39 protein-coding genes, 1 other RNA gene and 3 pseudogenes are annotated in these 44,588 nt (G+C 71.3%); 31 read left to right on the top strand and 12 right to left on the bottom strand.

Annotated features, from left to right (window positions below):
* Nucleotides 1-55 precede the first annotated feature (55 nt).
* The 10 genes from ffs (at nt 56) to EST54_RS19205 (ending at nt 11,328) form a co-directional block, all read left to right on the top strand.
* An RNA gene (gene ffs, locus EST54_RS19250) (signal recognition particle sRNA small type) lies at nt 56-154 on the top strand.
* Nucleotides 155-199: 45 nt separating this feature from the next.
* Complete coding sequence (locus EST54_RS19245; RefSeq protein WP_129248875.1) at nt 200-2,665, top strand: DNA polymerase III subunit gamma and tau; 2,466 nt, start codon at nt 200-202, stop codon at nt 2,663-2,665.
* 159 nt (nt 2,666-2,824) lie between these two features.
* Nucleotides 2,825-3,175: a YbaB/EbfC family nucleoid-associated protein gene (locus EST54_RS19240; protein ID WP_129248874.1), complete on the top strand. Its 351-nt coding sequence runs from the start codon at nt 2,825-2,827 to the stop codon at nt 3,173-3,175.
* 51 nt (nt 3,176-3,226) lie between these two features.
* On the top strand, nt 3,227-3,826 hold the full coding sequence (gene recR / locus EST54_RS19235; RefSeq protein ID WP_129248873.1) for a recombination mediator RecR: 600 nt from the start codon (nt 3,227-3,229) through the stop codon (nt 3,824-3,826).
* Nucleotides 3,819-4,481: a DUF5063 domain-containing protein gene (locus tag EST54_RS19230; protein WP_129248872.1), complete on the top strand. Its 663-nt coding sequence runs from the start codon at nt 3,819-3,821 to the stop codon at nt 4,479-4,481. The genes recR and EST54_RS19230 overlap by 8 nt, the downstream gene beginning before the upstream one ends.
* 396 nt (nt 4,482-4,877) lie before the next feature.
* The gene (locus tag EST54_RS19225) at nt 4,878-6,149 is read left to right on the top strand and encodes an aspartate kinase (RefSeq protein WP_093484354.1); all 1,272 of its coding nucleotides are present in this window, start codon (nt 4,878-4,880) and stop codon (nt 6,147-6,149) included.
* On the top strand, nt 6,146-7,306 hold the full coding sequence (locus tag EST54_RS19220; RefSeq protein ID WP_129248871.1) for an aspartate-semialdehyde dehydrogenase: 1,161 nt from the start codon (nt 6,146-6,148) through the stop codon (nt 7,304-7,306). Before EST54_RS19225 ends, EST54_RS19220 begins: the two co-directional genes overlap by 4 nt.
* Nucleotides 7,307-7,800: 494 nt before the next feature.
* A complete protein-coding gene (locus EST54_RS19215; protein WP_063827992.1) occupies nt 7,801-8,376 on the top strand; it encodes a SigE family RNA polymerase sigma factor in 576 nt (191 codons plus the stop codon).
* A 347-nt stretch (nt 8,377-8,723) separates the two neighbouring features.
* Nucleotides 8,724-10,133: a hypothetical protein gene (locus EST54_RS34880; protein ID WP_244942559.1), complete on the top strand. Its 1,410-nt coding sequence runs from the start codon at nt 8,724-8,726 to the stop codon at nt 10,131-10,133.
* Nucleotides 10,134-10,320: 187 nt separating this feature from the next.
* Nucleotides 10,321-11,328: an SURF1 family protein gene (locus tag EST54_RS19205; RefSeq protein WP_129248869.1), complete on the top strand. Its 1,008-nt coding sequence runs from the start codon at nt 10,321-10,323 to the stop codon at nt 11,326-11,328.
* A 52-nt stretch (nt 11,329-11,380) separates the two neighbouring features.
* Here EST54_RS19205 and EST54_RS19200 read toward each other — a convergent pair whose 3' ends face one another.
* Nucleotides 11,381-11,593, bottom strand: a complete 213-nt coding sequence (locus EST54_RS19200; protein ID WP_129248868.1) for a hypothetical protein — start codon at nt 11,591-11,593, stop codon at nt 11,381-11,383.
* 69 nt (nt 11,594-11,662) lie between these two features.
* On the opposite strand from EST54_RS19200, the gene EST54_RS19195 reads away from it, so the two are divergent.
* Nucleotides 11,663-12,637, top strand: a complete 975-nt coding sequence (locus EST54_RS19195; RefSeq protein ID WP_129248867.1) for a cation diffusion facilitator family transporter — start codon at nt 11,663-11,665, stop codon at nt 12,635-12,637.
* Between the two features lie 88 nt (nt 12,638-12,725).
* Here the strand turns inward: EST54_RS19195 and EST54_RS19190 are convergent, their stop codons facing one another.
* A complete protein-coding gene (locus EST54_RS19190; RefSeq protein ID WP_174857467.1) occupies nt 12,726-14,531 on the bottom strand; it encodes a S9 family peptidase in 1,806 nt (601 codons plus the stop codon).
* Between the two features lie 240 nt (nt 14,532-14,771).
* Here EST54_RS19190 and EST54_RS35525 point away from each other — a divergent pair.
* From EST54_RS35525 to EST54_RS19170, 5 genes and pseudogenes are all read left to right on the top strand, one after another.
* A pseudogene (locus EST54_RS35525) lies at nt 14,772-14,972 on the top strand (SAM-dependent methyltransferase); the annotation flags it as partial.
* A gap of 73 nt (nt 14,973-15,045) precedes the next feature.
* Nucleotides 15,046-15,696, top strand: coding sequence for a response regulator transcription factor (locus tag EST54_RS19180; protein ID WP_244942558.1), 651 nt, complete (start codon nt 15,046-15,048; stop codon nt 15,694-15,696).
* A gap of 237 nt (nt 15,697-15,933) precedes the next feature.
* The gene (locus EST54_RS19175; protein ID WP_129248865.1) at nt 15,934-16,254 is read left to right on the top strand and encodes a hypothetical protein; all 321 of its coding nucleotides are present in this window, start codon (nt 15,934-15,936) and stop codon (nt 16,252-16,254) included.
* A gap of 10 nt (nt 16,255-16,264) precedes the next feature.
* Complete coding sequence (locus EST54_RS34120) at nt 16,265-16,417, top strand: hypothetical protein (protein ID WP_154074030.1); 153 nt, start codon at nt 16,265-16,267, stop codon at nt 16,415-16,417.
* Between the two features lie 110 nt (nt 16,418-16,527).
* Nucleotides 16,528-17,727: a sensor histidine kinase gene (locus EST54_RS19170; protein ID WP_161989307.1), complete on the top strand. Its 1,200-nt coding sequence runs from the start codon at nt 16,528-16,530 to the stop codon at nt 17,725-17,727.
* Between the two features lie 137 nt (nt 17,728-17,864).
* Here EST54_RS19170 and EST54_RS19165 read toward each other — a convergent pair whose 3' ends face one another.
* On the bottom strand, nt 17,865-18,317 hold the full coding sequence (locus EST54_RS19165; protein WP_129248863.1) for a DoxX family protein: 453 nt from the start codon (nt 18,315-18,317) through the stop codon (nt 17,865-17,867).
* Nucleotides 18,318-18,510: 193 nt separating this feature from the next.
* Here EST54_RS19165 and EST54_RS19160 point away from each other — a divergent pair, with 193 nt between their 5' ends.
* Nucleotides 18,511-19,728 (top strand): amidohydrolase family protein, encoded by a 1,218-nt coding sequence (locus EST54_RS19160; protein ID WP_129248862.1) that lies wholly within the window; start codon nt 18,511-18,513, stop codon nt 19,726-19,728.
* 114 nt (nt 19,729-19,842) lie between these two features.
* Here the strand turns inward: EST54_RS19160 and EST54_RS19155 are convergent, their stop codons facing one another.
* A complete protein-coding gene (locus EST54_RS19155) occupies nt 19,843-20,373 on the bottom strand; it encodes a hypothetical protein (protein WP_129248861.1) in 531 nt (176 codons plus the stop codon).
* Between the two features lie 275 nt (nt 20,374-20,648).
* Here EST54_RS19155 and EST54_RS19150 point away from each other — a divergent pair, with 275 nt between their 5' ends.
* On the top strand, nt 20,649-21,569 hold the full coding sequence (locus EST54_RS19150; protein ID WP_174857465.1) for an FkbM family methyltransferase: 921 nt from the start codon (nt 20,649-20,651) through the stop codon (nt 21,567-21,569).
* A gap of 111 nt (nt 21,570-21,680) precedes the next feature.
* On the opposite strand, the gene EST54_RS19145 is transcribed toward EST54_RS19150, so the two are convergent.
* The 3 genes from EST54_RS19145 to EST54_RS19135 all read right to left on the bottom strand — a co-directional run bounded on the left by EST54_RS19145 (nt 21,681) and on the right by EST54_RS19135 (nt 27,622).
* The gene (locus tag EST54_RS19145; RefSeq protein WP_129248860.1) at nt 21,681-22,439 is read right to left on the bottom strand and encodes a glycosyltransferase family 2 protein; all 759 of its coding nucleotides are present in this window, start codon (nt 22,437-22,439) and stop codon (nt 21,681-21,683) included.
* A gap of 5 nt (nt 22,440-22,444) precedes the next feature.
* Nucleotides 22,445-23,233, bottom strand: coding sequence for a GntR family transcriptional regulator (locus tag EST54_RS19140; protein WP_129248859.1), 789 nt, complete (start codon nt 23,231-23,233; stop codon nt 22,445-22,447).
* Between the two features lie 399 nt (nt 23,234-23,632).
* Entirely contained in the window at nt 23,633-27,622 is a 3,990-nt protein-coding gene (locus EST54_RS19135; RefSeq protein WP_129248858.1) for an nSTAND1 domain-containing NTPase, read from the bottom strand.
* Between the two features lie 911 nt (nt 27,623-28,533).
* Between EST54_RS19135 and EST54_RS19130 the strand changes: the two are divergent.
* A pseudogene (locus EST54_RS19130) lies at nt 28,534-28,815 on the top strand (hypothetical protein); the annotation flags it as partial.
* Between the two features lie 679 nt (nt 28,816-29,494).
* Here EST54_RS19130 and EST54_RS19125 read toward each other — a convergent pair.
* Nucleotides 29,495-30,868, bottom strand: coding sequence for an FAD-binding oxidoreductase (locus EST54_RS19125; RefSeq protein WP_129248856.1), 1,374 nt, complete (start codon nt 30,866-30,868; stop codon nt 29,495-29,497).
* 182 nt (nt 30,869-31,050) lie between these two features.
* Here EST54_RS19125 and EST54_RS19120 point away from each other — a divergent pair, with 182 nt between their 5' ends.
* The 10 genes from EST54_RS19120 to fabG all read left to right on the top strand — a co-directional run bounded on the left by EST54_RS19120 (nt 31,051) and on the right by fabG (nt 40,960).
* Nucleotides 31,051-32,070 carry a beta-ketoacyl-ACP synthase III gene (locus EST54_RS19120; RefSeq protein WP_129248855.1) on the top strand — a complete coding sequence of 340 codons (1,020 nt, stop codon included), beginning with the start codon at nt 31,051-31,053 and terminating at the stop codon, nt 32,068-32,070.
* 68 nt (nt 32,071-32,138) lie between these two features.
* Entirely contained in the window at nt 32,139-32,381 is a 243-nt protein-coding gene (locus EST54_RS19115; RefSeq protein ID WP_129248854.1) for an acyl carrier protein, read from the top strand.
* Complete coding sequence (locus tag EST54_RS19110) at nt 32,378-33,598, top strand: beta-ketoacyl-[acyl-carrier-protein] synthase family protein (protein ID WP_129248853.1); 1,221 nt, start codon at nt 32,378-32,380, stop codon at nt 33,596-33,598. Before EST54_RS19115 ends, EST54_RS19110 begins: the two co-directional genes overlap by 4 nt.
* Nucleotides 33,599-33,650: 52 nt before the next feature.
* A complete protein-coding gene (locus tag EST54_RS19105; protein WP_129248852.1) occupies nt 33,651-35,483 on the top strand; it encodes an acyl-CoA dehydrogenase family protein in 1,833 nt (610 codons plus the stop codon).
* Between the two features lie 7 nt (nt 35,484-35,490).
* Nucleotides 35,491-35,907, top strand: coding sequence for an acyl-CoA thioesterase (locus tag EST54_RS19100; RefSeq protein WP_129248851.1), 417 nt, complete (start codon nt 35,491-35,493; stop codon nt 35,905-35,907).
* A complete protein-coding gene (locus EST54_RS19095) occupies nt 35,904-36,800 on the top strand; it encodes a fumarylacetoacetate hydrolase family protein (protein WP_129248850.1) in 897 nt (298 codons plus the stop codon). The genes EST54_RS19100 and EST54_RS19095 overlap by 4 nt, the downstream gene beginning before the upstream one ends.
* Nucleotides 36,797-37,453: a 4'-phosphopantetheinyl transferase family protein gene (locus EST54_RS19090; protein ID WP_129248849.1), complete on the top strand. Its 657-nt coding sequence runs from the start codon at nt 36,797-36,799 to the stop codon at nt 37,451-37,453. The genes EST54_RS19095 and EST54_RS19090 overlap by 4 nt, the downstream gene beginning before the upstream one ends.
* 3 nt (nt 37,454-37,456) lie before the next feature.
* Entirely contained in the window at nt 37,457-39,040 is a 1,584-nt protein-coding gene (locus EST54_RS19085) for an acyl-CoA carboxylase subunit beta (RefSeq protein ID WP_129248848.1), read from the top strand.
* 51 nt (nt 39,041-39,091) lie between these two features.
* The gene (locus EST54_RS19080; protein ID WP_203525428.1) at nt 39,092-40,174 is read left to right on the top strand and encodes a branched-chain amino acid aminotransferase; all 1,083 of its coding nucleotides are present in this window, start codon (nt 39,092-39,094) and stop codon (nt 40,172-40,174) included.
* An 81-nt stretch (nt 40,175-40,255) separates the two neighbouring features.
* Entirely contained in the window at nt 40,256-40,960 is a 705-nt protein-coding gene (fabG, locus tag EST54_RS19075; RefSeq protein WP_161989306.1) for a 3-oxoacyl-ACP reductase FabG, read from the top strand.
* A gap of 7 nt (nt 40,961-40,967) precedes the next feature.
* On the opposite strand, the gene EST54_RS19070 is transcribed toward fabG, so the two are convergent.
* Nucleotides 40,968-41,537 carry a helix-turn-helix domain-containing protein gene (locus EST54_RS19070; protein ID WP_129248845.1) on the bottom strand — a complete coding sequence of 190 codons (570 nt, stop codon included), beginning with the start codon at nt 41,535-41,537 and terminating at the stop codon, nt 40,968-40,970.
* 66 nt (nt 41,538-41,603) lie between these two features.
* On the opposite strand from EST54_RS19070, the gene EST54_RS19065 reads away from it, so the two are divergent.
* Together EST54_RS19065 and EST54_RS19060 are read left to right on the top strand one after the other, a co-directional pair.
* A complete protein-coding gene (locus EST54_RS19065; RefSeq protein WP_129248844.1) occupies nt 41,604-42,284 on the top strand; it encodes an AzlC family ABC transporter permease in 681 nt (226 codons plus the stop codon).
* Entirely contained in the window at nt 42,281-42,616 is a 336-nt protein-coding gene (locus tag EST54_RS19060) for an AzlD domain-containing protein (protein WP_161989305.1), read from the top strand. The genes EST54_RS19065 and EST54_RS19060 overlap by 4 nt, the downstream gene beginning before the upstream one ends.
* 111 nt (nt 42,617-42,727) lie before the next feature.
* Here EST54_RS19060 and EST54_RS36220 read toward each other — a convergent pair.
* From EST54_RS36220 to EST54_RS33955, 3 genes and pseudogenes are all read right to left on the bottom strand, one after another.
* Nucleotides 42,728-42,988 (bottom strand): annotated as a pseudogene (locus tag EST54_RS36220) (response regulator transcription factor); the annotation flags it as partial.
* Between the two features lie 8 nt (nt 42,989-42,996).
* Nucleotides 42,997-43,713, bottom strand: coding sequence for a thioesterase II family protein (locus tag EST54_RS35060; RefSeq protein WP_129248843.1), 717 nt, complete (start codon nt 43,711-43,713; stop codon nt 42,997-42,999).
* A partial coding sequence (locus EST54_RS33955; protein WP_161989304.1) for a class-II aminoacyl-tRNA synthetase family protein occupies nt 43,713-44,588 on the bottom strand: 876 nt, incomplete at its 5' end. The genes EST54_RS33955 and EST54_RS35060, both read right to left, overlap by 1 nt.

The following is a 44,588-nucleotide window of genomic DNA, read 5'->3' as shown; positions in this document are numbered from 1 at the left end:
GGTCGGGGGTGGGGGTACGGGTCGTTTCTCGGGCGGGGAATCAGCTACTGTGGTGCGCAGCCCCTCACGTGGCGCTATCTGACTGAACTCCCCCAGGGCCGGAAGGCAGCAAGGGTAGGTCGGCTCTGGCGGGTGCGTGGGGGGCGCTTGCGTTTGTGGGGCCGGTCGGTTGTCAGTGGGGCCCGATATCGTCGTATGCGTGTCGTCCCTTGCGCTGTACCGCCGCTACCGGCCCGAGACCTTCGCCGAGGTCATCGGGCAAGAGCACGTGACCGATCCGCTGCAGCAGGCTCTGCGGAACAATCGGGTCAATCACGCCTATCTGTTCAGTGGGCCGCGTGGGTGCGGCAAGACGACGAGTGCGCGGATCCTGGCGCGCTGCCTCAACTGTGAGGAAGGTCCCACTCCCACTCCCTGCGGGACGTGCCAGTCGTGTGTGGACCTGGCCAGGAACGGCCGGGGTTCGATCGACGTGATCGAGATCGACGCGGCGTCGCACGGTGGCGTGGACGACGCCCGTGAGCTGCGCGAGAAGGCCTTCTTCGGGCCGGCGAGCAGCCGGTACAAGATCTACATCATCGATGAGGCGCACATGGTGACCTCGGCGGGCTTCAACGCCCTGCTGAAGGTCGTCGAGGAGCCGCCGGAGCATCTGAAGTTCATCTTCGCGACCACCGAGCCCGAGAAGGTCATCGGGACGATCCGGTCGCGTACGCATCACTACCCGTTCCGGCTGGTGCCGCCGGGGACGCTGCGGGAGTACCTGGCAGAGGTGTGCGGGCGGGAGGACATCCCGGTCGAGGACGGGGTGCTGCCGCTGGTGGTGCGGGCCGGCGCCGGGTCGGTGCGGGACTCGATGTCCGTGATGGACCAGCTGCTCGCCGGCGCCGGTGCGGACGGTGTGACATATGCCATGGCGACGGCGCTGCTGGGCTACACCGACGGGTCGCTGCTGGATTCGATCGTGGAGGCCTTCGCCGCGGGGGACGGCGCGGCGGCCTTCGAGGTCGTGGACCGGGTCATCGAGGGCGGCAACGACCCCCGGCGCTTCGTGGCGGACCTGCTGGAGCGGCTGCGGGATCTGGTGATCCTGGCGGCCGTGCCGGACGCGGGGGAGAAGGGGCTGATCGACGCCCCCGCCGATGTGGTGGAGCGGATGACGGCGCAGGCGTCCGTCTTCGGGGCGGCGGAGCTGAGCCGGGCCGCCGACCTGGTCAATACGGGCCTGACGGAGATGCGCGGGGCGACCTCGCCGCGGCTGCAGCTGGAGCTGATCTGCGCCCGGGTGCTGCTGCCGGCGGCGTACGACGACGAGCGGTCGGTGCAGGCGCGGCTGGACCGCCTGGAGCGCGGTGCGGGTGCCGCGCTGCTGGGCGGGGCCGGCGGCACCGGCGGCGGTGTGGGCTCCGGGGGAGAGCCCCGGCCCGGGGCCGGGCCGGTGGTGGCCTCCGGTGGCGGGCCCGCGGCGGGCTATGTACCGGGGCCGGAGGCGCATCCGGCGATGCCGGCCGGGGGACCGTCCGGTCCGGCCGCGGCGCGTGCCGCGGTGCGGGGCGCGACGAGCGCCGGCCAGGGGGGCGGTGCCCCCGCTCCGGCCGCTCCGGCAGCACAGACGGCAGGAACGGGGGCGTCCGGCGGCCCGGGGGCCGGTCCCGGCGGGGAGCAGCAGGGCGGAGGCGCGGGGGCGCCGCAGGGCGCCCCGGCGGAGGCACAGCAGCCCTCTGGGCAGGACGGCGGCCGTGCGGGTGCGGCGGCCCGGCCCGGGGCCTGGCCGGGCAGCACGAGCAGGGGCAGCGGCGCCGACAGCGGCAGCGGCCCGGCCGGCGGGGGCGCCGGACGACAGCCCGGTGGCTGGCCCACGGCCGTGGCGCCGGGGCAGGGCGGTGCGCCCGCCCCGTCCGCGCCCCCCGCCGTGTCCGGACCGCCGGCCGGCTCGCCCGCGCCCGCATCGCAGCAGCCCCCGCAGGCCGCCGGTGCGGCCCCAGGGGCGGCGCAGGGTGCCGCTCAGGTACGGCAGATGTGGCCGGACATCCTGGAAGCGGTGAAGGACCGCCGGCGCTTCACCTGGATCCTGCTGAGCCAGAACGCCCAGGTCTCCGGCTTCGACGGCACGACGCTGCAGATCGGCTTCCCCAATGCCGGCGCCCGCGACAGCTTCGCCAACGGCGGAAGCGAGGACGTGCTCAAGGACGTGCTGGCCGAGCGGTTCCAGGTGCAGTGGCGGGTCGAGGCGATCGTCGACCCGTCGGGCGGCGCCGGGCCGCCGGCCGGAGGTGCCCCCCGTAGTGGCGGTGGCGGCTTCGGCGGCGGCCCCGCCGCACCCCAGCAGGGCGCCCCGCAGCCCCCGCCCCAGCAGAGCGGCCCGGCCGCGTCCCCGTCGTCCGGGGGCCGGTACGGAGCGGGCGGCGAAGGGACCGGAGGTGGCGGCAGCCAGGGCGCGCGCATGGCCCGGGAGGCCGTGTCGCCGGCGGCGTCCGCGGGTGGCGCCCAGGGCGGGCCCGTGGCGGAGCCCTCGTACACGCCGCCGGAGCCCCCGCCCTCGTCGATCGAGTACGACATGCCGGCCGAGGACGACGCCGATCTCGTCGACTCCGCGCTCAGCGGTCACGACCTGATCGTCCGCGAGCTCGGCGCGACGGTGCTGGAGGAGTTCAACAACGAGTAGAGGGCGCCCACAAGCGCCCCGGACGGGCCGCAAAGCAGGTCAGCGGATGTCCACCGGACGTACACCCGTGCTCCTCCCTCCGGCGTAGGGCGCGGGGCCCGTGAAACACGTAGGCTCGGGCTACCGCACCAATCGTTGTCGTACGGCAGGAGTCACGTCGTGATCCCCGGTGGTCAGCCCAATATGCAGCAGCTGCTTCAGCAGGCCCAGAAGATGCAGCAGGATCTCGCGGCCGCCCAGCAGGAGCTCGCGGAGACACCCGTCGAGGGTTCCGCGGGCGGCGGCCTGGTCAAGGCCACGGTGACCGGCTCCGGCGAACTCACGGGCCTGGTCATCGACCCCAAGGCGGTCGACACCGACTCCGCGGAGGAGACGGCCGAGACGATCGCCGACCTCGTCCTGGCGGCGGTCCGGGACGCCAACGCCAGCGCCCAGCAGCTGCAGCAGCAGAAGCTCGGCCCGCTCGCCGAGGGTCTGGGCGGTGGCGGAATCCCGGGTCTCCCCTTCTGAGGAGTAGCCAACTAGCGTACGCAGCACGGCAGAAGAGAAAGAAGACGTTCCGTGTATGAAGGCGTGGTCCAGGACCTGATCGACGAGCTGGGCAGGCTGCCCGGCGTCGGTCCCAAGAGCGCGCAGCGGATCGCCTTCCACATTCTTCAGGCCGAGCCGACCGATGTCCGCCGGCTCGCGAACGCGCTGATGGAGGTCAAGGCGAAGGTCCGGTTCTGCGGCGTCTGCGGCAATGTGGCGCAGGAGGAGCAGTGCCGGGTCTGCCTGGACCCGAGGCGCGATCCGGCGGTCATCTGCGTCGTGGAGGAGCCCAAGGACGTCGTGGCGATCGAGCGGACGCGCGAGTTCCGCGGTCGCTACCACGTCCTCGGTGGGGCGATCAGCCCGATCGAGGGCGTGGGCCCCGACGACCTGTGGATCAGGGAACTGCTGGCCAGGCTCGCGGACGGCACCGTCACCGAGCTGATTCTGGCCACCGACCCGAATCTGGAGGGCGAGGCCACGGCCACCTATCTGGCCCGCATGATCAAACCCATGGGCCTGAGAGTGACGCGACTGGCGAGCGGACTGCCGGTCGGGGGCGATCTGGAGTACGCAGATGAGGTCACGCTCGGGCGGGCCTTCGAAGGGAGGAGACTTCTCGATGTCTGATGCCACGCTGCACAACGCGACACAGGACCCGGACGACTTCGCCGTATCGATCTCCGACTCGATCGAGAGTTTCATCGTCGCGGTGACCGAGGTCGCCAAGGGCGACGAGCCGGACAGCGCGGTGCCCTTCCTGCTGCTGGAGATCTCCCAGCTGCTGCTCACCGGCGGCCGCCTGGGCGCCCACGAGGATTTCGTTCCCGACGAGCGGTACGAGACGGACACCGGCCCGGAACCGGACGTCGACGAGCTGCGCGAGCGCTTTGCGACCCTGCTCGACCCGGTGGACGTCTACTCCGAGGTCTTCGACCCGTATGTGCCGCGCAGCGAGCCGGTCGCCAGCCGGATCTCCGACGACCTGGCCGACATCATCACCGATCTGCGCCACGGCCTGGCGCACTACCGGGCGGGCCGGGTCAGCGAGGCCCTGTGGTGGTGGCAGTTCTCCTACCTCTCCAACTGGGGCCCGACCGCCTCGGCCGCACTGCGCGCGCTGCAGTCGCTGGTCGCCCACGTACGCCTCGACCAGCCGCTGGTCGAGCTGGACGGCCTGGACACCGACAGCGACGTCACCGCCGACGAGGAGCAGCTCGCCGAGGAGGCCGGAAAGGTCATGGCGGCGGAGATCGCGGCGCCGCTGGGGCTGCGGGGAAGCTGATCCCGGGGGCGGCCGCCACGGCCGGGCACGCCCCGGCCGTCGCCCGCCGCCGGGGCGCGCAAGGCGCCTGACGCCGGCTGTCGGGTGATGCCTCGCGCCGTGGCCGGAGCCTGTGAGCTGGGTTACGTTTTCGTGTGTACCGGCCGGGAGCGGGCATGTGCTCGCCGGGCAGGCGCAACGGTGCGCCTTGTGGATCCGCCGCGGGACGCGGAACTCACGAGTCAGGTGGCCATGGTGATCAACGCGATCACGGTGGTCAACCAGTGAGTCGCGCGTCTCACGATGTGGTATTGGCAGGGCGGACTCCGCTTGCTCGTTAGACTGAGCCGACCGCAGTACCCCCATTTCCGGGGGTCCGGGAGGAAACTCCCGATGAGACAGTTGCGAGGAGCGCACGTGGGCCTTGTCGTGCAGAAGTACGGCGGCTCATCCGTTGCGGATGCCGAGGGCATCAAGCGCGTTGCCAAGCGAGTCGTCGAGGCCAAGAAGAACGGCAACCAGGTTGTCGTGGTGGTTTCGGCGATGGGCGACACGACGGACGAGCTGATCGATCTCGCGCAGGAAGTGTCCCCGATTCCGTCGGGGCGCGAGTTCGACATGCTGCTGACCGCCGGAGAGCGGATCTCCATGGCCCTGCTGGCGATGGCGATCAAAAACCTCGGTCACGAGGCGCAGTCCTTCACCGGTAGCCAGGCCGGTGTCATCACCGACTCCGTGCACAACAAGGCACGGATCATCGATGTCACGCCGGGCCGGATCAAGACCTCCGTCGACGAGGGCAACATCGCCATCGTCGCCGGCTTCCAGGGCGTGTCCCAGGACAAGAAGGACATCACGACGCTGGGGCGCGGCGGGTCGGACACGACCGCCGTCGCGCTGGCGGCCGCCCTGGACGCCGACGTCTGTGAGATCTACACCGATGTGGACGGTGTCTTCACCTCCGACCCGCGGGTCGTGAAGAAGGCCCGGAAGATCGACTGGATCTCCTTCGAGGACATGCTGGAGCTGGCCAGCTCCGGCTCCAAGGTGCTGCTGCACCGCTGCGTCGAGTACGCACGCCGTTACAACATCCCGATCCACGTCCGCTCGTCCTTCTCGGGACTGCAGGGCACGTGGGTCAGCAACGAACCGCAAGGGGACCAGCCGATGGAGCAGGCAATCATCTCGGGCGTCGCACATGACACCTCCGAGGCGAAGGTCACGGTCGTCGGAGTCCCGGACAAGCCGGGCGAGGCCGCGCGCATCTTCCGTGCCATCGCGGACTCCGAGGTCAACATCGACATGGTCGTGCAGAACGTGTCCGCCGCGTCGACCGGTCTGACCGACATCTCCTTCACGCTGCCCAAGACCGAGGGCCGCAAGGCCGTCGCGGCCCTGGAGAAGACCCGTGCGGCGGTCGGCTTCGACTCGCTGCGCTACGACGACCAGATCGCCAAGATCTCGCTCGTCGGCGCGGGGATGAAGACCAACCCGGGCGTCACGGCGACCTTCTTCGAGGCGCTGTCGAACGCGGGCGTGAACATCGAGCTCATCTCGACCTCCGAGATCCGTATCTCGGTCGTCACCCGCGCCGATGACGTGAACGAGGCCGTGCGCGCCGTCCACACCGCCTTCGGTCTCGACACCGACAGTGACGAAGCCGTGGTCTATGGCGGCACCGGGCGATGATTCCGGCCGAGGCGGGCCGTCCGTCCCACGCTGACACGGCGGGGGCGGACGCCCGCCCGGCCGCCCGGCCGCAGCTCGCCGTCGTCGGTGCCACGGGCACCGTCGGCGGCGTTCTGCTGGGCATCCTCTCCGAGCGGGCCGACATCTGGGGCGAGATCCGGCTGATCGACTCCCCCCAGCCGCGTTCGGGTCGGGGGGATCACCCTGACCCGGTCGGCCGCAAGCTGACCGTCCGGGGCGCGGAGGTCGAGGTCGTCGCGCTGAGCGAGGAGGCCTTCGACGGTATCGACGTGGCGATGTTCGACGTCCCCGACGAGGTCTCCGCGCGCTGGGCGCCGGTCGCGGCGGCCAAGGGCGCGGTGGTCGTGGACAACTCCGGCGCGTTCCGGATGGACCCGGACGTGCCGCTGGTCGTCCCCGAGGTCAATGCGCACACGGCGCGGGTGCGCCCGCGCGGCATCATCGCCAACCCGAACTGCACGACGCTCTCGATGATCGTCGCGCTGGGGGCGCTGCACGCCGAGTACGGGCTGAGCGAGCTGATCGTCTCCTCCTACCAGGCCGTTTCCGGGGAGGGAAAGGCCGGCATCGACACCTTGCGGGGGCAGCTGTCCGCGGTGTCCGGTACGGAACTGGGGACCACGCCGGGCGATGTGCGGCGGGCCGCCGGGGACGCGCTGGGGCCGTTCCCGGCGCCGATCGCGCTCAATGTGGTGCCCTGGGCCGGCTCGCTCCAGGAGGACGGCTGGTCCTCCGAAGAGCTCACGATCCGCAACGAGTCCCGCAAAATCCTCGGGCTGCCGGACCTGCCGGTCACCGCGACCTGCGTACGGGTGCCGGTGATCACGACCCACTCGCTGTCCGTGCACGCCCGCTTCGAGAACGAGGTCACGGTCGGCGGCGCACACGAGATCCTGGCCGCGGCGCCCGGAGTGGTCCTGTGCGACGATCCGGCCGAGGACGAGTACCCCACCCCGTCCGATGTCGTCGGTACGGATCCGACCTGGGTCGGGCGGGTGCGCCGTTCGCTGGACGATCCGCGGGCGCTGGAGCTGTTCGTGTGCGGCGACAATCTGCGCAAGGGGGCGGCGCTGAACACCGCGCAGCTGGGGGAACTGGTGGCGGCGGAGCTGCGGGGGCGGGAGCCCCGGCGGTAGGGCGACGCGGGCCCGCGGGGCCGGGCTCGGGGCCTGCGGAGTACGCGACTTGGCGGGATCGGGCGCCGTGCGCCGACCGCCTGGGAGATACTTTGTGGGGCGTGTGAAGATCCTGTGAGCGAATCGCCGGTCCCCACCTCTTGATCTGGGCTGACGATCTGTTCGACCATTCGCTCCCCGTCGTACTGCAACCGGTAGTTGGGCGGGGAGCGTCTTTGTGGCCGCCTTCAGGGGTGGCCCGGGGGATCAGCGGGCTGCAGAGTGAGTCCCCGGATGGCGGGGCATTCGCGTCGGGGCAATTAGGGCATTCAGGAAGAGCTGGTACGCATGAGGGCATTTGATGCACCGTCAAAAGCGGTGCCTTGCGCGTACAACCCTTGTGGGGGGAAGCGTGTCCAACAGGCGTGGCAGAGGTACTCGGTTTCACCATCGCCCCAGCGGGCGCAGCGGCAGGCGCAGCAGTGTGCCCGCCGCGTTCCCGTACGGCCGGGAGCATGCCGGTGATCGCTCCCTGGCCCACCACCCGTCCCGCCCAGATTCCTCCGCAACGCGGGGACTCTGACGACGCGATGGCAGCGGGCACCACGGTCGACCACCTCACCGAGACCTATCGCGCGCACTACCGCTCCCTGCTCGGGCTCGCCGCGCTGCTCCTCGACGACACCGCCTCCTGCGAGGACGTCGTCCAGGAGGCCTTCATCCGCGTGCACTCCGCACGCGGACGGGTGCGCGACCCCGAGAAGACCCTCGCCTATCTCCGGCAGACCGTCGTCAACCTCTCGCGCTCCGCGCTGCGCCGCCGCATCCTCGGGCTCAAGCTGCTCTCCAAGCCGATGCCCGACATGGCGAGCGCCGAGGAGGGCGCGTACGACCTGCTGGAGCGGGACCAGCTGATCCAGGCGATGCGCGGGCTGCAGCGCCGGCAGCGTGAGGTGCTGGTGCTGCGCTATTTCGCCGATATGACCGAGGCGCAAGTGGCAGAGACGCTGGGCATATCGCTCGGCTCCGTCAAGGCCTACGGGTCGCGGGGCATCGCGGCGCTCCGCGTCGCGATGGAGGCTCCGGCATGAAGGGCACGACGTCTGGCCGGCACGACCCGTTCGCCCCGTGCGGCACGCACGAGGCGCTCACCCCGCTCACTCCGACCACCCCAATCGCCCTGAGAAACCCCAGCACTTCGCACCACCCGACCGACCCGATGCGCCACCGCCCTCTCCACGCCAACCGGCCCGCCCCGACCGACCCCCCGCCTCCCGGCGCTCCGTACGGCTCCGTTCACGGCTCCCATGACGAGCACCGGGGCCTTGGTGCTCCCGGTGTGGAGGGGTGGCACGGCCCGGGGGGTGGGACCGGCGCGCGGGGCAGGCCCGACGAGGCGGTACGCGGGCTGTGCGCGGCGCGTCAGGCACAGAGCCCGGTGGGTGGCGGGCCCGACGACGGCCGGCGCGAGGACGGCCGACGTGCCGCCTCGTGCGGGCAAGGCGCGAATTCCGGCCAAAAATCCGGCAGCGGCGATGACATCGGTGTCGCGGCCGGCGCCCAGGACACGGCCGACACCGGTGCCGGGGCCGGCGCACAGGACAGGTCTGACACCGGAGCCGGGACCGACCAGTCCGCGTACGACGAAGAGCGCAGGCGCCCGTACGACGGCGAGGACGGTCCCGCCTACGACGGCCACGACAGCGGGGCCTACGACGGCGACCACACTCATGCCTACGACAGCGCGGCATACGGAGGCAGCGCCTTCGGCGGCGGTGCCGGCGGGGGCTCCGGCGAGGCGCCCGGCCGCGGCCACCCCACCGGCGGCTTCGGCGGCGAGGACGACCTGCGGCGGTTGCTGCAGTCCCGCGTCGGCAACCTCGAACCCGCACCGGACGCACTGGAGCAGCTGCGCCGTGCCGTGCCCGCCCGCCGGCAGCGCCGTCGCCATGCCGTGGTGGGCGCGGCGGCCGCGCTGCTGCTCGGCGGTACGTCGATCCCCGCCATGGTCCATGTGGCCAACCTCGCCGACAGCTCCGAGGAGCGGCCCGCCAACACGGCGAGCAGCCAGCACACCCAGGGCAGCACCGAGGGCACCCACGGCGAGGGCACCGAGCAGGCCGGACCCCCGCCGTCCGGCAGGTACGGCGGGAAGCCGGGCACGGACCTGCCCAGCGGCAAGGGCCGGGCCACCGGCAAGAACGGCGCGGGCCACGGCGCGGGTGCCGGCACCCCCGCGCCGGACGAGACCATGGACGTCACCTCACCGGTCTGCGGGCGCGAACAGCTCGGCCAGGGCACCAGCACGGTCGGCGCGGCGGACTCCGCGGGCCGCGTCTACGGCGCGTTCCGGGTCGTCAACACCTCCAGCGCCGCCTGCTCGGTGGAGGGCGGCGGAACCGTCGGCGTGGTCGCACAGGGCTCCACGAACCCCGACCGCATCCATGTCGTCGACCACACCTCCGGCGATGAGGCCACCGGCCTGCCCGACCCGGCTACCACCCCTGACCAGCTGGTTCTCAAGCCGGGGGAGTCGTACGAGGTCAAGTTCGCCTGGATCCCGCAGTCCGGCGGCGGCGCCAGCGGTTGCGTCAACCCCGGCCCCTCACCGACCCCCGAACCCACCAAGGACTCCGGCCAGTCCCCGGACGCCGGAGCCACGACGGCGGGCGACGGAGGCGGCCAGGCAGGCGGCGACACGGGCTCCGGCGACAGCGGAGCCGCGGCCGGCGGCATCGTCCTCAGCCACACCCCGGAGGCCGGCGAGCCCACCGCTGCAGACGCCAAGGTCGCGGACGCGTGCGCGGGGACGGTGTACCGGACGGAGGCGTTGGCGGTTCGGCGGTAGGTAGCCGGGGTGGTTCCGCGGTTGTGGCGGGCCGTGGCCGATCGTGGGAGGCGGACGGCCCGGTGGTGGGGCGATGGGCCCGTGACGGGGAAGAGCCAGGTTCGGGTGCGCCGGGGGCGGGTGTGGAGGGGCCGGGTGTGGAGGGGGCGGTGCTGCTCGGCCGGGTGGGCCCCGTACCGTTGAGGGCGTGTACCGGTTCCTGCTGACCCCGCGGTGGTGGGGGATCAACGTGTTCGCCGTACTGGCGATTCCGCTCTGCATCTTCATGGGGAGCTGGCAGCTGAGCCGTTTCGAGGACCGCGTCCAGACCCACCAGCAGCAGGAGGACCGCTCCGCCCGCGCCAAGGCCGCGGCGGCTCGCCCGCTGGAGAGCCTGCTCCCCGTCGACACGGTGACCTCCGGCCGCCAGGCCAGCGCCCGCGGGCGCTACGACACCGCCCACCAACTGCTCGTACCGGCCCGCACCCTGAAGGACAAGCACGGCGAGCGGCAGGGTTTCTACGTCCTCGATCTGCTGCGTACGGACGGCGGCAAGGCGCTCCCGGTCGTACGCGGCTGGCTGCCCGGCGACGCCGGTGCGAAGGCGGATACGGCGAAGGTGCCCGCGCCGCCCAAGGGCGAGGTGACGGTCACCGGGGCGCTGCAGGCCTCCGAGAACCAGGGCACCGACGGTGTGCAGGCCGGCGGCGGGCTGCCGCGGGGACAGCTCGGCATGATCAGTGCCGCGTCACTGGTCAACATCGTGCCGTACGGGGTCTACGACGCCTGGATCACGCAGACCGACCCCCAGGCGCCGCTGCACGCCGTTCCGCCGGCGGCCGTCGAGGGCAGCGGGCTGGACCTCAAGGCCTTCCAGAACCTCGGCTACACCGGCGAGTGGTTCGTCTTCGCGGGCTTCGTCGTCTTCATGTGGTTCCGCCTCTTCCGCCGCGACACCGAAGCCGCCAGGGACGCGGCGCTGGGCATCGTGCCGGAGGGGGACGGTGGCGGGGACCACGACGGGGGTGATGGCGGGGGTGATGGCGCGGGAGTGTCCGTGGTGGCGTCCGTGTCCGGGGCCGCGCCCGAGGCCGATGACCAGGGGGATGGCCCGGCTGACGGCCGGGGTGGAGGCTCGGGTGCCGGCCGGGGCGCGGAGCATGGCGAGGACCAGGGCGAGGACCAGGGCGAGGCGGCGCGGGCCGGGCAGGCCTGAGGCCGGGCACCTGCCGCTGCTGCAACGATGTTGCACCTGGTCAGAGGGCGTATCACGGCAGTAGCCGCAATCGGTTCGCCGTGCCACGGTAGGCCGTATGGCAGGCAATCACACCCACCCGCACGGCCATGAGCACGCGCGTCGTGACCCCCGCCACCATGATCACGTGCACGGTGACCGCCCTGATGACGTGCAGGGTGAACGCCATGACCATGTGCACGGTGACCGGAGTGGTGACCTGCACGGTGACCGTCACCTCGGGCACGAGGCGGCGTATGACCCGCATCCCTCTCACCTCCCTCATCCCCCTCACCGTTCCCGCCGCTGGTCGCGGATGCGTCACCGGCTCGCGCACCTGGTCACCCCGCACAGTCATGCGTCCATGGACAAGGTCGACGCCGCCATGGAGACCTCCCGCGAGGGCTTGCGCACGCTGTGGCTCTCGCTGGGCATCCTGGGCCTGACCAGCGTGGTCCAGCTGGTGGTCGTCGTGCTGTCGGGGTCGGTGGCGCTGCTCGGCGACACGATCCACAACGCTGCCGACGCGCTGACCGCCCTGCCGCTGGGGATCGCCTTCGTGCTCGGGAGACGGGCCGCGAACCGCCGCTACACCTACGGCTACGGCCGGGCCGAGGACCTCGCCGGTATCGCCATCGTGCTGACGATCGCCGCCTCCTCGGCCCTGGCCGGATACGAAGCCGTGGACCGGCTGCTGAACCCCCGCGAGGTCACACATCTGTGGGCCGTGGCCGCGGCCGCCGTGGCCGGGTTCCTCGGCAACGAGTGGGTGGCCCGCTACCGCATCCGCACCGGCCGCAGGATCGGCTCGGCCGCGCTTGTCGCCGACGGTCTGCACGCCCGTACCGACGGCTTCACCTCGCTCGCCGTCCTTCTCGGCGCGGGCGGCGCGGCCCTCGGGTGGCGGGCGGCCGACCCCGTCATCGGCCTGCTGATCACGGTTGCCATCCTCATGGTGCTGCGCGACTCGGCCCGGGAGGTCTACCGGCGGCTGATGGACTCCGTCGACCCCGAGATCATCGATGCCGCCGAGAGCGCACTGCGGGCCGTGGACGGTGTCCGCGGCGTCGGACAGGTCCGGATGCGCTGGATCGGCCATACCCTGCGTGCCGAGGCCGATATCGTCGTCGACTCCCGTCTGACCGTGGTGCAGGCACATGCACTCGCCGTCGCCGCCGAACACGCCCTCATCCACGCCGTCCCCCGGCTCACCGCCGCGACCGTCCACACCGACCACACCAGCGACGGCACGGACCCGCATGCGGCGTTGGCCCATCATGGGGTGGGGTGAGCGCTTCGGCTGCTTTCCTCTCCCTCCCCCCGGGGGCACCCGCCCCCGGGGCGCTCCGTCAGTCCGTACCTCCGTCCCTCCTGGCTCTCTAGCTCTTCGTGCCTACATGGCGCTGGGCGAAGTCGAGTTCCAGGCGGACCTGCTTGATGCGCTCCTCCACGACGAGGGAGCCATGGCCGGCGTCGTAGCGGTAGACCTCGTGGGGGTGACCGCGGCCCTCCAGGCGCTTCACGTAGTTCTCCACCTGCTGGATCGGGCACCGCGGGTCGTTGACGCCCGCCGAGATGTACACCGGGGCCCGCACCGCGTCCACGTAGGTCAGCGGGGACGACGCCTCGAAGCGCTCCGGCACCTCGTCAGGGGTGCCGCCCAGCAGGGTCCGGTCCATGGCCTTGAGGGCTTCCATCTCGTCGTTGTACGCCGTGATGTAGTCCGCGACCGGGACCGCCGCCAGGCCCACTGCCCAGGCCTCCGGCTGGGTGCCGAGCCCCAGCAGCGTCAGGTAGCCGCCCCATGAGCCGCCCGCCAGCACCAGTCGCTCCGGGTCCGCCAGACCGGAGGAGACCGCCCATTCGCGTACCGCTGCGATGTCCTCCAGCTCGATCAGCCCGACGCGATGCTTGAGCGCATCCGTCCAGGCGCGGCCGTAGCCGGTCGAACCGCGGTAGTTGACGCGTACGACCGCGAAGCCGTGGTCCACCCATGCCGCGGGCGACGAAGCGAAGGCGTCACTGTCGTGCCAGGTCGGACCGCCGTGTATGTCGAACACCGTCGGGAAGGGGCCGTCACCTGCCGGCTGCTGCACCAGTGCATGGATACGGCCCCCCGGGCCCTCCACCCAGACGTCGCGCACCGGTACCGACCCGGGGGCCTTCATACCGGGCGGGTCCAGCACGACCTTGCCGCTCGTCGAGCGCACCTCCGGGGGCTGCGCCGCCGACGACCACAGGAACTCCACCGTTCCGTCCGGCCGGGCCGTCGCGCCCGAGACCGTGCCGGCCGGGGACTCGACCCGGGTCAGCGGGCGGCCGGCCGGGGATCCCGTGGCGGTGCCGCCCGGCTCGCCGAGGTCGTAGCGCCACAGTTCGCTGCGGGCCTGGTATTCGTGCTCCACCAGCAGGGCCGACCCGTCCGGATACCAGTCGGCGCCCACGTCTCCGGGCAGATCGATCTCCAGGGCCGTCTCCACGCCGGTCAGCGGGTCCCAGATCATCGGCTCCCAGCGACCCCTGCGCTGATGTCCCACCAGCAGCCTCGCGTCCCCGTCGACCGGGGCGAAGCCCATCACCGACAGGCCCAGCTCCTCGGTCCCGCCGTTGGTGTCGTCCAACTCGGCGACCGTGGAGCCGTCGGGCCGCACGACGCGGATCGCGGAGTGCATCGCGTCGCCGTGCTCGGTGTGTTCCAGAGCAATCAGGGTGCCGTCGTGCGAGAGACCGCCGACGCCCGCCGACTCGCGGTGCCGGTAGATCTCCACCGGAGGTTCTCCGGGCCGTACGACATGGACCGTGGAACCTTCCTCGTCCGTGGAGCACCCGACGACCGCGGTCCCGTCCCGGCCGATCGCCAGCCCTCCCGAATACGCGGCGGCGATCCCCGGGGTGGCCGGCTCATCCGGGCCGCCCTCGAAGGGCTGCCGCATCCAGACGCCGAACTCGTCCCCGTCGGTGTCCGAGAACCACCAGATCCACCGGCCGTCCGGCGACAGCGTCCCGTCCGTCGTGCCGTTCGGCCGGTCGGTGGCCTGGCGCTGCTGTCCGGTCGACCGGTCCCAGGCGTACAGCTCGAAGGTGCCGGTGGCGTTCGAGACGAACAGGGAACGGTCCGGGGCGTCCTCGGCCCAGTCGGGCAGCCCGATCCGCGGCGCACGGAAGCGCTTCTCCCAGTCCGGCATCGCGGCAACCGCGCCGCCGGAGGCCGCAGTGCCTGCCGAGTCCGCCGCCGGCCCCTCCGCTCCCGCTATGGGGCCTGCCGAGCCTGTGGTCTCGGTCCCATGGCGGGTATCGGTCGTCGAAGGCTTCGGGTCGGTGGCGTGAGCTGGGCCTGCGGTCGTCTCGTCAGTCATGGGCCCATTCTGCGCCTGGCGCAGGAATTCCGTGGGCGAGGGTCACCAGGCTGTGGATAACTTCGCCGAATGCGACAACATACGGGCCCTGACGACTGGCGGGAGGCCAATCGCGCGAGGTGGGACGAGCGGGGCGCCCTCCACACCGCGAGCGATTATTACGATCAGGACCGATTCCGGCGGGTCCGGGATGCGCTGCGTGACTTCGAGATCGCGGAGGTCGGCGATGTCACCGGCCGGACCCTTCTCCACCTCCAGTGCCACTTCGGCCAGGGTGGCCAGGTCACGCTGTGCGGGGCGAAACGTCCTCGCCACGGCAAGCGGCGCGGGGGAAACTGGCCTCGTGACCACAGAAGCCGGTATCCGGGTGATCGTCGCCGATGACCAGGCGGCAGTGCGCGAAGGGCTCGTCCTCTTACTGGGGACCATGCCGGGCATCACGGTCGTGGGCGAAGCGGCCGACGGCGAGGAAGCCGTGGCCCTGGTCGCCGAACACCGCCCGGACGTCGTCCTGATGGACCTGGTCATGCCCCACTGCACGGGCGCGGAAGCCACTCTCCGGGTACGCCAGGAGCACCCGGAAACCCAGGTGGTCGTCCTGACCACGTATGCCTCCGACGACCTCGCCCTGGAGGCGCTGCAGGCCGGCGCACTGGGATATCTCACCAAGTCCGCGACCAAGGACGCGATCGCCCGCGCGCTCACCGCTGCCGCCGCCGGCCAGGCGCTGCTCGACCCGGGTGTGCAGCGCACCCTCATCCGCGCGGCGTCCCACAACCGGCCCGCCCCGGCGCCGGACGACGGCCTCACCGCGCGGGAGATCGACGTCCTCAAGCTGATTGCCGCCGGGCACGACAACCGTGCGATTTCCCGGAATCTGTTCATCAGCGAAACCACGGTCAAGACCCATATCAACCGCATCTTCGCCAAGACGAAGAGCAAGGACCGCGCACAGGCGATTCACTATGCGCGGGAACACCGATATTCGGAATGACGACCCGACAGCGGCGTTATGGATCCCGAAATGCGGCCGAACGGAGCCGAAATCCACCTGACGCCCCCGGACCAGGGCTCACCCGCGCTCCCCCTGACTCCTACCAGGGCCCAGCCCGGTTCCACCTGGCTCCACCTCAGCTCCAACCCGGCTCCACCCAGGTTCCACCCGAGGACCGGACCTGCGGCCGCAACTGCCGCGCTAGCGTCGACGAAAGGACTTCGGAAGGGAAACACGATGGCTCTGGCTCTCGATCTGGCGCTGAACAGTGGTGGTCTCATGAATGTCGTGCTGTTGCGATTCGCCCTGATCGCGGTCGGCGTTCTGATACTCGTGCTCATCGGTTTCGCCGCGCTGATGATGCTCAAACGGCAGGGCTCGATCGACAAAAGAACCTTGAGCCGGGCGAGCGAACAGGTGGGTCCGATCGCCCGCACCCTGATCGAAAACCGGCGCGGCGGACAACGCGGCGGGCAGTACGGCGGACAGCGCGGCCGCCGGGCCGGTCTGCTGAGCACGGTGCTCGCGGCGCTCAACGAACGCGCCCGGCGGAGGTGAACCCGCAGTCATGAGGGCGTTCCTCGCCGCCAAGGCGGACGACGACGAACTGTTGCACCATCTGCTGATGGACAAGCTGTGGAAGATGGGCATCATCGTCGGCGTGGTGATCACCGCGCTGATCGTGATGGCTATCGTCGCGCGCAAGGCAGGCCGCCGCTGACAGCCGCCCGGGGGGCCGGCAGTAGTGGCGAGGAGCAGTCGGGGAGGGATGTGCACGCCACAGGCGGTCAGGGCGGTGCCCCGGCCTCGTTCATGTCGGGGAATCCGGTCATGCAGATCGTCGGCTTCGGACTGCTGATCGGCACGCTGGCCACGGCCCGGGAGAGTTCCCCGGTCATGTGGGTGGTCTACGGGGTCAGTTCCGTCTGCTGGTTCGCCTCCCACTTCCTCATCGACCGCCGCCCGCTGTGGGCCGGGATCGCCCTGGTGAGCAGCGCCGCGATTCCCGCGGCGGCCGCGGGGTGGGCTCATGACTCCACCGCGGTGATCATGGTGGGGGTGGTGCTCGGCTGGTTCGCCGCCTGGAGCCGGCCGCGGGCGGCCGCGCTGTGGCTGGTGCTCAGCAGCTGTCTCGCGCTGACCCTGATCAGCTCGGCGACCGGCGGCGCGGGGCTCGGCGATCTGGTCGGTTACGCCCTGGTGATGCTGCTGCTCACCCTGCTCGGCCTGAACCAGCGGCAGTACCGGCTGCGCGCCGACCAGGCCGAGCAACTACTGCGCCAGACCACGCTGATGCAGCAGGAACAGGCGCAGGTCGCCGTGTTGGAGGAGCGGGCCCGGATCGCGCGGGAGATCCACGACGTCCTGGCGCATTCCCTCGGCGCACTCACCGTGCAACTCAAGGCAGCCGATGCGCTGTTGGACGGCGGCGACGTCGAGGGCGTACGCGCCCGGATCCGGCGCTCCAACCGGCTGACCGATGAAGGGCTGGCCGAGGCGGCCGCCGCCGTCGCCGCGCTGCGCGACGAGGTGCTGCCGCTCCCGGACATGCTGGCCGAGCTGATCGGGAACTTCCGCCGCGACCACCGCACCGAGGTTCGGCTGACCACTACGGGCACCACCCGTCCGCTGCCGTCCGGACCCGTCGTCGCCCTCGTCCGGGCCACCCGCGAGGCGCTGACGAACGCGGCCAAGCACGCCCCGGGAGGCACCGTCGACGTCGTACTGGACTACGGCTACTCAGGCTCCGACGACCCCGGCTCCGACGAACCCGATTCCGGCTACTCCGGCTCCGATTCCGACTACTCCGCTTCCGACCGCTCCAACTCCGGCTACAGCAACGGGAAGGTCCGGCTGGAGGTCCGCAACGACATCCCCCGGGCCGCGGCCTTCGTCGACGACGGGCCGCCGGTCTCCGGATACGGCCTCACCGGCATGCGGGAACGCCTGGCCCTGGCCGGCGGAACCCTCCAGGCGGGCGTCGACGCCACCCACCGCTCCTGGCGGCTGGTCGTCGAACTGCCCGGCTGACCGGCGTCCGGAGCGGGCGGCACGCGCGCTCGTTGCCGTCCCGCTGAGCCGGCGGAAGCAAGAGGTTCGTCGATCATCCGGCGCTAGGGCCTGTCGTCACATTCCCGCCTGCCCCGACGGGAAGGTGACGACACCCCCTAGCGCAGAAACAGCCCCAAGGCGCTGTCCAGCGACCAGCTCTGCCAACTCACCGCGAGCAGCCCCGTCACCGAGATCAGCCCCATCATCAGGTTCTGCCCCTGCTCCGCCCAGTCGTGGATCATCAGCAGGAGGTAGATCAGGTTGAGCACAGCCCCCGCGACCAGGGCTATCGGCGTCAGGAAGCCCACGATCAGGCCGAGGCCGAGGGCAAGCTCCGCGTAGGCGACGAGATACGCCATCAGGCGAGGGTGTGGCGCCACGAAGCGCTCGAAGCTCGTGCGGACCGCGGGCCACCGGTGGGCGGCCGCGATGCCGGCCGCCCAGGTGATGCCGCCGCCGGCGAACCAGGACTTCTTGTCCTTGTGGCGCCAGCTCTCCAGCCACCACAGCCCGAGACCGATACGGAGGACGGCCAACCACTCGGCACCGCTGAGCCAGATCGTGTGCATGCTGTCGCCTCGACTCGTCGACTGAGCTTTAACTGACGAAGCGTCAGTTGACCGGACGTGGCGCGATCCCGCAAGAGGTGCAGTTGGCCGTTTCGCCTTGTCGGCGCAAGGGTGAGCCCATAACCTCGAAACTGATGGAGCGTCAGAAACTGGGTCCGGTGGTGACTCGCCGGCCGGCGGTTGGGGGTACAGCGTGAGCAGCAGCGAGAGCGGCACGGCGGAGCTTCCCAAGGTCATCAGCGTGGATGATCACGTGATCGAGCCCGCGCACCTCTTCGAGACCTGGCTCCCGAAGAAGCACCGCGACAAGGGGCCGAAGCCCTTCACCGCGGGCATCGGTGAGCTGGCGTACGTCGGCGGGAAGTACCGGTTCACCACGGACCCGGACGGCCAGATCACGGACTGGTGGGAGTACGAGGGGCTGATCTTCCCGTACAAGCGCATCATTGCCGCGGTGGGTTTCTCCCGCGACGAGATGACGCTGGACGGGATCACGCGGGAGCAGATGCGTCGCGGGTGCTGGGACCCCAAGGCCCGGCTCGCGGACATGGACCTCAACCACGTGGAGGCGTCGCTCTGCTTTCCGACGTTTCCGCGCTTCTGCGGACAGACCTTCGCGGAGGCCGAGGACAAGGAGGTCGGCCTCGCCTGCGTCCGCGCGTACAACGACTGGATGGTGGAGGAGTGGTGCGGGGACAGCGGGGGCCGGCTGATTCCGCTGTGCCTCATCCCGCTGTGGGACGTCGACCTGGCGGTTGCCGAGATCCGGCGCAACGCCGCGCGCGGGGTACGCGCGGTGACCTTCAGCGAGATTCCGACGTACCTGGGGCTGCCGTCCATCCACTCCGGGTACTGGGACCCGTTCTTCGCCGCGTGCGAGGAGACCGGGACCGTGGTGAACATGCACATCGGGTCGTCCTCACAGATGCCGGCGGCATCACCGGACGCGCCGCCCGCGGTGCAGGCCTCCCTGAGCTTCAACAACGCGATGGCGTCGATGATGGACTTCCTGTTCAGCGGCGTACTCGTGAAGTTCCCGCGGCTGAAACTCGCGTACAGCGAGGGCCAGATGGGCTGGATCCCGTACGCCCTGGAGCGCGCCGACGACGTCTGGGAGCAGCACCGGGCGTGGGGCGGGGTGCAGGACCTGATCCCCGAGCCGCCGTCGTCGTACTACTACCGGCAGATCTTCTGCTGCTTCTTCCGTGACAAGCACGGCGTCGAGGCCATCGAGACCGTGGGCGTCGACAACGCGACGTTCGAGACCGACTACCCCCACGTCGATTCGACCTGGCCGCACACGAAACAGGTGGCGGCCGAGCACGTGGCGGGCCTGCCGGAGGACGTGACGTACAAGATCCTTCGCGGGAATGCGATTCGCATGCTGGATCTGCCCTTCGACCAGGGGTGATTTCCTGGGCGGGTTTCCCGGCGGGCAGTGCGCAGGGGACCTGTCCGGCACCGTGCTCCGGCGTGGGCGGTGCCGGACAGGTCCCGAGACCGGTGCCGGACAGGTCCGAGGCCGCTACCGCCAGCCAGCCGCCTCGGCTGCCGTGACGGCGGCGGATTCGGCGGCGTCCGCCTCGGCGTTGAACGCGGCGTTCGCGCCCCACCCGTCCCGGCCGGCGGCCTTTCCCGCGGCCTGGGACGCGAGGAGAGCGGCCCGGTATGCGGCATCGGCAAGCTGGCCGCCGCCTTTGTGCGACTGCGCTATCTGGGCGGCCAGGACGGCGGCGGCAGCAGCGTTCCGCGCCTGCCGGCCGTCTGCCGCCGGATCGGGAGCACTCCCGGCCAACGCGGCGAGGGCGTCGGCGGACAGCCGGAGGGCGTTGGCCGCTTTGGCGGCAGCCTCCTTCGGTACGGCCACCACTACGGCTGGATCCGCCTCGACGCCGGCGTAACGGCAGGCCGCCGTGGTGCGGGCAGCGGCACTTCGCGCCCGGGCGGCGTGCGTTCTCCGGAGAGCCGCCTCGGTGCTCGCCCCCGGGGTTTCCCGGATCACGGCGAATTCGGCCTGTGCGGGGCTCTGTTGCTCATCACCCTTGACCTCGCTCAATGCCGGCTCCTCTCTGTCAGGTCTGTCAGAGCGACGGGACTGCGTCATGAAGGTGTCCGCGTCGCGAAGGTGTCCGCGTCATGAAGGTGTCCGCGTCGTGACGTTGTCTGCGGACCGGCTCGGCCCGGGCCCTGCGGGGGCCGAGCATCGGGTGCCGCGCAGGGTGGCACGTCGGGCTTCAACTCGCCATAGGCGTCCGCACCATGGCCGATACGGTGGTCACGAAGAGACCACGCCGGAGGCGGCTGGGTGTGCGTGACAGGAGACGCGATCAGATGGGCAACTCCATACCGGAGGCGTGGGTCACCCTCGCCCGCAGGTACGTGCGGGACGCTCCGTTCCCGTTAGGCAAAGGGCTGGCCGCGCGGTACCTGAACCGGCAGCTCAGGGACCACCCTCGGCGAAGGGTCGTGCCCACCCGATGCGACGTCGCGATGGCCGTCGATACGCAGGACCTCATCCAGCGGTTCGTCTACCTGTTCGGCGTCTGGGAACCGCACATGACGCGCTGGCTGCAGCGCCGGCTCCGCCCGGGGGACACGTATATCGACGTAGGTGCCAACGTCGGCTACTACAGCTTGCTCGCCTCTCGGCTCGTGGGGCAGGCGGGCAGCGTCGTGGCGATCGAGGCGTCGCCGACGCTCCACCGCAGGATCGTGCGGCACGCCGAGCTCAACCACTGCGACAACATCCGTGTCGTCCACGCCGCCGTTTCCGACGAGCGGAAGCCGGTCTCCTTCATTCTTGCCAGCTCACACAACATGGGCGCGGCCGGCATCGTCCCGTACGACGGCCGGGCGGAGCTCAGGCTCGATGTCGAGGCGCGGCCGCTCCCCGACGTGCTCGATCAGGAAGAGTTCGCCGCGGCCCGGGTGATCAAGATCGATGTGGAGGGCGCGGAAGGGGGCGTGATCCGTGGCCTGGCCCCGGTGCTCGACAGGCTCCGGCCGGACGCGGAGCTCACCGTGGAGGTCACCCCGGAGCGGATGGAGCGGCTGGGCGACTCGGCCGACGAGCTGCTGAAGACGATGCGCGCGCACGGCTTCCACGTCTACCGGCTCGCCAACAGCTACGCGCCGGAAAGCTACCCGGCGGCACTTCACCGCTCTCCAGCGGTGCCGATGCGCTGGCGTGGCCCGGTCACCGCGGAGAGCGATCTCATCTTCTCCCGGGTCGATGCCGAAGTGCTTCCGTGACGGGGTGGGGGCGTCTGCGGACAACCCTCGGCCGGTGGGCACAGCCGGTCAGTGGGGCAGCAGGTCAGGCCGTCAGCCGGTCGGCCGGACGTCCGGCCCCTCCGGCAATGATCAACCGGCAGCCGGATAGCGCCACGTGAAGTGTGCGAGCTGTCGCGCCCGGGCCTCGACGACCGCCATGCGGGCAGCGCGTTCGGCGGTCTCGGTGTGGGAGGGCTGACCGGTCGCCTGGCCGGGCCACTTCCGGTAGAGGAGTCCTACTTCGGAGGTGAACCAACCGCGGCTCGTGGCGTTCAGCGCGAGCAGCAGACCCGTGTCCTCCGACGCGGGGAGGGCCATCCAGCCGCCGAGGGCGAGGACCAGGTCGCGGCGCATGAAGAGCGTCGCCGGGTGGACCTGGGCGCGGAACCCGTTCGCCTTCCAGAAGTCGAGGACGGCGCCACGCTCGATCGGGCCCGGCTCGGGATCGCCCGGAAAGCCGGCAGTCGAGCCGTCGGGCAGCAGATCCACCGCGCGCGAGGTCGCCCAGCCGAGGCTGCGGTCGCCTTCGAGGGCGGCCAGATCGCGCGCCAGCGCGCCGGGCGGCAACTGGTCGTCGGCGTCCAGGACCTTGAGGTACTCGCCCTCCGCGTGCGCCAGGGCGATGGTGCGGGCGACGCCGGGGCCGCCGGGCCGTCCCTGCCGGAAGATCACCCGTTCGTCATCCGGGACGTGCGGCGCGACCTCGTCGCTCCGTCCGTCCTCCTGGATGACCCACTGCCACTCCCACCCTTCGGGCAGTTCCTGCCGGCGGAGCGACCGGTACGCCTCCGGCAGGAAGTGCGCCGACGGTGCATGAACGGCAGTGACGACGATGATGCGCCGGCGCACGGCGCTCACCACCTTTCCAGGGGAGTGGTGAACAGTATTTCCGTGCGATCGCCCGGCAGGATGACGTCGGAGACGCCGACGACCCGTTCCTTGATGTCGATCGAGGTCTTCCGGAGTACGAGCACCGACGTCCCGGGCGGCAGCTCCAGCTCCGCCGCCTCTTCGGGCGTCGGCGGGCGGGCGGTGACGCGTTCCTCGATGCGGTCCAGCTCGATTCCGACGGTGTAGAGCTGGCTCTGCGAGCCGCCCGGCCAGGGCTCCTTGGTCTCGTCCAGCAGGTCGGGGTTCGCCGCGATCAGGCCGTGGACGAGGTAGGACGTCACCAGGCTGAAGGGGGCGCTCTCGGCGGTGTGCCGGGTGCGGTAGCTGCGTTCGAGGAGGGGGGTGCCCGCCGGCAGGGCAAAGGCCTCCGAGAGGTTCTCGTCCGCCACGATCTCGCGGTACGACGCGTGGAAGACGAGGTCGCCGACCTGGAGGCCGGTGTCGTGCTCCGTGGCTCCGGTCCGGGCCCGTTCCGCCACCGGCCCGCGCGCCCGGCTCTTCTCCCACTGGTGGCGGAGGTTCGTGCGCACGGCCGTGGTGCGCGGGCGCCGGACGAAGTTGCCGCGCCCGTGCTGCTTCTCGATGAGGCCTTCGTCCCGCAGGACGCGAAGCGCGTCCCGGACGGTCGGCACGCTGCGCTGGAACTCCTCGGCGAGCTTCGCCTCCGACGGCAGGCGATCTCCCGGCCTCAGCTGACCTGCGCGGATGGACTGCCGGAGGGTGTCCGCGATCCGCTCGTACGCCACTGCCATCGGTACTCACCGTTCCGTCGCTCGGTGCGCTGGCCAGCCGGCCGGCCGGACGGCCTCAGCTTACGACTCATAAAGAGGTGTTGACGTGCGGTGAGATGCTCCGGCGTGGCCCTTCGTGGCCGAGGCCGTCCAGGCCGTAGGGAAGGCGGCGCGGTCTCCATGACTGCGGTCTTCACGACTGCGGTCCTCACGGCCGCGGTCCTCACGACATGGAAGCGCCCGACCGCTGGCGACGGGGGATGCACCAGCGATCGGGCTGCGGCCAGCCTAACAAGGCTGCTGGAGCGGCGGGAGTCAACTGCCCAGCTGCAATGACCTGTTGTGATGGGGATCACGCTACGTGGTCCACCGTTACTCGCCTGCTCGCCTACTCGTACGCGCCTGCCTGCGCATGCTCGCCTACTCGTCGCACGAGGACGCGTACGTGAGACGGGGCAGATACTCGTGCCACTTCTGCGGCGTCAGCACGCCCCGAGTGGTGGAGCAGATGCGACGAATCGCCTCGCCGGAATCGAGGTTCCACAGCCGGACGGTATCGGCGCCGCTCGACACCCCGAGCAGGTGGCTTCGGGGGCTGAACGACAGGAAATTGCCGGTCTTGGCGTTGGGGCTCATCGACTGACCGATGGGAGTGGCCCCGGAGGGGCGGGTGACGTTCCAGAGCCGGACCATGTCGTCGTTGCCGCCGCTCGCCAGGGTGCGGCCGTCCTGGCTGAACGTCAGCGACACGATCGCTTCGGTGTGGCCGGTGAGCGGCGCGCCGAGCGGTCTCGCGTGACGTGGGTCGGTGACGTTCCAGAGCCGGACCGTGTTGTCGTCGCTGCCGCTGGCCAAGGTATGGCCGTCCGGACGGTAGGCGAGCATGTTGATGGGTCCCAGGTGCCCCTTGAGGGGCGCGCCGAGGGGGCCGGCATGACGCGGGTCGGTCACGTTCCACAGCCGGACGGTGCCGTCCGAACTGCCACTGGCGAGCGTGCGGCCGTCCGGGCTGAAGACGAGGGAATTGACGTAGCCGGTGTGGCCGGTGAGGGGCGCGCCGAGCGGACGGAGGCGGGACGGGTCGCTGACGTCCCACAGCTGAAGGGTGCGGTCGTCGTAGGCGGTGGCCAGCGTGTGCCCGTCCGGGCTGAAGACCAGCGCGTCCGCGTACCGGGTCCGCAGCGCGACGGGCGGCCCGTAGGGGACCGGCCGCTTCGGGTCCTCGACGTGCCACAGCTGCACCGCGCGGCTTCCCGTCCGTACCGCGAGGGTGCGGCCGTCGGGGGAGAACGCCATCGTCCGCACGTCCCCCTCCCCGGCCGCGAACGGTTTGCCCAGCAAGGCGGGCCGTTGGGGATCCTGCACGCTCCACAGCCGGACCCGTTCGTCGCGCGCGGCCGTGGCCAGTACCTGCCCGTCCGGGCGGAACGCTCCCATGCGGCCGATCATGTCCGACGCCGGTATCGACCACAGGCGGACCTTGCTGTCGCCGCTCCCGGTGGCGAGGGTGTGGCCGTCGGGGCTGAAGCCCACGGCGTACATCTCGCCACTGCTGCCGGCGAGCGGCTCGCCGACCTGCGAGGGGTAGGCCGGATTGCTGACGTTCCACACGCTCGCCGTGCTGTCCGCGCTGCCCGCGGCGAGCATGGTTCCGTCGTGGTTGAAGGCCACCGACCATACGGGGCCGGTGTGGCCGGTGAGCGGCGCACCGAGCGGTTTCGCGTGACCCGGGGCGGCCACGTTCCAGAGCCGGATGGTGTCGTCCGCGCTGCCGCTGGCGAGCGTGCGGCCGTCGGGGCTGAAGGCCACGGAGTGCACCGTGCTCTTGTGTCCCTTCAGCTCCCTGCCGACCGGCGTCGAGTGACGCGGATCGGCCATGTCCCACAGCTTGATCGTGTCGTCGTCGCCACCGGTGGCCAGGGTCCGTCCGTCGGGGCTGAACGCCAGGCAGCGCACGGCGGCGGTGTGGCCGGTCAGGCCGCGTAGTGGCTTCGGCCGGCGCGGGTCGCCCACGTTCCACAGGCCGACGCTGTGATCTTCGTTGGCGGAGGCCAGGGTGCGTCCGTCCGGGCTGAAGGCGATCAGATAGATCGAGCCGTGGTGGCCGGTCAGGGGCGCGCCGATCGGCTGCGGGTGGGCGGGGTCCCGCACGTCCCACAGCCGGATCGTGCCGTCGTCCGAAGCGCTGGCGAGGGTGTGTCCGTCCGGGCTGAAGACCGCGCTGCTCACCCAGCTCGTGTGGCCGGTGAGGGCCTTGCCCAGAGGGTGCGGGCGGGTCGGGTCCGTCACGTCCCACAGCCGGACGGTGCGGTCATAGCTCGCGGTGGCCAGGAGCCGTCCGTTCGGGCTGAACGAGGTGAGGTAGACGGCGCCGGTGTGGCCGAGCAGCGGCGTGGCCAGCGGCGCGTTCACCGTCGAGATCAACCGGTTGTTGGTGCCCTCGTCGTCCGGCCGCAAGCGGTGTGCCACCAGGTCGAGCTGGGCGGACAGCGACGGATCCGTGAGCTGGACGCGATCGGCCTCGGCGAGCACCTGCCCGAACACCGCGTCGTCGCGCTGCTGCCAGGCGACCACCGCCGAACCGACGGCCAGTATCGCCAGCACGGCCAGTGCCGAGACCGCGGCCCGGCTGATCCAGACCGTGCGCTTGCGCAGCCGGACCGAAGCGGCCAGGAAGGCCACCGCGCTGCGGGTCAGAAAGGTGTCACCGGCCGACTGCGCCCAGGTGCGGGCCTGTTCCAGCCGCGACCCCCGGTAGAGCAGCGACGGGTCGCGGTGCGAGTCCTCCCAGGCCCTGCCGTCCTCCTCCAGCCGCTGGCGCAGCAGGTTGCCGTTCCGGTCCTCGTCGATCCAGTCGCGCAGGCGTGGCCAGGCGTGCAGCAGCGCCTCATGGGTGATCTCCACGGCCTCCGCGTCCAGCGTCACCAACCGGGCGTGCACCAGCGCTTCGAGCGACTCCTCCGTCTTGTGGGGGTCCGTCGACTCCTCCGCCAGCTGGCGCCGCGTCCCCCGCCTCCGGGTGGCCTGGGTGTCCTCGCCCAGCCGGACCAGCCTGAGGAGCAGCAGCCGCGCGGCCGTGCGCGCCGTCGGGTCGAGGCCGGACCAGGCCCGCTCGGCGGTCGCCGCCACGGCTCCCTGGATGCCGCCCGCCGCGCGGTAGCCGGCCAGCGTCAGCCTGCCGGCCTTCCGCCGTTGCCAGGTGGCGAGCAGGGCGTGGGAGAGGAGCGGCAGCACCCCCGCGTCGTGTGTCCCGCCGGGGCCGTCGGCGCTCACTTCCCGGATGATCAGCTCCGCCAGCCCCGGTTCGAGTTCCAGACCCACTGCCTTGGCCGGGCCGGTCACCGCGTCCCGCAGCTCGGTGGTGGTCAGCGGCCCGAGCACCATGTGCCGGTGTTGCAGCGCGTCGGCCAGTTCGGGATACCCGAGGCACTGCTCGTAGAAGTCGGCGCGGATGCCGAGGAGGACGAGCACGGGGGCCGGGTCACCCGAATCGGCCGGCGTGCACGCGGCATGGAGGAGCTGGAGGAACGTGCGCCGTTCCGACTCGTCGGAGCAGAGGGTGAAGGCTTCCTCGAATTGATCGACGATGACCACCGGACGGGCCGCGGAGGACGTCCCGCGCCTCGCCCACGCCGTGACGGCCTCCCGTACCCCGTGCGCGAAGCGCGCGGTACAGGGCTCGTTCGCCGCTGATTCCTCCGCGGCAGAGAGGACGGGGGCCAGCTCAGGGATCCGGCGGGTCAGCTCCGCGAGCGGACCGCAGCCCGGCACGAGCTGGAGCACCTCCCGGCCGTTCCCGTCGCCCAACGCACCGTTCCGCAAGGCGGGTACCAGGCCGGCGTTCAGCAGGGAGGACTTTCCCGCCCCGGAGGCGCCCACGAGCATGACCAGGCCGCCCGTCGTCTCCGCCGCGCGGAGCTGAGCGACGAGGGCATCCGTGCTCCGCTCCCGTCCGAAGAACCACCGGGCATCTTGCTGACGGTACGAAGCCAGCCCCCGGTAGGGGCACACGCCGGGTACGGTCGAGGCGTCGGCCGGGGGGCGTTCCTCCTCCTCCACGGAGGCCGCGGCGCGGTCGCCGACCGCGCGCTCCCACAGGCGCTGCCACTGGACCAGGTCGTACAGGCCCGTGGACACCGGCACCGACCGATGGCGCCGTGCTTCGGGGACGAGGATGTGCAGCACCGCGGCGAGGCCGTCGAACTGGGCCGGCACGTTCTTGGCCCGTCGCCAGTCGCTGATCCGCTGCACGGACACCCGCACGGGGCGCCCTCGTTCGTCGACCCGCTGAAGCCGGACGACGGCCTCGGCCACCTTCTTGAGGGGAGGGTTGCCGGCCTCCTTGTACAGCAGCGCGAGCTGTTCCGCGAAGGCTGTGCGTGCCCCTGAGTCGGAACTCAAGGTCTCCACTCCTTACTTCCCCCGCGGCTGGACATCCGGACCGGAAAACTCACCTTATCTGGCTGACCTGCGGTGATGTCGTCGGTCCGATGCCGGAACCTCCTCGGCGGGAGCCGCAGCTGGCAGGATCATGGCGCAGCAGCGCAGAAACCGGTATCGGCCCTCCAGGCCACCAGCTCAGCGCCGAGAGACAAGCCTCGACGCATGTTCTCGCCATTTTCCGCCGGAGTCACCATCCGGTCGTGAGGTCTTGGCGCATGAGAGGAAGAGATCCGTGGCGCCGGTCCCCTCCGGACCGCCTCGCGTCGCCTACGGGTCCGCCATTTTCGATCCGCGCCGGTACGGGGGGTGCGGATCGGCACCGCCCGCGCCGTTCGGCACCGGTCTCTACGAGGGGAGAGACCGGCGTCGAACGGCGCGGGCGGGATGGCACGCAGCGCAGCGCGGCCCGTACGTGGTCGGTCCGACGTGGCGAGCGCGCGCACCGCGCCCCGGTCGGCGGGCCGGCCCTGAGCCCGGAGGCCAGGCCGGCCCCGAGCCTGGCGAACATGTCCCGCTGAAGCAACCGGCACTGCGCGCCGGCCGCGCTCCGCAACTCATTTGTGACTTCCGGAGCGACAAGAATGTGAAATGGCGGTGAAGAGGGTTTTGGAAACTCCGGGCGGGAAACGTGCCGGACCGTGAGTTACAGCAACGATGGCATGCCGCAAAATGCCCCATACGACCCCAGCAGAAACGCTCCCTACCACGGTGGCCCAAACGGTCCGCGCGGTGGCGATACGGCCCCTCTCCCCGCCGCAAGGGCGTACGCCCCACGCAATGACAATTCCGCCCCGCCCGTTCATCCTGAACCCGGTGCCCCGTACGGTCGATTTTCGAATGCCCCGTCCCATACGCCCAGGACTCCGTCGGGTAACGGGAGTGGCGTCGGGAAGGATCGGCTGGCCTTGATCGTTCACAGCCTCGCGGATATCGCCGCGATATTCCTGGGGTTGTGGATCCTGCTGTACCTGCTCGACGCGAATCAGGCGAACGTCTTCGTCGACTTCGTGCACGGCATCGCCGACTGGCTCGCCAGCTGGTCGCAGGACATCTTCACCATGGACACCGAAGGGCTGCGCGTCTTCTTCAACTACGCCCTGCCCGCGGTGATCTACCTCGCGGTCGGCCATGGCACCGCAGCCTGGCTGCGGCGCCTCTGATCATGCTTCCGCCCAGCTCAGGGGCGCACCGATCACCTGTGACCCCTGAGCGCGGGGCGTTCCCGAACCGCCGGTGCGCCGGCCCTCTCCCGTACGGCCGCAGCCTGCGCTCCGGGGAGTCGACGAAGCGGAGGCCGGTAACGCCTTCGGCGCTCGCGGCGCTGAAGGGGGCGCAGGATCCACCATCGATGGCCGGGCGTGGTGCGCGGAGCGTGACGACGCCGGCGCGCTGATCGGGAATGCGCGGGACGTGTAACGGAATCGCGCCTGTTCCCCGCCGCCCCGGAGCCGTACGAGCCGTAAAGAGGAGGACGGATACCGGGTAGATCATTGAGTGTTGCGGTGCCGCCGTGTCGGCGGCCCCTTTCGGGTGTGTGGTGTGCGGTGGTGCACAACGCGCCGAGTGGCCATGCTCATTGGGCTTCACCTGGTGCTTGATTGTGCCTGCGCATTACACGGGCCATGAGCCTGCAAAAGCATCCCGGAAACATTTCCCTCCGATGCTGCGGCCTCCCTGTGCGTTCCGGGATGGCGCGGAATGCGCACTGCCGGGCAGGCATTCAGCGGCCCGACGGTCGGAACGCCGATTTCCCCTGCGGATATGAGCGCGAGTACGCCTCGTACGCACTTCCAGCCGACCGCCCGCCACACGAGAGGGCCGGCTCGATCGTCCGGTCGCTCACGTGAAGATCTTGCCCGGGTTGAAGATGCCGGCCGGGTCGAGGGCGGTCTTGACGGCGCGGTGCAGGGCCAGCACGCCGGGGCCGGCCTCCGCTGCCAGGCCGCGCTTCTTCAACAGGCCCACGCCGTGCTCACCGGTGACGGTGCCGCCGAGGGAGAGCGCCTCGTCGACGATGCGTTCCAGTGCCGCGTGCCCCCGGGCCCGCGCGTCGTCGTCGCCCGGCGGCACCACGGTCATCGGGTGCAGGTTGCCGTCCCCCGCGTGCGCCAGGGAGGCGATGGTGAGCTGGTGGTCGGCCGCGATGCGTTCGATGCGGGTCAGCATCTCGGGGACCAGCATTCTGGGGACGCAGACGTCCTCGGTGAGTACCGCGCCCAGCCGCTCCAGAGCCGGATAGGCCAGGCGGCGCGCGGCGAACAGGGCTTCGGCCTCGGCCTCGTCGGTGGAGCGGGCGCTCCAGGTGGCGCCGCCCTGCTCGAAGCAGGCCAGCAGCTGCTCGGCCTCCTCGTCGCCGGCCGGACCCGGAGCGTCGCAGCGGGCGAGCAGCAGGACGTCGCCGCTGTCGGTGAGGCCCATGCGCTTCCAGTCGTCGACGGCCTTCAGGCAGTGCCGGTCGACCAGTTCGAGGGCGCTGGGGACGACCCCCGACGCCGCCACCGCGGCGACCGCGCGGCCCGCCGCCGCGAGCCCGTCGAAGGAACCGACGACGGTGCGTTCCGCCGCCCGGGCCCCGCGCAGGCGCAGTGTCACCTCCGTGACCAGACCGAGGGTTCCTTCGGAGCCGACCATGAGGCCCGTCAGGTCGTACCCCGCGACGCCTTTGGCGGTGCGACGGCCGATGCGGACCACCTCGCCCCGTCCCATGACCGACTCCATGCCGAGCACGTAGTCCCGCGTGACCCCGTACTTCACGCAGCACACGCCGCCCGCGTTGGTCGAGACGTTGCCGCCGATCGTGGACCAGGGGGCGCTCGCGGGATCCGGCGGGTACCACAGGCCGTGCCGCGCGCACGCCTGCCGCAGCTCCTCGTTGACCACGCCGGGCTGCACCACCGCGAGGCGCTCGTCCGGGTCGATGCGCAGGATCTGGTTCATCGCCTCGAACGACACGACGACGCAGCCGGCGAGCGCGTTGGCGCCGCCGGACAGCCCGGTGCCGGCGCCGCGCGCGACGACGGGGATGCCGCGCTCGGCGCAGAAGGCGACGACGGTCGCCACCTCGGCGGTGGTGCGCGGCCGCACCACCGCGGCGGGTACGGCGAACGGGGCGCGCTCGGCCTCGTCGCGCGCATAGGAGGACAGCACATCCGGATCGGAAAGGAAGCGGTCCGCGGGCAGTGCTCTTTCCAGTTCGAGAAATGGTGAGCTCATTTCGGCACCGTAATTCCTCCGGGCGGGTGTGCTCAAGGGCGGGATTTCGCCCGGTGGTTGGGTGTACCAAAGTCCAATTGTGGTGCGTGGAGGCGGCGTGGAAGGGTTTCTGCATTGCCTCTCGGGGCATTTGTGTCGCCCGGGTGTGACGTTCATGAATTACTGGGGAGGGACATATTCTGATGGCCGCCGTACTTGCCGGTCTGGGCGGAGCGCTGCCCGCGGGTGTCGTCACCAACGACGACCTGTGCAGGGAGCTCGACTCGACGCACGAGTGGATCGAGACCCGTACCGGCATCAGCGAGCGGCGCATGGTCGCCGCGGGGCAGTCGACGCGGGACCTGGCCGTCGAGGCGGGCGCCCGGGCGCTGAAGTCCGCCGGGCGGAGCGAGGTGGACGCGGTCGTGGTGGCGACCACCTCGGCCGACCGGCTGTGCCCGGCCGTGGCGCCGGAGGTCGCCCACCAGCTCGGCCTGGGCACCGTGCCCGCCTATGACCTCACCTCGGCGTGCAGCGGATTCCTCTACGGACTCGCCTCCGCGGTGGGGCACATCGCGTCGGGCGTGGCCGACCGGGTGCTCTTCATCGGCGCCGAGGCGTTCACCACCATGGTGAATCCCGGGGACCGCGGTACGGCTCCGATCTTCGGCGACGGCGCGGGCGCGGTGGTGCTGCGGCGCGGCAGGCCGGACGAGCCGGGCGCCGTGGGCCCGTTCGACCTGGGCAGTGACGGTTCCCTCGCCGACCTCCTGGCCATCCCGGCCGGCGGCTCGCGACAGCGCTCGGCGACCGGCGGCCCCGGCCACGAAGGGGTGCCCGCCGAGGACTGGTTCCTGCACATGGAGGGCCGGCCCCTGTACGTCCAGGCCGTCGAGCGGATGACGGCCTCCTCGCGCGCCGTGCTCGACCGGGTCGGGTGGTCCGTGCCCGATGTCGACGTCTTCGCGGGGCACCAGGCCAACGTCCGCATCGTGCGGGCCGTGGCGGAGGAACTGGAGCTCCCGGACGACCGCGTCGCGGTCAACATCGACCGGGTCGGCAACACGCTGGCCGCGTCGATTCCGTTGCTCCTCATCGACGCGGTGGTGCGCGGCCGCCTCAACCCCGGGCAGCGGGTTCTGCTTTCGGCATTCGGGGCCGGACTGTCCTGGGGGTCGACCGCGCTCACCTGGCCGGACCTCTCGGTCGAAGAGGTCTGTTGACCACCGGAAAGCATTCCGGTGCGGAAAGAAAAGGCAGCAGGAAAGTTTCGAATATTCGGGAGGAATGTATGAGTTCGCTGCACGATTCCGTTGTTGATGTCATCGCTACGCGTTTCGGTCTCGACCGTGCGGACATTACCGCCGAGGCGACCTTCGATGATCTCGGTCTGGATTCCCTCTCGCAGATCGAGCTGGTGACCGCACTGCGCAAGCGCCTCGGCGCGGACATCGACGACGAGGAGATGGCGGAGCTGTCCGCGGTCGGCGAGGTGGTCGCCGCGCTGGAGAGCAAGGGGCTGAAGGCCGCATGACGGGCTTCGCGGCGGCGATCACCGGGATCGGCCTGGTGACTCCGGCCGGCGTGGGGGTGCCGGACAACTGGGAGCGCGTCGTCGCGGGCCGGGCCACCGCGGCGCACGCCCCCGAGCTGGCGGGCCTCCCCGTCCCCATGGCCTGTCAGGTTCCCGGTTTCGACGCGGCGCGCTCCGGGCCGCGGGCAGCCGTGCAGTGGGACCGGTACACGCAGTTCGCGGTGGTGGCCGCGTTCGAGGCGCTCGCCCAGGCCGGGTTCACGGCCGGCGAGTGGCCGGACAGTGCGCGGGTGGCGGTCGTCGTGGGCTCCGGGGCGGGCGGCACCGCCACCCTGGAGGCCCAGCACGCCGTGCTGCTCGCGGAGGGGCCCGGTGAGGTCTCCCCGATGACCCTGCCCATGGGGCTGCTCAACATGGCGGCGGGCCAGGTCGCCATCGAGCTGAAGGCCAACGGGCCCTGTCTCGCGCCCTGTTCGGCCTGCGCCTCCGGCGCCTCGGCGATCGGCATGGCCCGGGACATGCTCCGTACGGGCGCCGCGGACATCGTCGTCGCGGGCGGCGCCGAGGCCCCGGTGACCCCGCTGTACGCCTCCGCCTTCGCCCGGATGCGCGCGCTGTCCCGCCGCGTCGACGACCCGGAGACGGCCTCGCGGCCCTTCGACGTGGACCGGGACGGCTTCGTCCTCGGCGAGGGAGCCGGGATGTTCGTCATGGAGTCGGTGGAGCACGCCAGGAGCCGTGGGGCGCAACCGATCGCCAAGGTCGTCGGGTACGGGGCCTCGGCGGACGCGCACCACGTCACCTCGCCCCACCCGGAAGGGCTCGGCGCCCGGCTCGCGGTGCGGGCGGCACTGGCGGACGCCGGGCTGACCGGCGCCGACGTGGCGTACGTCAACGCGCACGGCACCTCGACCCCGCGCAACGACGCGGTCGAGTCGGCCGTCATCCGTGACCTGCTCGGTGCCGGCGCCGCGGTGAGCTCGACCAAGGGCGTGACGGGGCACCCGCTGGGCGCCGCGGGAGCCATCGAGGCCGCCTTCACGGCCCTCACCGTGCAGCGCGGTGTCATCCCGCCGACGGCCAACCTGACGACGCCGGATCCGGCGATGGAGGTGGATCTGGTCTACAAGGAGGCCCGGCACGGCCGGGTGGAGGTGGGCCTGAGCAATTCCTTCGGATTCGGCGGCCAGAACACCGCTTTGCTGATCGCCGCCTGATCCGTGCGCCATGGACCGATGGAGCTGGACCGATGGAGGGAGCACCGCCCCGATGACCCTGGACGACGCCCACCGGACCGACCTCACCAGGTTGGTCTTCGACGGCACGTACGAGCAGACGCACGCCGACATCAAGGAGGCGCTGCTCGACCCGCTCTTCGACGCCCGTGAGGGACTGACCCTGCAGGAGGCCGGACGCCTCGCGTATCAGCGCTCCCGCTTCCTGCACGGCAAGGTCGCCCGGCCGACGGAGGCGGTGCGCGCACCGCGGCGGCTGTTCGCCCTGGCCGAGTGGCCCTCGCTGCTCGACGTGTCGACCTTCTCGCTGCTGATGGTCCACTACAACCTCTGTTTCGGCACGGTCCTCGAACGCGGCGGGGACCGGCCGGACCTGCGCGACCAGGTCGACGAGCTGGACGGCCTGGAGTCGTTCGGCCCGTTCATGGCGACCGAGCTCGGCTACGGCAACAACGTCGCCTCGCTGCGCACCGAGGCCGTCTACGACCCGGCCGACGAGACGTTCGTCCTGAACACCCCGGACGCACTCGCCCAGAAGTTCATGTCGTACAGCGGCTTCACCGACGTCCCGAAGATCGCCGTGGTGATGGCCCGCCTGATCGCGGACGGCAAGGACCACGGGGTCTTCCCGTTCCTGGTCAGGATCAGCGACGAGAACGGACTGTGCGAGGGCGTGCACGCCGCGCCCTGCCCCGAGAAGCCGGTGCAGGGGCTCGACAACGGCGTCACGTGGTTCGACCACGTCCGCGTGCCGCGCCGCGGCCTGCTCCTCGGCGACATGGGCAGCTTCGCCGACGACGGGACCTTCCGCCCCGCGGCGGGCAATCAGCGCAAGCGGTTCCTGCGCGCCATGTCCCGGATCCAGCCGGGCCGGCTGTGCGTGTCGAGTTCCGCCGTCGGGGCCGGCCGGGCGAGCGTCTACATCGCGCTGCGCTTCGCCGCCCAGCGGCTGACCAACGCCCCGGGCCGTCCCGACACCCCGGTCATCGAGTTCCGCAGCCACCAGGCCGCCCTCTTCCCGGCCCTGGCGAAGGCCTACGCGATGACGTTCCTGCTCAACCACGCCAAGCGGGAGTTCCTGACGTCGCCGGACGACATCGGGCCCGACCTGAACAACCTGATCTCGGTCACCAAGGCGCTGTCCACCTGGGAGATGACCGAGGTCGTCGCCACCTGCCGGGAACGCTGCGGAGCCCAGGGCATCTTCAGCGTGAACCGGATCGCCGACTACGGTTCGCTGCTCCAGGGCCTGGTCACCGCGGAGGGCGACAACCAGGTGCTGCTCGCCACCACCGCGGGGCAGCTGCTCGCCCGGCGCGACGAAGGCCCCGCCACCCCCGCACCCGACCCCGACGGCCGGGATGTGCTCGAACCGGCCCTGCACGCCGCACTGTTGGGCTACCGCGAGGACAGTCTGCGGCGGGCGGCCCGGGCCGCGATGACGGACGGGCCGGAGGGCCAGACGTACTTCGACGCCTGGAACGGCAATGTGAACAAGGCCCTGGCGATGGCCAGGACCCAGGGGGTGCGGCTTGCCCTGGAGTGCTTCCGGGCGGCCGCCGCCGACGCCCGCACCGACGAGGTGCGCCATGCCCTCGGACTTCTCGCGTCCCTGTACGCGCTGACGGAGATCCAGCGGGACGCCGGCTGGTACCTGGCGCGCGGCGCGCTGACCGCGCGGCAGGTGGAAGAGATCCCCGCGCGGACCGACGACCTGTGCGCCCGGATCCGGCCGTATGTCCCGATGCTGATCGACGGCTTCCAGCTCTCACCGGAGCTGCTGCGCGCGCCGATCGCCGCCGACGACTACGTGGCCGCGTTCCAGCAGGTCGCGGGCGCCGAACCGGCCGCTGCCGGAAGGAGCTGAACCTCTCATGGCGCGACATGTGTACCGCTGCCCGCTGCGCTGGGCGGACATGGACGTGTACGGCATCGTGAACAACGTGGTCTACCTCCGGTATCTGGAGGAGGCGCGCGTGGACCTCATCTTCCGGATGGGGCCCACCGAGGGCGACGCGTTCTTCAAGGACGGCTCCGTCGTCGTGAGCCACGAGATCGCCTACAAACAGCAGTTGGCGCACCGTCATGAGCCGGTGGGCATCGAGATGTGGGTCAGCTCCCTCGATTCGGCCACGGTCGCCGTCGACTATGAGGTCAAGGACGGCGACACCGTGTACGCCACCGCCTCGACGGTGATGGCGCCGTTCGACTTCCGGCGCGGCCGGCCCCGTCGGCTGACCGATCAGGAGACCGCCTTCTTCGAGAAATACCTGGAGGAGCGGGCCGCATGAAGCTGCTGAGGGTCGGCCCGCCCGGCCGCGAACACCCCTGCGCCGTCGACTCCGACGGCGTCGTGCGGGACCTGTCGGCGTGGCTGGACGACTGGACGGGCCTCTCCCTCGACCCCGGGACGCTGGCCGGGACCCGGGAGCGGCTCGCCCGCGAGGCGCCGTCCCTGCCGGCCGTCGATCTGACGGCGGCCCGGGTCGGGCCGCCCGTCCGGCCGGGCGGTCACCTGATATCCATCGGTCTCAACTACCGTGCGCACGCGGCGGAGGCGGGCATGGAGCTGCCGGCCGAGCCCCTGGTGGCCAGCAAGTCGCCGTGGACGATGGCGGGCCCGTACGACGACCTGTTGCTGCCGCCCGGCGAGAGCCGGACCGACTGGGAGGTCGAACTCGCGGTGGTGATCGGCCGCCGTGCCCAGTACCTGCCGGACGACTGCGACCCCTTGGCGTACGTGGCCGGCTACTGCACGGCCAACGACGTCTCCGAACGGCGCTGGCTCCTGGAACGCGGGGGCCAGTGGATCAAGGGAAAGTCCTTCGAGACCTTCACCCCGCTCGGCCCCCACCTGGTGACCTCCGACGAGGTCGCGGACCCCCAGAAGCTCGGCCTGACCTGCCGGGTCAATCAGCGGAAGATGCAGGACGGCAGCACCGCCGACATGGTCTTCGGCGTGGCCGAACTCATCCGGTACCTCAGCCGGTTCATGCTGCTCCGGCCGGGCGACGTCGTGCTCACCGGCTCCCCGGCCGGGGTGGCCCTCGGCCGTCCGGACACGCCGTATCTGCGCGCCGGCGACCTGGTCGAGGTGGAGGTGGCGGGACTCGGGGCGCAGCGCCAGCGCTGTGTGCCCGCCCCGGGGGCACACGGGGCCTCCGGCGAACGGGAGCGCCCGTGATCGGGGACGTCGTGGCGGAACCGGTCAGCTGGTCGGACGCGGTCGGTGATCCGCCCGGTCCGGCGCTGCATCCGGCCGAGGAGAGCGCCGTGCGCAACGCCCTGCCGGGCCGCCGCGCGGAGTTCACGACCGGACGGCACTGTGCGCACCGCGCCCTGGAACGGCTCGGGGTCGCGGCCGACGCGATCCCCCGCGGTCCGCGGGGTGCCCCGCAGTGGCCGGCCGGTGTGGTCGGGAGTATCACCCACTGCGACGGCTACCGTGCCGCCGCCGTCGCCCGCACCGCGCACGCCGGCGCGGTCGGCATCGACGCGGAGCCGAACCTGCCGCTGCCGGACGGCGTGCTGGGGCGGGTGGCCCTGCCGCAGGAGGAGGTCCACCTCGCCGCACTGCGGGCACAGCGGCCCGGGGTCTGCTGGGACCGCCTGCTGTTCAGCGCCAAGGAGAGCGTCTACAAGGTCGGGCACGCGCTGACGCACACCCCCCTCCGGTTCGACGAGGCCTCCCTCGTCTTCGAGCCCCGGTCCGGGACGTTCCGTGCCCGCATCCTGCGCGCCGGGGTGCCCGGCCCGGAGCTGGCCGGCCGCTGGAGCTGCCGCGGGGGGCTGCTCGTCACCGCGATCACCGTTCCGGCCATGGACCCAAGGGGGTAGGACATGTCGGTTTCCCCAGTGGCTCCGCGGGAGCCCGGCGACGCGTACGGGCGCGTGGCCGAGCTGCACGCGATCCGTGAGCGGGCGCGGGGCGGCACCGGCCGGCGGGCAACCGAGGCCCAGCACGCGAAGGGCAAGCTGACCGCGCGCGAGCGCATCGAACTGCTGCTGGACGCGGGGTCGTTCCACGAGGTCGAGCAGTTGCGCCGGCACCGGGCGACCGGGTTCGGCCTGGAGGCGAAGCGGCCGTACACCGACGGTGTGATCACGGGCTGGGGCGCGGTCGAGGGCCGCACGGTCTTCGTCTACGCGCACGACTTCCGGATCTTCGGCGGCGCGCTGGGCGAGGCCCACGCCACGAAGATCCACAAGGTCATGGACCTGGCCCTCGCGGCCGGTGCCCCGCTGGTGTCGCTGAACGACGGGGCCGGGGCCCGCATCCAGGAGGGCGTGAGCGCGCTGGCCGGGTACGGCGGCATCTTCCAGCGGCACGCCAAGGCGTCCGGCATCATCCCGCAGATCAGCGTGATGCTGGGCCCGTGCGCGGGCGGCGCGGCCTACAGCCCCGCGCTGACGGACTTCGTGTTCATGGTCCGGGACACCTCGCAGATGTTCATCACCGGCCCGGACGTGGTCAAGGCGGTGACCGGCGAGGAGATCAGCCACAACGGTCTGGGCGGCGCGGACGTCCACGCGGAAGCGTCCGGCGTGTGCCACTTCGCCTACGACGACGAGGAGACCTGCCTCGCCGAGGTGCGCTACCTGCTCTCGCTGCTGCCGCGGAACAGCCAGGAGAACCCCCCGGCCGACGACTCCGAGGATCCCGCCGGCCGCCGCTGCGATGCCCTGCTCGACCTGGTCCCGGCCAACGGCCGGTTGCCGTACGACATGCGCGCGGTCATCGAGGAGATCGTCGACGACGGCGAGTACCTGGAGGTCCACGAGCGCTGGGCGACCAACGTGCTGTGCTGCCTCGCACGGCTGGGTGGCCGGACCGTCGGCGTCATCGCCAACCAGCCGCAGTTCCTCGCCGGAGTCCTCGACGCACGGGCCAGCGAGAAGGCCGCCCGCTTTGTGCAGATGTGCGACGCCTTCAACATCCCCCTGGTGACGCTCGTCGACGTGCCGGGCTTCCTGCCGGGCGTCGACCAGGAGCACGGCGGGATCATCCGGCACGGCGCCAAGCTACTGTATGCGTACTGCAACGCCACGGTGCCGAGGATCTCGCTCGTTCTCCGCAAGGCGTACGGCGGCGCCTACATCGTCATGGACTCCCGGTCCATCGGCGCGGACCTGACCTACGCCTGGCCGACGAACGAGATCGCGGTGATGGGCGCCGAGGGTGCCGCCGGTGTCATCTTCCGCAAGCAGATCGCCGAGGCCGCCGACCCCGAGGCGATGCGGGTGCGCATGGTCGAGGAGTACAAGTCCGCGCTGATGCACCCGTATTACGCGGCCGAGCGCGGCCTGGTCGACGACGTCATCGACCCCGCCGCGACCCGCGAGGTGCTCATCCGCTCCCTGGCGATGCTGTGCACCAAACGCGCCGAACTCCCCCCGCGCAAGCACGGCAACCCGCCGCTGTGACGCGCGCTGTCTTACGTCCCTTACCGCATGAACCGACCTTTGGAGTGCCGCATGAGCCTGGAATTCTCGGATCGGCGTGTCGCCGGTACCCCGGACGCCGAACGCGCCCGGCTGCTGACCGATCCGGTCTTCGGTCAGGTCCTCACGGACCACATGGTGACCATCAAGTGGACCAGGGAGCGGGGCTGGCACGACGCGCTGCTCGGCCCGTACGGACCGCTGGCGCTGGATCCCGCCACGCAGGTCTTCCACTACGGCCAGGAGATCTTCGAGGGGCTGAAGGCCTACCGGCGCGAGGACGGGTCGATCGTCTCGTTCCGCCCCGACGCCAATGCCGCCCGGCTGAACAGTTCGGCCGTACGGATGGCGATGCCCGCGCTGCCCGAGGAGACGTTCCTGGAGGCGCTGCGGCTGCTGCTCGACGCCGACCGGGACTGGGTGCCGAGCGGGCACGGGAACAGCCTCTATCTGCGGCCGTTCATGATTGCCACCCAGCGTTCGCTCGGGTTCTACGACGCTTCGGACTCCTACCTCTTCACCGTGATCGCCTGTCCGGCCGGCGCGTACTTCAAGGGCGGGGTCGAGCCGGTGTCGGTCTGGATCACGACCGACTACAGCCGGGCCGCCGACGGCGGTACCGGGGCCGCCAAGTGCGGGGGCAACTACGCGGGCACCCTCGTCGCGCAGCGGCAGGCCGCTGAGCAGGGCTGTGACCAGGTCGTCTGGCTGGACTCGAAGGAGCGGCGCTGGGTCGACGAAATGGGCACCAGCAACATGTTCTTCGTGCACGGCGACCGGCTGGTGACGCCCGAACTGACCGGCACGCTGCTGTCCGGCGTCACCCGGGACTCCGTCCTCACCCTCGCCCGGGATCTCGGTCTGACCGCGGAGGAAGGCCGCGTGAGTGTCGAGCAGTGGCGGGCGGACGCGGCCTCGGGCCGCCTGACGGAGGTCTTCTCCTGCGGCACCTCGTCGATGATCACCCCGGTGGGGCGGGCCAGGAGCGCGCAGGGGGAGTGGCTGATGGGCGACGGCAGGCCCGGTCCGGTCACCCTGCGGCTGCGCGAGGAGCTGATGGGCATTCAGTCCGGCGAGCGCCCCGACCGGCACGGATGGCTCCACAAGATGGCCTGACCGGCCCTTCTAGCCCCGCAGAGCATGCTCCGTGCACCGCCCCGTGCACTCCCTCCCCGACGTTCCGGAAAGGTCCGCCCGTTGAACCGCTCAGTTCTCGTCTCCGGAGGCAACCGTGGCATCGGTCTCGCCGTGGCCCGGGCGTTCGCCGAGGCCGGCGACAAGGTGGCCGTCACCTGTCGTTCGGGCGAGCCCCCGGAGGGCCTGTTCGCCGTCCGCTGCGACGTCACCGACGCCGGGCAGGTCGAACGGGCCTGCAAGGAGGTGGTGCGGGAACACGGTCCCGTCCAGGTCGTGGTGGCCAACGCGGGCATCACCAGGGACCGCTTGCTGGCCCGCATGTCCGAGGACGACTTCAGCGCGGTCCTCGACACCAATCTCACCGGCGCCTTCCGCCTCGTACGGCAGGCCGCCGGAGGCATGATGCGGGCGGGAGGGGGACGGATCGTCCTCGTCTCCTCGGCGATGGGGTTGTACGGGTCCGCGGGGCAGGCCAACTACGCCGCGTCCAAGGCCGGACTGGTCGGTCTGGCGCGGTCCCTGGCCAGGGAGCTCGGCTCGCGTGACATCACCTGCAATGTGGTCGCGCCGGGGTTCGTCGACACCGACATGACCCAGGCGCTCAGCGAGGCACAACGGGCCCGGGTCCTCGGGCAGGTTCCGCTGGGCCGCTGCGCGGAGGCGGCGGAGGTCGCCGCGGCCGTACGCTTCCTCGCCTCCGAGGAGGCCGCGTACATCACCGGGGCCGTGATCCCGGTGGACGGCGGTCTGGGCATGGGGCACTGAGGGTGCGTCAGGAGTACTCGGACGCGAGGAGCGCCCGGGTCGCCGGTTCCCGCGCCTCGAAGACGTGCGGCTGGTCGGCCGGGTAGGTCACGTAGTCACCCGGGTTCAGCTCCACGGGGTCGTCGGCCGGGCCGACCAGGGCCCGGCCGGCGGTGAGCAGGACGTGTTCGACGGTGCCGGGCGTGTGCGGGGCGGAGGTGCGCGGGGTGCCCGGTTCGGCGTCGACGCGGTAGAGGTCGCGGCGGGCGCCGGGCGGGCAGGCGGAGAGCAGGGTGGCGCGGTAGTCGGCCCAGGCCGAGGTGACCGCCTGGCCCTGGTCCGCCCTGATCACCTGGATCCGGGGCCGGGGCGGATCGAGCAGCCGGGAGAACGGCAGGTCGAGGGCCGTGCACAGCGCCCACAGCGTCTCCAGGCTGGGATTTCCCTGCCCGGCCTCCAGCTGGGACAGGGTGGATTTCGCGATGCCCGCTCGATGTGCGAGCTCGGTCAGGGAGAGCCCCGCGGCCTGGCGGCCCCGGCGCAGGGTGGCGGCGATGGAGTGCAAGGGGGGCTTCGAGGGGTTGCCTGCAGACGCCATGCGTTCGCTCCAGAAGTCATTTGTTCGCCTTGACGAACACTACCCGGTCTGTTCATCATATCGGCCATGAGTTCGTTATGGAGAACGCTCGACCGGGCGCTGCTGCGCGACATCGCGCTCGTCTGCCTGGCCGTCGGCGTCATCGGCCTCTCCTACGGGGCGATCGCGGTGGCCTCCGGCTTCCCCCTCTGGTTCCCGGTGGTACTGGGCCTGCTGGTGGTTGCCGCGTCGTCGGAGTTCCTGTTCATCGGGATCATCGCGGCCGGCGGCAGCCCGGTGGCCGCGGTCCTCGCCGGACTCCTGGTCAATGTCCGGCATCTGCCCTTCGGGCTGGCGGTGCCCGACGTGCTCGGCCGCGGCGCGTGGCGCTTCCTCGGTACCCACCTGATGAATGACGAGACGGTCGTCTTCGCCCTGGCCCAGAAGGACACCGCCCGGGCGCGCGCCGCCTACTGGGCCTGTGGCCTGGGCATCGTGGTCTGCTGGCCGGTCGGCGCCACGATCGGTGGCCTGGCCGGCACCGTCATCGACGACACCGACGCCTTCGGTCTCGACGCGATGTTCCCGGCCATCCTGCTGGCCCTGATCCTCCCGGCGCTGCGCGCGGACAGCGACAAGCGGCGGGCCGCCCTGGCCGGTTCGGCCCTCGCGCTCGCCGCCGTCCCCTTTCTGCCCGCCGGTCTTCCCGTACTGCTCGCGCTGGCCGGACTGTCGCTCACCCTGGTACGGGAGAAGGCCCCGCGATGAACCCTGCGATGCACAGTCCGGTCACCCTCATCGTCGCGATGCTGGTGCTCGCCGCGGGGACGTACGGATTCCGGCTCGCGGGCCCGCTGTTGCGCTCCCGCCTGACCTTCCCGCCGCGCGCCGAGCGGCTGATGGAGACGTCCGCGGTTGTGCTGCTGGCCTCACTGGTGGCCACGACCGCGCTCACGCAGGGGCACGGGGCCGCCGGCATCGCCCGGCCGGTCGGGGTCGCGGTGGCGGGGGTGCTCGCCTGGCGCAAAGTGCCGTTCCTGGCGGTGGTACTGGCCGCTGCCGCGGTCACCGCGGTGCTGCGCCTGCTCGGGGTCGAGTGAGCGGTGCCGGTGGCCGCCCGTGGTGCAGGGAGTGACGGGCATCGGGCGGAAGGGCGGGCCGTCGCCGGCGGCCGCGGGCATGGTCCAGGCGAAGGCGATGATGCCGGCCTGTAAGCGGGACTCGACCCGCAGTTTGGTCAGGATCTGGGCCACATGGGCCTTCACGGTGCGTTCCGTGATGGCGAGCCGATCGGAGATCGTACGGTTCGAGGCGCCCTCGCCCAGCGCGCGGAAGACCTCCGACTCACGCTTGGACAAGGCGGAGACCCGGGCGAACGCCGTGTCCCAGTCCTCGTGCGAGGCGGCTTCCGCGGTGGGGAGATCCGGACAGGTCTCTTCTCGCCGTGGTGCGAGGGCTGTCTGACTGTGCATAGGGATTCCTATCGGCGTACCGGTGAGATGCGTGCGGCGATGGCGGTCGCCAGCTGCTGCCCCTGCTGCTCCAGGTAGAAGTGGCCGCCCGGGTACGTCAGGAGCTCGTGGCGTCCGGTGGTGCTGGAGCTCCATGCCGTCAACCGGTCCGGTGGGAAGATGTCCTCCGTTCCGCACAGGGTGACGAGGTCCGCGTGCGTGACGGCCGCGCGATGCCGCCGCAGGAAGGTGTCGGTCAGGGAGAAGTCCGCGCGCAGCAGGTCCGCGGTCCACGGGCCGAGCATGGGATGCTCCCGGATCCGCGCGTCGATGCCGCCACCGGCCTGCCGGGCCACCTCGAAGATCTCGTCGTCGCTCGCCAGCAGCGGCGACCGCGGGTACGGCAGGACGGCCGTGCACGGCGCCGCGTTGGCGGAGGCGAAGAGGGTGGTGCAGCGCACGCCGCCGGGCTCCTCGTCGAGCCGGGCGGCGAGCGCCAGCCCCAGGTACGCGCCCAGGCTGTGGCCGAGGACGGCGAAGTCCTGGGTGAACTCCGCGGTGTGGCACACCAGATCGTTGACGGCCTCCTCGACCGTGGTGACGACGGGCTCGCGCCACCTCCGCCCCCGGCCCGGCAACTCCCAGGCCAGGGGCGTGACGGAGGCCGGCAGCGCGTCGATCAGCGCATGGAAGATCTGGGCGGAGCCTCCCGAGTGGTGCAGAAGCAGCAGGGGAGTCGGGGTCATCACGACCCTGTGCCGACGGTCGCCGCCTCGGAGCCGGCCCGGCGCAGTGCGCGCACGGCCACGTCCGCGTCGCCCCGGTACGCCGTCAGCAGCATGTGGGTCCAGCGCTCCAGGCCCGCGCCGAAACACGCGGAGTAGGCGAACTCACCCTCCGGGCCGCGGATGTCGCAGCGCTCCCCGAAGAAGTTGCGGTGCAGATTGACCGAGGACACCGCCAGGTCGCCCCCGTAGACGAGTTCCTCCTTGACCTTCGACAGGCGCTGCATCATGGCCCGGGCCCCTTCGGCGTCGAAGAAGGGGTCGGAGGCGGGCTGCAGTTGGGCGTCCACGTCCAGCCGGCTCACCACCGCGGTCAGCCACTCCTTGCTGCGCCGCGCGAACTCCTCGGCGCTGTCCTGGGTCCCGATGTGGATGACCTCGCGCATCTGGAACGTCCGCATCCTGCGCAGCGACTCGTAGTACGACTCCGCCCGCGAGCACAGGGCGCGGGTGGTCAGCAGCACCGGCTCGTCGAGCCGGGTGCCGCTGTGGGCGAAGTACGCGCCGTAGCAGGCGGCGGACGGCAGCACCAGGGAGGTCGGCCGGAGGTGTTCCTGGCGGATGCCGCCGTCGGCGAACGTGTCGGCGGCCGTCGGGGCGAGCGTGGCGACGGCATGGGCGAGGTGCGGGAAGTTGGTGAAGTAGTCGATCTTCGCCAGATCCCGCGCCTCCACCATGGCGGGCAGCCCGACCGGTTCGGCGCCCATCGTCCGGGCCCAGTCCGACACGAGATCGTCGACCGCCGTCAGGACCGTGACCTCGGGCCCCCGGAGCAGGGGAAGCCCCGGGGAGGAGGGAGCGGAGGCAGCCGCGGCGCGGGTCGGGGAAGGGGAGGG

The sequence above is a fragment of the Streptomyces sioyaensis genome (assembly GCF_004122735.1).
Classification (GTDB): domain Bacteria; phylum Actinomycetota; class Actinomycetes; order Streptomycetales; family Streptomycetaceae; genus Streptomyces; species Streptomyces sioyaensis.
Note: the sequence above shows the minus strand (reverse complement) of the source record. Positions and strands in the feature narration are given on the sequence as shown.

What these genes read in the sequence shown, in the direction of transcription:
- EST54_RS19105 (WP_129248852.1), top strand. Translation starts at nt 33,651, where the DNA reads ATGACCCTGGACGACGCCCACCGGACCGACCTCACCAGGTTGGTCTTC.
- EST54_RS19080 (WP_203525428.1), top strand. Translation starts at nt 39,092, where the DNA reads ATGAGCCTGGAATTCTCGGATCGGCGTGTCGCCGGTACCCCGGACGCC.
- EST54_RS19070 (WP_129248845.1), bottom strand. Translation starts at nt 41,537, where the DNA reads ATGGCGTCTGCAGGCAACCCCTCGAAGCCCCCCTTGCACTCCATCGCC.
- EST54_RS19095 (WP_129248850.1), top strand. Translation starts at nt 35,904, where the DNA reads ATGAAGCTGCTGAGGGTCGGCCCGCCCGGCCGCGAACACCCCTGCGCC.
- EST54_RS19085 (WP_129248848.1), top strand. Translation starts at nt 37,457, where the DNA reads ATGTCGGTTTCCCCAGTGGCTCCGCGGGAGCCCGGCGACGCGTACGGG.
- EST54_RS19140 (WP_129248859.1), bottom strand. Translation starts at nt 23,233, where the DNA reads ATGGCAGTGGCGTACGAGCGGATCGCGGACACCCTCCGGCAGTCCATC.
- EST54_RS19230 (WP_129248872.1), top strand. Translation starts at nt 3,819, where the DNA reads ATGTCTGATGCCACGCTGCACAACGCGACACAGGACCCGGACGACTTC.
- EST54_RS19115 (WP_129248854.1), top strand. Translation starts at nt 32,139, where the DNA reads ATGAGTTCGCTGCACGATTCCGTTGTTGATGTCATCGCTACGCGTTTC.
- EST54_RS19170 (WP_161989307.1), top strand. Translation starts at nt 16,528, where the DNA reads ATGCAGATCGTCGGCTTCGGACTGCTGATCGGCACGCTGGCCACGGCC.
- EST54_RS19125 (WP_129248856.1), bottom strand. Translation starts at nt 30,868, where the DNA reads ATGAGCTCACCATTTCTCGAACTGGAAAGAGCACTGCCCGCGGACCGC.
- EST54_RS19060 (WP_161989305.1), top strand. Translation starts at nt 42,281, where the DNA reads ATGAACCCTGCGATGCACAGTCCGGTCACCCTCATCGTCGCGATGCTG.
- EST54_RS19190 (WP_174857467.1), bottom strand. Translation starts at nt 14,531, where the DNA reads ATGCCGGACTGGGAGAAGCGCTTCCGTGCGCCGCGGATCGGGCTGCCC.
- EST54_RS19215 (WP_063827992.1), top strand. Translation starts at nt 7,801, where the DNA reads ATGCCGGTGATCGCTCCCTGGCCCACCACCCGTCCCGCCCAGATTCCT.
- EST54_RS19195 (WP_129248867.1), top strand. Translation starts at nt 11,663, where the DNA reads ATGCGTCACCGGCTCGCGCACCTGGTCACCCCGCACAGTCATGCGTCC.
- EST54_RS19220 (WP_129248871.1), top strand. Translation starts at nt 6,146, where the DNA reads ATGATTCCGGCCGAGGCGGGCCGTCCGTCCCACGCTGACACGGCGGGG.
- EST54_RS19065 (WP_129248844.1), top strand. Translation starts at nt 41,604, where the DNA reads ATGAGTTCGTTATGGAGAACGCTCGACCGGGCGCTGCTGCGCGACATC.
- EST54_RS19100 (WP_129248851.1), top strand. Translation starts at nt 35,491, where the DNA reads ATGGCGCGACATGTGTACCGCTGCCCGCTGCGCTGGGCGGACATGGAC.
- EST54_RS35060 (WP_129248843.1), bottom strand. Translation starts at nt 43,713, where the DNA reads ATGACCCCGACTCCCCTGCTGCTTCTGCACCACTCGGGAGGCTCCGCC.
- EST54_RS19150 (WP_174857465.1), top strand. Translation starts at nt 20,649, where the DNA reads ATGGGCAACTCCATACCGGAGGCGTGGGTCACCCTCGCCCGCAGGTAC.
- EST54_RS19120 (WP_129248855.1), top strand. Translation starts at nt 31,051, where the DNA reads ATGGCCGCCGTACTTGCCGGTCTGGGCGGAGCGCTGCCCGCGGGTGTC.
- EST54_RS19165 (WP_129248863.1), bottom strand. Translation starts at nt 18,317, where the DNA reads ATGCACACGATCTGGCTCAGCGGTGCCGAGTGGTTGGCCGTCCTCCGT.
- EST54_RS19110 (WP_129248853.1), top strand. Translation starts at nt 32,378, where the DNA reads ATGACGGGCTTCGCGGCGGCGATCACCGGGATCGGCCTGGTGACTCCG.
- EST54_RS34120 (WP_154074030.1), top strand. Translation starts at nt 16,265, where the DNA reads ATGAGGGCGTTCCTCGCCGCCAAGGCGGACGACGACGAACTGTTGCAC.
- EST54_RS19175 (WP_129248865.1), top strand. Translation starts at nt 15,934, where the DNA reads ATGGCTCTGGCTCTCGATCTGGCGCTGAACAGTGGTGGTCTCATGAAT.